56 protein-coding genes, 1 other RNA gene and 4 pseudogenes (1 of these 61 cut by a window edge) are annotated in these 55,504 nt (G+C 58.3%); 42 read left to right on the plus strand and 19 right to left on the minus strand.

All coding sequences use genetic code 11. The annotated features are described in order from the left end of the window. Positions 1-873 precede the first annotated feature (873 nt). From acpP to E0L15_RS03325, 13 genes are all read left to right on the plus strand, one after another. Positions 874-1,104: an acyl carrier protein gene (gene acpP / locus E0L15_RS03265; RefSeq protein WP_087234246.1), complete on the plus strand. Its 231-nt coding sequence runs from the start codon at positions 874-876 to the stop codon at positions 1,102-1,104. Between the two features lie 61 nt (positions 1,105-1,165). Then, a complete protein-coding gene (gene accB, locus E0L15_RS03270) occupies positions 1,166-1,597 on the plus strand; it encodes an acetyl-CoA carboxylase biotin carboxyl carrier protein (RefSeq protein WP_168124533.1) in 432 nt (143 codons plus the stop codon). 5 nt (positions 1,598-1,602) lie between these two features. Then, the gene (gene accC / locus E0L15_RS03275) at positions 1,603-2,988 is read left to right on the plus strand and encodes an acetyl-CoA carboxylase biotin carboxylase subunit (protein WP_087234242.1); all 1,386 of its coding nucleotides are present in this window, start codon (positions 1,603-1,605) and stop codon (positions 2,986-2,988) included. Next, the gene (accD, locus tag E0L15_RS03280; RefSeq protein ID WP_168124534.1) at positions 2,985-3,854 is read left to right on the plus strand and encodes an acetyl-CoA carboxylase, carboxyltransferase subunit beta; all 870 of its coding nucleotides are present in this window, start codon (positions 2,985-2,987) and stop codon (positions 3,852-3,854) included. Before accC ends, accD begins: the two co-directional genes overlap by 4 nt. Beyond that, on the plus strand, positions 3,847-4,665 hold the full coding sequence (locus E0L15_RS03285) for an acetyl-CoA carboxylase carboxyltransferase subunit alpha (RefSeq protein ID WP_168124535.1): 819 nt from the start codon (positions 3,847-3,849) through the stop codon (positions 4,663-4,665). The genes accD and E0L15_RS03285 overlap by 8 nt, the downstream gene beginning before the upstream one ends. Next, positions 4,662-5,618 (plus strand): beta-ketoacyl-ACP synthase III, encoded by a 957-nt coding sequence (locus E0L15_RS03290; protein WP_168124536.1) that lies wholly within the window; start codon positions 4,662-4,664, stop codon positions 5,616-5,618. The genes E0L15_RS03285 and E0L15_RS03290 overlap by 4 nt, the downstream gene beginning before the upstream one ends. A 20-nt stretch (positions 5,619-5,638) precedes the next feature. After that, on the plus strand, positions 5,639-6,565 hold the full coding sequence (locus E0L15_RS03295; RefSeq protein ID WP_087392025.1) for a nitronate monooxygenase: 927 nt from the start codon (positions 5,639-5,641) through the stop codon (positions 6,563-6,565). After that, a complete protein-coding gene (gene fabD / locus E0L15_RS03300) occupies positions 6,562-7,485 on the plus strand; it encodes an ACP S-malonyltransferase (protein WP_168124537.1) in 924 nt (307 codons plus the stop codon). Before E0L15_RS03295 ends, fabD begins: the two co-directional genes overlap by 4 nt. Before the next feature lie 11 nt (positions 7,486-7,496). Beyond that, complete coding sequence (gene fabG / locus E0L15_RS03305) at positions 7,497-8,240, plus strand: 3-oxoacyl-[acyl-carrier-protein] reductase (RefSeq protein WP_087371617.1); 744 nt, start codon at positions 7,497-7,499, stop codon at positions 8,238-8,240. Positions 8,241-8,258: 18 nt separating this feature from the next. Continuing rightward, on the plus strand, positions 8,259-9,503 hold the full coding sequence (gene fabF / locus E0L15_RS03310; RefSeq protein ID WP_168124538.1) for a beta-ketoacyl-ACP synthase II: 1,245 nt from the start codon (positions 8,259-8,261) through the stop codon (positions 9,501-9,503). A gap of 5 nt (positions 9,504-9,508) precedes the next feature. Beyond that, positions 9,509-9,937: a 3-hydroxyacyl-ACP dehydratase FabZ gene (gene fabZ, locus E0L15_RS03315; protein WP_087234227.1), complete on the plus strand. Its 429-nt coding sequence runs from the start codon at positions 9,509-9,511 to the stop codon at positions 9,935-9,937. Positions 9,938-10,004: 67 nt separating this feature from the next. After that, positions 10,005-10,457, plus strand: a complete 453-nt coding sequence (locus E0L15_RS03320) for a MarR family transcriptional regulator (protein ID WP_168124539.1) — start codon at positions 10,005-10,007, stop codon at positions 10,455-10,457. A 393-nt stretch (positions 10,458-10,850) separates the two neighbouring features. Beyond that, entirely contained in the window at positions 10,851-13,889 is a 3,039-nt protein-coding gene (locus tag E0L15_RS03325) for a family 20 glycosylhydrolase (RefSeq protein ID WP_168124540.1), read from the plus strand. An 83-nt stretch (positions 13,890-13,972) separates the two neighbouring features. On the opposite strand, the gene E0L15_RS03330 is transcribed toward E0L15_RS03325, so the two are convergent. Next, positions 13,973-14,104: a hypothetical protein gene (locus tag E0L15_RS03330; RefSeq protein ID WP_347565969.1), complete on the minus strand. Its 132-nt coding sequence runs from the start codon at positions 14,102-14,104 to the stop codon at positions 13,973-13,975. A 159-nt stretch (positions 14,105-14,263) separates the two neighbouring features. Here E0L15_RS03330 and E0L15_RS03335 point away from each other — a divergent pair, with 159 nt between their 5' ends. The 3 genes from E0L15_RS03335 (at position 14,264) to E0L15_RS03345 (ending at position 16,467) form a co-directional block, all read left to right on the plus strand. Next, positions 14,264-14,695: a winged helix-turn-helix transcriptional regulator gene (locus tag E0L15_RS03335; protein WP_168124541.1), complete on the plus strand. Its 432-nt coding sequence runs from the start codon at positions 14,264-14,266 to the stop codon at positions 14,693-14,695. 126 nt (positions 14,696-14,821) lie between these two features. Next, positions 14,822-16,045, plus strand: a complete 1,224-nt coding sequence (locus tag E0L15_RS03340; protein WP_168124542.1) for an MFS transporter — start codon at positions 14,822-14,824, stop codon at positions 16,043-16,045. Next, complete coding sequence (locus E0L15_RS03345; protein ID WP_168124543.1) at positions 16,042-16,467, plus strand: N-acetyltransferase; 426 nt, start codon at positions 16,042-16,044, stop codon at positions 16,465-16,467. The genes E0L15_RS03340 and E0L15_RS03345 overlap by 4 nt, the downstream gene beginning before the upstream one ends. 274 nt (positions 16,468-16,741) lie before the next feature. Here E0L15_RS03345 and E0L15_RS03350 read toward each other — a convergent pair whose 3' ends face one another. The 3 genes from E0L15_RS03350 to E0L15_RS03360 all read right to left on the minus strand — a co-directional run bounded on the left by E0L15_RS03350 (position 16,742) and on the right by E0L15_RS03360 (position 18,988). Then, on the minus strand, positions 16,742-17,527 hold the full coding sequence (locus tag E0L15_RS03350; protein ID WP_168124544.1) for an inositol monophosphatase family protein: 786 nt from the start codon (positions 17,525-17,527) through the stop codon (positions 16,742-16,744). Between the two features lie 110 nt (positions 17,528-17,637). Continuing rightward, positions 17,638-18,018: a helix-turn-helix transcriptional regulator gene (locus E0L15_RS12635; protein WP_168124545.1), complete on the minus strand. Its 381-nt coding sequence runs from the start codon at positions 18,016-18,018 to the stop codon at positions 17,638-17,640. Between the two features lie 148 nt (positions 18,019-18,166). Continuing rightward, on the minus strand, positions 18,167-18,988 hold the full coding sequence (locus E0L15_RS03360; RefSeq protein WP_168124546.1) for a DUF5131 family protein: 822 nt from the start codon (positions 18,986-18,988) through the stop codon (positions 18,167-18,169). Between the two features lie 150 nt (positions 18,989-19,138). On the opposite strand from E0L15_RS03360, the gene E0L15_RS03365 reads away from it, so the two are divergent. The 3 genes from E0L15_RS03365 (at position 19,139) to E0L15_RS03375 (ending at position 22,948) form a co-directional block, all read left to right on the plus strand. Then, positions 19,139-19,342, plus strand: a complete 204-nt coding sequence (locus tag E0L15_RS03365; RefSeq protein WP_168124547.1) for an Arc family DNA-binding protein — start codon at positions 19,139-19,141, stop codon at positions 19,340-19,342. 124 nt (positions 19,343-19,466) lie between these two features. Continuing rightward, positions 19,467-19,781 (plus strand): YlcI/YnfO family protein, encoded by a 315-nt coding sequence (locus tag E0L15_RS03370; protein ID WP_168124532.1) that lies wholly within the window; start codon positions 19,467-19,469, stop codon positions 19,779-19,781. 53 nt (positions 19,782-19,834) lie between these two features. Next, on the plus strand, positions 19,835-22,948 hold the full coding sequence (locus E0L15_RS03375; protein ID WP_206020546.1) for an HD domain-containing protein: 3,114 nt from the start codon (positions 19,835-19,837) through the stop codon (positions 22,946-22,948). A 165-nt stretch (positions 22,949-23,113) separates the two neighbouring features. Here the strand turns inward: E0L15_RS03375 and E0L15_RS03380 are convergent, their stop codons facing one another. The 3 genes from E0L15_RS03380 to E0L15_RS03390 are packed head-to-tail and all read right to left on the minus strand — an operon-like array spanning position 23,114 to position 25,234. Continuing rightward, on the minus strand, positions 23,114-24,025 hold the full coding sequence (locus E0L15_RS03380) for a radical SAM mobile pair protein B (RefSeq protein ID WP_168124549.1): 912 nt from the start codon (positions 24,023-24,025) through the stop codon (positions 23,114-23,116). Beyond that, entirely contained in the window at positions 24,013-24,702 is a 690-nt protein-coding gene (locus E0L15_RS03385) for a radical SAM mobile pair protein A (protein ID WP_168124550.1), read from the minus strand. Before E0L15_RS03385 ends, E0L15_RS03380 begins: the two co-directional genes overlap by 13 nt. Before the next feature lie 28 nt (positions 24,703-24,730). Beyond that, positions 24,731-25,234 (minus strand): flavin reductase family protein, encoded by a 504-nt coding sequence (locus tag E0L15_RS03390; RefSeq protein ID WP_168124551.1) that lies wholly within the window; start codon positions 25,232-25,234, stop codon positions 24,731-24,733. A 150-nt stretch (positions 25,235-25,384) separates the two neighbouring features. Here E0L15_RS03390 and E0L15_RS03395 point away from each other — a divergent pair, with 150 nt between their 5' ends. After that, positions 25,385-25,738, plus strand: coding sequence for a helix-turn-helix domain-containing protein (locus E0L15_RS03395; RefSeq protein ID WP_168124552.1), 354 nt, complete (start codon positions 25,385-25,387; stop codon positions 25,736-25,738). Between the two features lie 50 nt (positions 25,739-25,788). Here E0L15_RS03395 and E0L15_RS03400 read toward each other — a convergent pair whose 3' ends face one another. The 8 genes and pseudogenes from E0L15_RS03400 to E0L15_RS03435 form a co-directional block, all read right to left on the minus strand. Then, positions 25,789-26,295 (minus strand): hypothetical protein, encoded by a 507-nt coding sequence (locus tag E0L15_RS03400; protein ID WP_206020547.1) that lies wholly within the window; start codon positions 26,293-26,295, stop codon positions 25,789-25,791. Positions 26,296-26,334: 39 nt separating this feature from the next. Beyond that, positions 26,335-26,730, minus strand: a complete 396-nt coding sequence (locus E0L15_RS03405; protein ID WP_168124554.1) for a hypothetical protein — start codon at positions 26,728-26,730, stop codon at positions 26,335-26,337. A gap of 5 nt (positions 26,731-26,735) precedes the next feature. Then, positions 26,736-27,062: a type II toxin-antitoxin system RelE/ParE family toxin gene (locus tag E0L15_RS03410; RefSeq protein ID WP_022190721.1), complete on the minus strand. Its 327-nt coding sequence runs from the start codon at positions 27,060-27,062 to the stop codon at positions 26,736-26,738. Then, positions 27,059-27,361: a type II toxin-antitoxin system RelB/DinJ family antitoxin gene (locus E0L15_RS03415; protein WP_022190720.1), complete on the minus strand. Its 303-nt coding sequence runs from the start codon at positions 27,359-27,361 to the stop codon at positions 27,059-27,061. Before E0L15_RS03415 ends, E0L15_RS03410 begins: the two co-directional genes overlap by 4 nt. A 268-nt stretch (positions 27,362-27,629) precedes the next feature. Continuing rightward, complete coding sequence (locus E0L15_RS03420) at positions 27,630-28,013, minus strand: hypothetical protein (RefSeq protein ID WP_168124555.1); 384 nt, start codon at positions 28,011-28,013, stop codon at positions 27,630-27,632. Positions 28,014-28,026: 13 nt separating this feature from the next. Next, positions 28,027-28,395 (minus strand): annotated as a pseudogene (locus E0L15_RS03425) (major tail protein); the annotation flags it as partial. Positions 28,396-28,408: 13 nt separating this feature from the next. Further along, positions 28,409-29,260 (minus strand): annotated as a pseudogene (locus E0L15_RS03430) (phage portal protein); the annotation flags it as partial. An 84-nt stretch (positions 29,261-29,344) separates the two neighbouring features. Then, entirely contained in the window at positions 29,345-29,677 is a 333-nt protein-coding gene (locus E0L15_RS03435; RefSeq protein ID WP_022190709.1) for a helix-turn-helix domain-containing protein, read from the minus strand. Positions 29,678-29,802: 125 nt separating this feature from the next. On the opposite strand from E0L15_RS03435, the gene E0L15_RS03440 reads away from it, so the two are divergent. Next, positions 29,803-30,369, plus strand: coding sequence for a flavin reductase family protein (locus E0L15_RS03440; protein WP_022190708.1), 567 nt, complete (start codon positions 29,803-29,805; stop codon positions 30,367-30,369). 7 nt (positions 30,370-30,376) lie between these two features. Here E0L15_RS03440 and E0L15_RS03445 read toward each other — a convergent pair. From E0L15_RS03445 to smpB, 4 genes and pseudogenes are all read right to left on the minus strand, one after another. Further along, a pseudogene (locus E0L15_RS03445) lies at positions 30,377-30,637 on the minus strand (terminase TerL endonuclease subunit); the annotation flags it as partial. Between the two features lie 103 nt (positions 30,638-30,740). Next, positions 30,741-31,086, minus strand: a transfer-messenger RNA (tmRNA) gene (ssrA, locus tag E0L15_RS03450). A 41-nt stretch (positions 31,087-31,127) separates the two neighbouring features. Continuing rightward, entirely contained in the window at positions 31,128-31,649 is a 522-nt protein-coding gene (locus E0L15_RS03455; RefSeq protein WP_087231462.1) for a peptidylprolyl isomerase, read from the minus strand. Positions 31,650-31,866: 217 nt separating this feature from the next. Further along, complete coding sequence (gene smpB / locus E0L15_RS03460; protein ID WP_087231465.1) at positions 31,867-32,328, minus strand: SsrA-binding protein SmpB; 462 nt, start codon at positions 32,326-32,328, stop codon at positions 31,867-31,869. Between the two features lie 216 nt (positions 32,329-32,544). Between smpB and E0L15_RS03465 the strand changes: the two genes are divergently transcribed. The 21 genes and pseudogenes from E0L15_RS03465 to E0L15_RS03565 form a co-directional block, all read left to right on the plus strand. Then, positions 32,545-33,528 carry a LacI family DNA-binding transcriptional regulator gene (locus E0L15_RS03465; RefSeq protein ID WP_168124556.1) on the plus strand — a complete coding sequence of 328 codons (984 nt, stop codon included), beginning with the start codon at positions 32,545-32,547 and terminating at the stop codon, positions 33,526-33,528. A gap of 150 nt (positions 33,529-33,678) precedes the next feature. Further along, positions 33,679-35,058: pseudogene (locus E0L15_RS03470) on the plus strand (PTS transporter subunit EIIC); the annotation flags it as partial. A gap of 186 nt (positions 35,059-35,244) precedes the next feature. Further along, on the plus strand, positions 35,245-36,645 hold the full coding sequence (locus E0L15_RS03475) for a glycoside hydrolase family 32 protein (RefSeq protein ID WP_168124557.1): 1,401 nt from the start codon (positions 35,245-35,247) through the stop codon (positions 36,643-36,645). 164 nt (positions 36,646-36,809) lie between these two features. Next, positions 36,810-37,625, plus strand: a complete 816-nt coding sequence (murI, locus tag E0L15_RS03480) for a glutamate racemase (RefSeq protein WP_087231474.1) — start codon at positions 36,810-36,812, stop codon at positions 37,623-37,625. Positions 37,626-37,641: 16 nt separating this feature from the next. Further along, positions 37,642-38,082 carry a DUF1934 domain-containing protein gene (locus E0L15_RS03485; RefSeq protein WP_087231477.1) on the plus strand — a complete coding sequence of 147 codons (441 nt, stop codon included), beginning with the start codon at positions 37,642-37,644 and terminating at the stop codon, positions 38,080-38,082. 34 nt (positions 38,083-38,116) lie between these two features. Beyond that, entirely contained in the window at positions 38,117-39,865 is a 1,749-nt protein-coding gene (gene argS, locus E0L15_RS03490; protein WP_168124558.1) for an arginine--tRNA ligase, read from the plus strand. Positions 39,866-40,130: 265 nt separating this feature from the next. Then, on the plus strand, positions 40,131-41,420 hold the full coding sequence (locus tag E0L15_RS03495; protein WP_168124559.1) for a glycosyltransferase family 2 protein: 1,290 nt from the start codon (positions 40,131-40,133) through the stop codon (positions 41,418-41,420). 845 nt (positions 41,421-42,265) lie between these two features. After that, complete coding sequence (gene rimP / locus E0L15_RS03500; protein ID WP_087231486.1) at positions 42,266-42,712, plus strand: ribosome maturation factor RimP; 447 nt, start codon at positions 42,266-42,268, stop codon at positions 42,710-42,712. A 14-nt stretch (positions 42,713-42,726) separates the two neighbouring features. Further along, the gene (nusA, locus tag E0L15_RS03505; RefSeq protein WP_087231489.1) at positions 42,727-43,917 is read left to right on the plus strand and encodes a transcription termination factor NusA; all 1,191 of its coding nucleotides are present in this window, start codon (positions 42,727-42,729) and stop codon (positions 43,915-43,917) included. A 43-nt stretch (positions 43,918-43,960) separates the two neighbouring features. Continuing rightward, on the plus strand, positions 43,961-44,233 hold the full coding sequence (locus tag E0L15_RS03510; protein WP_087231492.1) for a YlxR family protein: 273 nt from the start codon (positions 43,961-43,963) through the stop codon (positions 44,231-44,233). Beyond that, positions 44,230-44,637, plus strand: coding sequence for a 50S ribosomal protein L7 (locus E0L15_RS03515; protein WP_168124560.1), 408 nt, complete (start codon positions 44,230-44,232; stop codon positions 44,635-44,637). Before E0L15_RS03510 ends, E0L15_RS03515 begins: the two co-directional genes overlap by 4 nt. Continuing rightward, complete coding sequence (gene infB, locus E0L15_RS03520) at positions 44,637-46,964, plus strand: translation initiation factor IF-2 (RefSeq protein ID WP_168124561.1); 2,328 nt, start codon at positions 44,637-44,639, stop codon at positions 46,962-46,964. Before E0L15_RS03515 ends, infB begins: the two co-directional genes overlap by 1 nt. A 78-nt stretch (positions 46,965-47,042) precedes the next feature. Next, a complete protein-coding gene (gene argC / locus E0L15_RS03525; protein WP_168124562.1) occupies positions 47,043-47,963 on the plus strand; it encodes an N-acetyl-gamma-glutamyl-phosphate reductase in 921 nt (306 codons plus the stop codon). Positions 47,964-47,981: 18 nt separating this feature from the next. After that, positions 47,982-48,377, plus strand: a complete 396-nt coding sequence (rbfA, locus tag E0L15_RS03530; protein ID WP_087391987.1) for a 30S ribosome-binding factor RbfA — start codon at positions 47,982-47,984, stop codon at positions 48,375-48,377. After that, on the plus strand, positions 48,374-49,324 hold the full coding sequence (locus E0L15_RS03535) for a DHH family phosphoesterase (protein ID WP_168124563.1): 951 nt from the start codon (positions 48,374-48,376) through the stop codon (positions 49,322-49,324). Before rbfA ends, E0L15_RS03535 begins: the two co-directional genes overlap by 4 nt. Positions 49,325-49,341: 17 nt before the next feature. Beyond that, a complete protein-coding gene (gene truB / locus E0L15_RS03540) occupies positions 49,342-50,214 on the plus strand; it encodes a tRNA pseudouridine(55) synthase TruB (protein WP_168124564.1) in 873 nt (290 codons plus the stop codon). 17 nt (positions 50,215-50,231) lie between these two features. Further along, complete coding sequence (locus tag E0L15_RS03545; RefSeq protein ID WP_168124565.1) at positions 50,232-51,140, plus strand: bifunctional riboflavin kinase/FAD synthetase; 909 nt, start codon at positions 50,232-50,234, stop codon at positions 51,138-51,140. Positions 51,141-51,497: 357 nt separating this feature from the next. Next, positions 51,498-52,274 (plus strand): enoyl-CoA hydratase-related protein, encoded by a 777-nt coding sequence (locus E0L15_RS03550; RefSeq protein WP_168124566.1) that lies wholly within the window; start codon positions 51,498-51,500, stop codon positions 52,272-52,274. 508 nt (positions 52,275-52,782) lie between these two features. Continuing rightward, positions 52,783-53,634, plus strand: coding sequence for a 3-hydroxybutyryl-CoA dehydrogenase (locus E0L15_RS03555; protein WP_168124567.1), 852 nt, complete (start codon positions 52,783-52,785; stop codon positions 53,632-53,634). A 66-nt stretch (positions 53,635-53,700) separates the two neighbouring features. Next, complete coding sequence (locus E0L15_RS03560; protein ID WP_087231523.1) at positions 53,701-54,864, plus strand: acyl-CoA dehydrogenase; 1,164 nt, start codon at positions 53,701-53,703, stop codon at positions 54,862-54,864. Between the two features lie 20 nt (positions 54,865-54,884). After that, positions 54,885-55,504, plus strand: partial view of an electron transfer flavoprotein subunit beta/FixA family protein gene (locus tag E0L15_RS03565; RefSeq protein ID WP_168124568.1) — the 5' portion only. The gene runs 184 nt beyond the window's last position; the window shows 620 of its 804 coding nt (coding positions 1-620); its start codon is at positions 54,885-54,887; its stop codon lies beyond the right edge, outside the window.

The raw sequence follows: 55,504 nt of genomic DNA on the forward strand, positions 1-55,504 counted from the left end.
AGAAGGAGGAAGCCGGGGGCTTCCTCCTTTTTTATGAGTTTGACCGTCTAACCGCCCATGGTTCCGGCTTGCCAGCCTGGTGGGGACGCTCCCCGCTGGGGGTTCCTTTTGCTCGGTCAAAAGGAACCAAAACCCGCTTAGGGCGTTCCCCCCTAAGAACCTCCCTGGGGTACGAGGCTGGACCTGCGTCAAGTCTAAATTCGGCCCGTCACCTTTGCTGTGGCGCCTAGTTCTGCCACCACACCAGGCTATCTTGGCAGCTGGCCCTATAACCGGGCGGTTTCCACGTCCGGGCCTACCTTGGAGAAGCGGCGTTCCCGCCGCCGGGAGCCAGGCTCCCAATCGCTGGGAACAGCGGTTCCCCAGGATAAGGCCCTGGCGGTAGAAAGACAGCCTCACAGAGAAGCAGATATTTTAGGTAGAATTTCCATGCCATCTATGTGACCCCACCGGGCCAAGGGCCGAAACAAGGAGGACGCAGGGACACCCAGCACCGCGGGGTGGATTCCACAAGGCGGGGGAAGGCCCCGCCTTTGGCGATTCTTTCCCCGATTTCTCATCGCTGAGAAATCGGGCCCAGCGGAGCGTCCCCGCCTGGCTGGCAAGCCTGTGCCAAGGAGAAAAAGAAGGGCAATCTCCCGCGAAAGGGAGAGGGGGCGGGGAAGTTCGCAACCAGCAACTTCCCCACCTGGGAATTTTTGTTGTGCACCTCCACTATGATAAAACGTCGAACTTTATGGAACCTGCATGAATCTGTAAAACTTAAAATCACCCCTTGACTTTGAGGGCGATGGTGCTACAATGTACTTAAATTATTTTACTTAAATAATTTTAACTAAATTCAAAAAACACAAATTTAAAGGAGCTGTCAATATGGATTTCGAGCAGATTCGCGACATCATTGTGGAGACTCTCAACTGTGACGCCGACAAGGTGACCATGGACGCCCGTCTGGCTGAGGACCTGGACGCCGATTCCCTGGCTGCTGTGGAGCTGTCCATGGCTCTGGAGGAGGCCTTCGGTGTGACCATCGAGGACGAGGCTCTGCCCCAGATGAAGACCGTGGGCGACCTGGTGAACTATCTGGAGAGCCACCAGGGCTAATCGAAAGAGGAAAAGCAATGGCACCGGGGACCCCGGTGCCTTTTTTCCAAAAGGAGGAGCTATGACCAATCAAGAAATTTACGAGCTGATGGCTCGTTTTGACCAGAGTGGGCTGACCACTCTCAAGGTGACCCGCAAGGACTTTTCCCTGGAGCTGGGCAAGAACGTGACGGTGGCCGCCGCCCCGATGGCTTCTGTGGTGGGTGTTTCCACCATTCCCACACCTGAGGCTATGGCAGACCTTGTGGAAGAGGGCACCTTTGTCACCGCCCCCCTGGTGGGCACCTTCTATGCCGCCTCCGCCCCCGGGGAAGAGCCCTACGTCAAGCCGGGGCAGAAGGTGCAAAAGGGCGATGTGCTGTGCCTGGTGGAGGCCATGAAGACCATGAACGAGATCAAGGCCCCCTGTGACTGCGTGGTGGAGGAGGTACTGGCCCAGGATGGCGACCTGGTGTCCTATGGCCAGAACCTGATTCGCTACCGGGAAGGGTGAGCGGCATGTTTCGACGCATTCTCATTGCCAACCGGGGCGAGATCGCCGTGCGCATCTTCCGGGCCTGCCGGGAGATGAACATCCAGCCCGTGGTGGTGTACTCCCAGGGGGACGCCGACGCCCTCCACGTGCAGCTGGCGGAGGAGGCCTACTGCATCGGCCCCGCCCGCTCGGCCGACAGCTACTTAAATATGAACGCCATTCTCACCGTGGCCAAGCAGACGGGCTGTGACGCCCTCCACCCCGGGTATGGCTTTTTGTCGGAGAACGCCGACTTTGCCGACGCCTGTGCCCAGGCGGGCATCACCTTCATCGGCCCCTCCGGGGACGTCATCCGCAACATGGGCAACAAGGCCGCCGCCCGTAAGCTGATGCAGCAGGCCGGGGTGCCTGTGGTGCCCGGCTCCGACGGAGCGGTGGACACCCCCGAGCAGGCCAAGGCCCTGGCCGACGCCATGGGCTACCCCGTGCTCATCAAGGCCGCCGCCGGCGGCGGCGGACGGGGCATGCGCCGGGTCTACGAGCCCGACCAGCTCATCCCCCTGTTCCAGGAGGCACGCAGCGAGTCCATCGCCTGCTTTGGCAGCGATGAGATGTACCTGGAAAAGCTCATCGTCAACCCCCGCCACATCGAGTTCCAGATCATGGCCGATGGGCAGGGCAATGTCATCCAGCTGGGGGAGCGGGACTGCTCCATCCAGCGGCGCAACCAGAAGATGTTGGAGGAATCCCCCTCCAAGGCCCTCACCCCCGAGCTGCGGGAGAAGATGGGGGCGGCGGCGGTGGCGGCGGCCAAGGCGGCCGGATACGTCAACGCCGGTACGGTAGAATTTGTCCTCTCTCCGGAAGGAGAGTTTTACTTCATAGAGATGAACACCCGTATCCAGGTGGAGCACCCGGTCACCGAGATGGTCACCGGGCTGGACCTGGTGCGGGAGCAGATTCGGGTGGCCTCCGGGCTGCCCCTGTCGGTGACTCAGGACCAGGTACAGCTCCATGGCCACGCCATTGAGTGCCGCATCAACGCCGAGGACCCCACCCACGACTTCCGGCCCACCCCCGGCCACGTGGACTTTCTCCACATGCCCGGCGGCTGCGGGGTGCGGGTGGACAGCGGCCTGTACGGCGGCTACGACCTGCCCCCCTACTACGACTCCATGATGGCCAAGATTATCGTCCACGCCCCCACCCGGCTGGACGCCATCCGGCGCATGCGCCGGGCCCTGGAGGAGCTGGTCATTGAGGGCACCACCAACAACATTGATCTGCTCCACCAGATCTTGTATCACCCCGACTTTGTCCGGGGCAGCTATCACACCGGGTTCATGGATGCCAATCTGGACACCCTGCTGGCCTGGAGCAATCCTGCTGAGGAGGAGAAGAAGGCATGAGTTCTGTGTTTCAACGGCGCAGACAGAAGCTGCTGGCCCTGAAGGCCATGCACAGCGTGTCCGCCTCGGTACACCCCCACAGCAGTGAGGTGTGCAAAAATTGCGGCGGCGAGGTGCCCCACCGGGACCTGGTGGCGGCGGGGTACGTGTGCCCCCTGTGCGGCTACCACCACCCCATTGGCGCCTACTATCGCCTGAGCCAGATTTTGGACCGGGGCAGCTTCCGGGAGCTGGACGAGGAGCTGGCCTCCGCCGACCCCCTGGACTTTCCCGGCTATCGCCAGAAGCTGACCAAGGCCCAGGCCAAGACGGGCATGAACGAGGGCGTGGTCACCGCTCTGGGCCGCATTGGCGGCACGAAAGTGGCGGTGGGCGTGCTGGACAGCCGCTTCTTTATGGGCAGCATGAGCGCCGCCCTGGGTGAAAAGGTCACCCGGCTGGTGGAGCAGGCCGCCAAGTCCCGGCTGCCCCTCATCCTCTTCGCCGCCAGCGGCGGAGCCCGGATGCAGGAGGGCATTTTGTCCCTGATGCAGATGGCCAAGACCTCGGCGGCCCTGGAGCGGTTCTCCCGCCGGGGCGGCCTGTACATCTCGGTGCTCACCCACCCCACCACCGGCGGCGTCACCGCCTCCTTTGCCAGCCTGGGCGACATCATGCTGGCCGAGCCGGGGGCTCTCATCGGCTTTGCCGGGCCCCGGGTCATTGAGCAGACCATCGGCCAGGAGCTGCCCGAGGGCTTCCAGAGCGCAGAATATTTGTTGGAGCACGGCTTTTTGGACGCTGTGGTTCCCCGCAGTCAGATGCGGGAGACCCTCATCCGGCTGCTGAAGCTCCATGGAAAGGCAGGTGCAAACCGGGATGGCTGAGTATACCGCTGCTGAGCGCGTGGCGCTGGCCCGCAACACCGCCCGTCCCGGGGTGGTGGACTATGTCCAGGGCCTGTTTACCGACTTTTTTGAGCAGAAAGGGGACCGCCTGTGCGGGGAGGACCCCAGTATTTTCGGCGGCATCGGCCTGTTCCACGGCCGTCCCGTCACCGTCATTGGCCACCGCAAGGGCAAGGACCTGGCCGAGCGCATGGCCTGCCGCTTCGGCATGCCCAACCCCGAGGGATACCGCAAGGCCGGACGGCTCATGGACCAGGCGGAGAAGTTTGGCCGCCCGGTGATCACCTTCATCGACACCCCCGGCGCCTACCCCGGCCTGGAGGCGGAGGCCAGAGGCCAGGGCGAGGCCATCGCCCGGATGCTGGCCAAGATGTCCGCCCTCACCGTGCCCACCATCGCCATTGTCACCGGAGAGGGTGGCAGCGGCGGCGCCCTGGCTCTGGGCGTGGGTAACCGGGTGCTGATGCTGGAAAACGCCGTGTATTCCGTCCTCTCTCCCGAGGGCTTTGCGGCCATCTTGTGGAAGGACGCCTCGAGGAGCGATGAGGCCTGCGAGGTGATGAAGCTCACCGCCGCCGACCTCTTGGAGCTGGGGGTCATCGACCGGGTGATCCCTGAGCCCGCTGGCGGAGCCCACACCGATGTGGCCGCTATGGTACACACCTTGGACCGGGTGCTCCAGGAGGAGTTGGCGGGCCTGAGCCGCATGAGCGGCCACGCCCTGTTCACCGGTCGATATGAAAAATTTAGAGCCATGGGCGCAAAGGCCCTGAGAAAGGAGCGCACATGAGTGGCATCAAATTGCTGGCCACGGGCAGTGCCCTGCCCCAGCATGTCATAACCAACCAGGATTTTGAGAAAATCGTGGACACCAGCGACGAGTGGATTCGGACCCGCACCGGCATCGGTGCCCGCCACCACTGTCGGGGGGAGGAGTGCCACACCAGCCTGTGTCTGGACGCCGCCCGCAAGGCCCTGGAGCGGGGGGGCATTGACCCCCAGCAGATCGGGGTGTGCCTGGTGGCCACCCTCACCCAGGATCACCTGACCCCCGCCACCGCCTGCGTGCTGCAAAAGGAGCTGGGGTTCCAGGAGGACACCATTTGCTTTGACTTGAATGCCGCCTGTTCCGGCTTTGTCTACGCCCTGCACACGGCCGAGTGCCTGCTGGCTGCCGCAAAGCGCAAGTACGCCCTGGTGCTGGGGGCTGAGGTGCTCAGCCGGGTCATGGACCTGACGGACCGCAGCACCTGCGTGCTCTTCGGAGACGGCGCTGGCGCTGCCCTGGTTCAGTGGCGGGAGGACTACCCCTCCATCCACGCCGTGCTGGGCTGCCGGGGCAACGACCGGGTGCTCACCATCCCCGGGGTCAACAAGGGTGAGCCCTCTGTGATTCACATGGAGGGACAGGATGTGTTCCGCTTCGCCGTGGAGGCCCTGCCCCGGTGCGCCCGGGAAGTGGCGGAGAAGGCGGGCATCACCCTGGACCAGGTGGACCGCTTTGTGCTCCACCAGGCCAACCAGAGAATCATCAATTTTGCCGTGAAGAAGCTGGGGGTAGACCCGGCCAAGTGCACCGGCAATATCGAACATACCGCCAACACCTCGGCGGCCAGCGTACCCATTTTGCTGGACGAGCTGGTGCAAAACGGAGACGTGAAGCCCGGAGATAAGGTCCTGTGCGTGGGCTTCGGCGGCGGACTGACCTGGGCGGGCGCTCTGCTGGAAGTGGCCCAGGGCTGAGAATGGAGGATTGAACAGATATGAAGTTAAATGAACTGCTGGGAATTGAGTTTCCTTTGATTCAGGGCGGCATGGCCAACATCGCCACCGGCGCCTTCGCCGCCGCTGTGTCCAACGCCGGCGCTCTGGGTCTGGTGGGCTCCGGCGGCTGGGACGCTGAGACCCTGCGGAAGGAAATTCGCATCGCCAAGGAGCACACCGACAAGCCCTTCGGCGTCAACCTCATGCTCATGAACCCCCACATCGACGACCTGGCCAAGGTCGTGGTGGAGGAGGGGGTGGCCGTGGTCACCACCGGCGCCGGAAACCCCGGCAAGTACGTCCCCGCCTGGAAAGAGGCGGGCATCCGGGTCTTCCCCGTGGTGGCGGCTCCCATCCTGGCCAAGCGCCTGGAGCGTCTGGGTGTGGACGGCTTCATCGCCGAGGGCACCGAGAGCGGCGGACATGTGGGTGAGATGACCACCATGGCCCTGGTGCCCCAGGTGGTGGACACCGTGTCCGTCCCCGTCATCGCCGCCGGCGGCATTGCCGACGGCCGTCAGCTGGCCGCCGCCTTTGCCCTGGGCGCCTGCGGCGCTCAGATCGGCACTTGCCTGCTGGCCAGCGAGGAGTGCCCCATCCATGAAAACTACAAGAAGGCGGTCATCAAGGCCAGCGCCACCGACACCATTGTCACCGGCCGCACCACTGGCGCTCCCGTGCGGGTGCTGAAGAACAAGATGGCCCGGGAGTATGTGCGCATGGAGAAGGATCACCTGCCCCTGGAGGAGCTGGAGAAGCTGACTCTGGGCTCTCTGCGCCGGGCTGTGTTTGACGGCGACGTGGACACCGGCAGCTTCATGGCCGGTCAGGTGGCCGGTATGGTCCATGAGGTGCGCCCCCTGCGCCAGATTTTTGAGGATCTGATGGCAGGCTATGACAAGACCGTAAAGGAGATGCAGGGATGAGCATTGCGTTTTTGTATGCCGGACAGGGCAGCCAGCACCCGGGCATGGGTGCCGACCTGTACGAGACCTACCCCCAGTTCCGGGCCGTGCTGGACGGGGCGGACCTGGACTTTGATGTCAAAGAGGTCAGCTTCCAGGACAGCCAGGGGGTTTTGAATGAGACCCGGTACACCCAGCCCTGCATGGTGGCCTTCGCCGTAGGCGTCACCCAGATTCTCAACCATGAGGGCATCCGCCCCGACTACGTGGCAGGCCTGAGCCTGGGCGAGTACTCCGCCCTCCAGGCTGCCGGGGTGTTCAACCCTCAGCAGGCCATCTCCCTGGTGGCCTTCCGGGGCAAGGTGATGGCCGAGGCCGCCAAGGGCGTGCCCTGCGGCATGACCGCCGTGCTGGGCCTGGACCGGGAGAAGCTGGAGCAGGCCTGTGAGCAGGCCAGCGCTCTGGGTGTGGTGTGCATCGCCAACTACAACTGCCCCGGTCAGCTGGTCATCGGCGGCCACCAGGAGGCGGTGGACGAGGCCGCCCGCCTGGCCAAGGAGATGGGCGCGCGCCGCTGCATGCCCCTGAAGGTCAGCGGACCCTTCCACACCCCTCTGTTGAAGCCCGCCGGGGACGCTCTGGCGGAGAAGTTCAAAGGGGAGACCTTTGGCGAGATGCAGGTGCCCGTGCTCTTCAACTGTCTGGGCCGTGAGAAGGGCCCCGACGACACCATTCCCGCCCTGCTGGAGCGCCAGGTTCAGTCCTCCGTGTACATGGAGGACACCATCCGCCGTCTGGCTGAGTTGGGTGTGGATACCATCGTAGAAATCGGACCGGGGAAGGTGCTCAGCGGCTTTGTGCGCAAGACCACCCCCGAGATCAAGACTTATGCCGTGGAGACCGTGGCCGACGTTCAGGCCCTGGTCCAGGCACTGAAATGAGGGATTCGACCATGTCATTGAAGGGAAAAGTGGCCATCGTCACCGGCGGCAGCCGGGGCATTGGCCGAGCCATCTGCCTGGAACTGGCCGCCCAGGGGGCCAATGTGGTGTTCTCCTACGCCGGCAACGACGCCGCTGCTCAGGAGACCCTGGCTGCCCTCACCCAGCTGGGTGTGGAGGCACGCAGCTTCAAGGGTGACGTCACCGACGCCGAGGCCGTGAAGAACCTGGTGGACACCGCCGTCAAAGAGCTGGGCGGGGTGCACATCCTGGTCAACAACGCCGGAATCACCCGGGACGGCCTGGCCATGACCATGAAGGAAGAGGACTTTGACGCCGTGGTGAGCACCAACCTGAAAGGCACCTTTTTGTGCATGAAGGCGGTGACCCGGCCCATGATGAAGGCCAAGTATGGCCGCATCGTCAACCTCAGCTCCGTGGTGGCCCTGCGGGGCAACCCCGGCCAGGTCAACTACTGCGCCAGCAAGGCTGGCGTCATCGGTATGACCAAGTCCCTGGCCAAGGAGCTGGCCGGACGGGGCATCACTGTCAACGCTGTGGCCCCCGGCTACATCGCCACCGATATGACCGCCGCCCTGCCCGAACAGGCCCGGGAGGCCATGCTCACCACCATCCCCGCCCGCCGGGCAGGCACCCCCGAAGATGTGGCCAAGGCCGTGGCCTTCCTGGCCAGCGACGGGGCCGGATACATCACCGGCCAGGTGCTCAGCGTGGACGGCGGCATGGGCATGTGACCAGACAAGGAGGAAATTATGGGAAACAAACGCAGAGTTGTCATCACTGGCATGGGCACTGTCAACCCCCTGGGCCACAACGTGGCGGAGAGCTGGCAGGCAGTGCAGGAGGGCGTGTGCGGCATCGACACCATTACCCTCTATGACCCCACCGACCGCAAGGTGAAGCTGGCCGCCGAGGTGAAGAACTGGGACCCCACCACCGTGCTGGATAAGCGGGAGGTCAAGCACATGGCCCGCTATGCCCAGTTTGCCATGGTGGCCGCCCGGGAGGCCTTTGCCGACAGCGGCCTGGAGAAGGAGAAGCTGGACCTGACCCAGTGCGGTGTCATCGTCTCCAGCGGCGTGGGCGGCATCGGCACCACCGAGGCCGAGCAGACCCGTGGCTTGGAGAAGGGCTTCGACCGGGTCAACCCCTACTACATCCCCGAGGCCATTGCCAACATGGGTGCCGGCCTCATTGCCATCGACCTGGGCTTCCGGGGTATGTGCACTTGCCCCGTCACCGCCTGCGCCGGCGGCTCCAACGCCGTGGGCGATGCCTTCCGCCACATCCGGGACGGCTACGCCACTGTGATGGTGTGCGGCGGTGCCGAGGCCGCCGTGACCCCGCTGTCCATCGGCGGCTTTACCACCATGCGGGCTCTCCACACCGGAGAGGATAAGAACGCCGCCTCCGTGCCCTTTGACGCCCGCCGCAGCGGCTTTGTCATGGGCGAGGGCGCTGGTATCCTGGTGCTGGAGGAGCTGGAGCACGCTCTGGCCCGTGGCGCCAAGATCTACGCCGAGATGGTGGGCTACGGCGTCACCTGTGACGCCTACCACATGACCGCACCCGCCCCCAACGGCGAGGGCGGCGCCCGTGCCATGGCTCAGGCCCTGGCCGACGGCGACATGAAGCCGGAGGACGTGGACTACATCAACGCCCACGGCACCTCCACCCCCCTCAACGACTCCGGCGAGACCGCCGCCATCAAGACCGTGTTCGGCGACCACGCCTACAAGCTGGCCGTGAGCTCCACCAAGTCCATGACCGGCCACATGCTGGGCGCTGCCGGCGGCGTGGAGGCCATCTTCACCGCTCTGGCCGTGAAGGAGGACTACATCCCCGCCACCATCAACTACCAAGAGCCCGACCCCGCCTGTGACCTGGACATCGTGCCCAACCAGGGCCGCCACGCTACCGTGCGCTGCGCTCTGTCCAACTCCCTGGGCTTCGGCGGCCACAACGCCTGCGTGCTCATGAAGAAGTGGGAGGGCTAAAGGCTATGCAGTACAATTCCAATGAGATCGCCCAGATCATGCCCCACCGCTATCCCTTCGCCCTGGTGGACAAGATCGTGGACGGAGAAGAGGGCAAGTGGGCCAAGGGAATCAAGTGCGTCACCGTCAACGAGCCCTTCTTCCAGGGCCACTTCCCCCAGTACCACGTGATGCCCGGTGTGCTCATTCTGGAGGCCCTGGCCCAGGTGGCCGGCATCACCGTGCTGTCCATGGAGGAAAACCGGGGCAAGCTGGGCTTCTTCGGCGGCATCAAGAACGCCCGCTTCCGCCGCCAGGTGGTGCCCGGCGACGTGCTGGAGCTGGAGTGCACCATCATCAAACAGAAAGGCCCCGTGGCCGTGGCGGAAGCCAAGGCTGTGGTGGACGGTCAGGTGGCCGTCACCGCCGAGCTCACCCTGGCGCTGGGCAAGTAAATTACCGGGCTTTTGTGTGAAATCTGGAACTATGTACCATAAAACAGACGGACACGGAGGCAACGGAATGTTGGAGGAGCGATTCGGAGCGGTGTATACCAAGTTTAAGCTCCATTTTTACCAGGAGATTTTCGCCCATTTTCAGAATCGGGAGGCCAGCCTGACCACGGTGGAGACCTTCGCCATGGAGACCATCCAGGCCCTGGGCACCCCCACCGTCAACGAGTTTGCCACCTTTATGCGCATCTCACCCCCCAATGCGGCCTATAAGATCAACAGTCTGGTGCGCAAGGGGTACCTGACCAAGGTGCAGTCGGAGCAGGACAAGCGGGAATACCACCTGCAAGTGACCCAGAAATACCGGGATTACTACAATGTCAGCACCGACTACATTCGAAAGGTCATGGAGCGCATCAAAGAGCGCTTTAGCCCCGAGGAGTGCGACAAGCTGGAGGAGATGCTGGCCATCGTCAGCCAGGAGCTGATGCCGGAGGTCAACCTCCCCGGCGAGACGGGCTGAGCCCCTCACTGACAAGCAAATGCTGGAAAAAAGACCCGCCGATGGCGGGTCTTTTTTTGCCCTTTTTTCCGGGACAGAGGACAAAACCCAATAAAAGCTGACATTTTGTGGGGAAATGTTGACAACCTGGTGATGTCGTGGTAAACTATACCAGAATTACCATGGAGATTTATGCGTTTCCACTAGTTTTATATGGGGGAAGGCAGCTGCAACTTCCAGGTAAGGCAGGTGAAGGATGGAGAATGGAAGGGGGAGCGCGGACCGGCGTTCCCGATGATGTGCACGGCTTTGCCCCAGGCCATAGAGCAGCCATAGAGCGACGGCTCGGGCTGTGATGATTGATAAAACGTGCGTAGGTAAAGGAAGTTTATGTACCACAAGGAGGTAAGAGTAGTGAAACTATTCAAACGGGCTATGCCCATCCTGCTGTCTGCTGCAATGGCTGCCAGCATGCTGCTCCCCGCCGCTGCCGCCAATCAGGGCAGTGGGGAGACCACCACAACTGCCACTGAGGGCTCTTACGACAAGTCCATCGTCATGGTGGACGCTGGCCGTAAGTATTTCTCCGTGGACAGCCTGAAGTCCATCATCGACAGCGCTTCTTCCGCTGGCATGCACTATGTGATGCTGGGTCTGGGCAACGATGGTATGCGTTTCCTGCTGGACGACATGTCCCTGACTGTGGGTGACACCACCTACACCAGCGAAGAGGTGTCCACCGCCATCCACGCTGGCAACGAGGCTTACAGCGACTTTGAGGTGGACGAGCTCACCGAGGACGACATGGACGCCATCATGTCCCATGCCGATTCCAAGGGCGTGGAGATCATCCCCCTGATCAACACCCCCGGCCACATGGACGCCATCCTGGACACCGCTGAGGCCCTCACCGGTGTGGACTGCGCCTATGGCACCTCTCAGCGCACCATTGACATCACCAACGAGACCGCCACCAGCTTTACCAAGGCGTTCCTCCAGAAGTACATCACCTACTTCGCCAGCAAGGGCTGCACCCTGTTCAACATGGGTGTGGACGAGTACGCCAACGATGCCGGCGGCATGGGCTTCCCCAAGCTGGTAGCCAATGGCCAGTACGACGACTTTATCAAGTACGTCAATGAGGTGTCCGCCATGGTCAAGGAGGCCGGCATGACTCCCATGGCCTTCAACGACGGCATCTACTACGACAACACCACCGATCAGGGCACCTTCGACCAGGACATCATCATCTGCTATTGGTCCTCCGGTTGGTGGGGCTATGACGTGGCCAAGCCCGCCTTCCTGGCTGAGCAGGGCCACCAGCTGGTGAACACCCACGGCGACTGGTATTGGATCGTGGGCGGCAACAAGTGCACCGCCGACAAGGCCAGCCAGTTTAACATCAACAACTTCATGGGCGGCACCATCGAGGACCCCGTGGGCGCCATGTTCTGCATCTGGAGCGACGTGCCCCAGGCTCAGACCGATGCCAGCGTGGCAGAAGAAGTGGCCGACGTCATCGCTGCCTTTGGCTCCGCTCTGCCTGAGACTCCCGAGCGCCACGTCCACGGCGACGCCTCTCTCAACGAGTATGACAAGTCCTTTGTCATGGTGGACGCTGGCCGGAAGTACTTCTCCGTGGACAGCCTGAAGTCCATCATCGACAGCGCTTCTTCCGCTGGCATGCACTATGTGATGCTGGGTCTGGGCAACGACGGTATGCGCTTCCTGCTGGACGACATGACCCTGACCGTGGGCGGCACTACCTACACCGACAAGCAGGTCTCCGACGCCATCCACGCTGGCAACGAGGCTTACAGCGACTTTGAGGTGGACGAGCTCACCGAGGCCGAGATGAACGAGATCCTGTCCTACGCCGCCACCAAGGGCGTGGAGATCGTGCCTCTGATCAACACCCCCGGCCACATGGACGCCATCCTGGACACCGCTGAGGCCCTCACTGGCGTGGACTGCGCCTATGGCACCTCTCAGCGCACCATTGACATCACCAACGAGACCGCTACCAGCTTCACCAAGGCGTTCCTCCAGAAGTACATCACCTACTTCGCCGACAAGGGCTGCACCCTGTTCAACATGGGTGTGGACGAGTACGCCAACGATACCGGCAGCATGGGCTTCCCCAAGCTGGTAGCCAATGGCCAGTACGATGACTTTATCAAGTACGTCAATGAGGTGTCCGCCATGGTCAAGGAGGCCGGCATGACTCCCATGGCCTTCAACGACGGCATCTACTACGACAACACCACCGATCAGGGCACCTTCGATCAGGACATCATCATCTGCTATTGGTCCTCCGGTTGGTGGGGCTATGACGTGGCCAAGCCCGCCTTCCTGGCTGAGCAGGGCCACCAGCTGGTGAACACCCACGGCGACTGGTATTGGATCGTGGGCGGCAACAAGTGCACCGCCGACAAGGCCAGCCAGTTTGACATCAACAACTTCATGGGCGGCACCATCGAGGACCCCGTGGGCGCCATGTTCTGCATCTGGAGCGACGTGCCCCAGGCTCAGACCGATGCCAGCGTGGCAGAAGAAGTGGCCGACGTCATCGCCGCCTTCGGTTCCACTCTGCCCGAGACGGCCGAGCGCAATGTGCACCCCATCATTGCCGGCAGCAAGGTCCTGCTGCAGAAGACCTATGACTACGCTCTGACCCTGTCCACCGAGGGCGTCACTGACACCGCCAAGGCCGCCTTTGAGACCGCTCTGGCCAACGCCAAGATCGTGCTGGACAAGGAGAACGCCACTCAGGACGAGATCGACGCCGCTTGGGACGCCCTGCTGGAGGGCATCTGGGGCCTGGGCCTCACCCAGGGCGACAAGACCATGCTGGAGCAGCTGATTGCCAAGGCTGAGAGCATGATCCCCGACCAGGACAAGTACGTCCAGGACAACTGGCAGACCCTGGTGGACGCTCTGGCCGCTGCCAAGGAAGTGGACGCTGACGGCGACGCCATGGACGAGGACATCCAGCCCGTGGCAGATGCTCTGTTCAACGCCATCCTGGCCCAGCGCTTCAAGGCTGACAAGTCCATCCTGGAAGACCTGATTGCTCAGGCTGCGAACATGGATACCACCGGGGCCAGCGAGGCCGCCGTGGCCACCTTCCGCACCGCTCTGGCCAACGCTCAGGCTGTCATGGCCAACGAGTCCCTCTCTGAGGACGACCAGGCCACTGTGGACGCCGCTGTGGCTGTTTTGAGCGACGCCATGAACGGCCTCACCGCCGGTGGCGCTCCTGAGACCACCGACAAGCCCGAGGCTACCGATAAGCCTCAGACCACTGACAAGCCTCAGACCACCGAGAAGCCCGAGAACAACGTGCCCCAGACTGGCGACTCCGCCCAGGTGATGGTGTACGTGGTGGCTCTGGCTGCCGCTGTGTGCCTGCTGTCCGGCGCCACTGTCGTGGCCCGCAAGAACCGCGGCTAATCTCCCAGTTTCATAAAAAAGTACGGTCAGCGTCAGCTGACCGTACTTTTTATGCCTTTTATAGAAATGAATGACGGGTGTCCTCAGAACTCCAGTGAGACCGCCTCAGCGATGCGGGCGCCGATGGGGCCGTTGTGGGCGAACATGTCGCTGGGCTGGGTGGGGATGAGGGGGTTGCCCTGGTAGTCCCGCACCTGGCCCCCGGCCTCTTCCACCAGCAGGATTCCGGCGGCGAATGCTCATGTGCCATAAAGTAACACACGATAATTTGAAAGGCAGCAGCCACATTATTCCTCAAAAACTATTGACTTATGTACGAAATCGGATATAATAAAAAATGTACGAAATCAGACATATGAAGAGGAGGATAAATTTTGCACTATTTAGAAACAGGGCAATACACCTATTTAGCAGGAGAAATCAATGCTTTATACCACGAGGCAGCTGTAAAAATGGGTATTTCAGATAGCGTTCAAAATATTCTATATGTCCTTTGTGAGAAAGATGGGCAATGCCTGCAAAGTGAAATTAGTAAGCTTACAGGTATCAGTCGCCAAACAATCAATTCTGCTATTCGTAAATTGGAGAAAGAAGGAATCGTCTATCTTGAACAAGGGAAAGGCAGAAATACAATTCTCTGTCTCACTGGAAAGGGAAAGAAATTTTCGGCAGAAAAAATAATACCTCTGCATGAGATTGAAAATAAAATTTGGAACGAATGGACGGAGGAAGAACAGCGGCAATATTTAACGCTTACAAAAAAATATCGTGATGGATTAAAAAAATATCTGGAAGCCATGTTATAAAAACAGAAATCAAAATCTTTTGAAGGGAGGTGGCTTGATGTCGGCAATAGCATAATAAGGGGATTATCACATTTGATATTGTCCCCTGTTTGAAAAACTATTTTGAAAATTAGAGGACAATTTGATATGAAAAAAACACAAAAATGGAAATCAAAGTTTATGACTGTTGCCTTGGGACAAGCAGTTTCGATGTTAGGCAGTCATGGTGTTCAGTTTGCCCTGATTTGGTGGCTTGCTGAAACAACATCTTCGCCGTTAATGCTGGGAATATCGGGGCTTGTCGCCTATCTCCCAATGACTTTATTCAGCCCATTAGCAGGAATTGCCGCCGATCGTTATAACCGAAAATTTATCTCTATATTTTCGGATATGGCAATGGGTACAGTTGCGCTGATTTATGCAATTTTACTGTTCTTTTTTGAACTGCCTGTGTGGACAGTATTTATAATGCTGTGTGTCCGGGGGATTGGAAGTACATTCCAACAGCCGGCAATACAGTCGATTATTCCGCAGCTTGTACCAAAAGACCAGTTGGTAAAAACAAACGGGTGGATGCAACTTCTAAATTCCGGCTCATTTTTATTAGGCCCGGTGATTGGTGCGTCTTTGTATGCGATCTTTCCAATGTCGGTCGTTTTAATGAGTGATGTAGCAGGAGCAATTTTAGCAAGTATTGCGTTAGCTGTTGTTAAAATCCCAAAACTTGAAAAAACAGCGCAAGAAGAACAGCATTTTATAGCAGAAATTAAAGATGGATTGCAGGTATTCAAAGAAGATAAAAAATTGTTTTATGTCGTGATTGCAGAGGCTCTTTGTATGTTCTTCTATGCGCCACTATCTTCCTTTTATCCGCTCATGACAAGTGACTATTTTAAATTATCGGCAATGTATGGCAGCGTTGTGGAATTGTCTTTTGCAATCGGTATGATGGCATCTTCCCTTTTATTTTCCAGTGTGCTGAAGATAAATCGTAAAATCAGAGTTTCGTTCATCGGCTTGTTTGGAATGGGAATGATGTCGCTGTTCTGCGGTATCATACCGCCTACTTATGTTGGCTGGTTTTTCTTTGTAGGAGGTTGTATCTGTTTAGGCGCTTCTGGAAATGTCCATACAATCCCGTTGACTGCCTATATGCAGGAAACCATATCTCCAGAAAAAATGGGGCGAGCATTTTCGGTACTTACCTTGATTTCTTCTGTTACAATGCCAATCGGCTTGCTTTTTAGCAGCCCAATAGCAGAAAACGTAGGTGTAAATGTTTGGTTCTTCATATCCGGTTTGTGTATCATGATTCTTACTGCTGGTATTTTAATCCGCTATTCTTCAAAATGCGGAAAGGAGAAAAGATGATCCGTGAATTTCAAATTTTAGATACAGAGCAGGTTATGAAGCTATGGTTTTGGGGGAATGTAGACGCTCATCCTTTTGTGTCAGAGGAATACTGGCATTCACATTTCAATGAAGTGCAAGAAGCATTATTACAGGCAAAAGTTTTCGTCTATGATATAAATGGAAAAGTTCTGGGCTTTATTGGTTTGATGAATGAATACATTGCTGGAATTTTTGTGGACAGAAACTACCGTTCTACTGGAATTGGTACGCAGCTTCTAACTTATGCAAAACAAAAATATGATACGCTTTCTTTGAGTGTATATCAACAAAATTTACGAGCAGTTGCTTTCTATCACAGGGTGGGATTTTCAATTCTGTCAGAAGGAGTTGATGAAGATACGGGCGAAAAGGAATATACAATGTGTTGGGGAAAACTATGAAAAATGATTATACGAGAATAGCAAAGCCAGCCGAGCCAGTCAACGGTCAAGATGAACGGGCTACGCCCGCCGTTGACAGCCCCGCCCACCTTTGCTGGTAGGCAATCAAGGGGCGACAGCAAGGACTGCTGCCGCCCTGTACTATTATTTAGAGAGGGGGAATTTTCATGACTGACCAGAAAGCCTATCGAGAGTATATCTGGTGTGGTGTCAACGAAGATGTGAAGCTGACCGTTCTTTTTATGCCTTTAATAGAAATGAATGACGGGTGTCCTCAGAACTCCAGTGAGACCGCCTCAGCGATGCGGGTGCCAATGGGGCCGTTGTGGGCGAACATGTCGCTGGGCTGGGTGGGGATGAGGGGGTTGCCCTGGTAGTCCCGCACCTGGCCCCCGGCCTCTTCCACCAGCAGGATTCCGGCGGCGAAGTCCCAGGGCTTCAGGCCCCGTTCCAGATAGGCGTCCATCCGGCCACAGGCCACATAGGCCAGGTCCAGGGAGGCGGTGCCCATGCGGCGGATGTCAGCGCCCACCTCGAACAGGCGGCGGAACAGGGCGAAGTTTGTCTCTGCCAGCTGCTTTTGGTAGGGGCTGGTGCCGATGGCAATGAGGCTGTCCGCCAGCTCCTGCTGGTCGCTGACGTGGATGGGCTCGCCGTTGCGGAAGGCGCCCTGTCCCCGGACGGCGTGGAACATCTCTCCGTTGAAGGGGTTGTATACGATGCCCAGCATGACCTGGCCACCTTCCACCAGGGCCAGAGAGATGGCGCTCATGCCCAGGTCATGGATGAGGTTGCAGGTGCCGTCCACCGGGTCCAGAATCCACATGGGGGCGTTGGGGTCCAGATGGGCGTTGGACTGCTCCTCACTCATGAACTGGATGTGGGGCCAGCGCTTGGGCAGTTCTTCCCCGAAAAAGCCCTGGACGGCCATGTCCACCTGGGTGACGTAGTCCGCCCGGCCCTTCTTGCGGATGTGGGTAGAGCCCTCCCGGTCGTAGAGCAGCTTGCCCGCCTGGCGGACCAGCTCCATGAGGGCATGGATATCAATGTCTGTGTGCATGGGAATGTCTCCTCTCGCAGTGGGGTGATTCTGTGAGCACAGTATAACCCCGGAGGAGGGTGGATGTAAAGGGGCGGGAGGGAGATGAAGAGAAAAGGATATCGCCAAGGTCATCCGTTCCACCCATACCGCAGCACGAAATAAATCACATAGACCCAGTTCAGCAGCCCGTGGAAGATGGCCCACCCGATGGAGTGCCAGTTCACATAGGAGATCACCATGGCCAGAGCGGCGCCAAAGGACAGCCCCTTGGTGGCGTTTTGCACGGTGGTATTCTTGACGATGGTGGTGGTCTGCTTGGCTCCGTAGATCAGTTCTTCGATGGTGACGTCCAAAATCTCAGCGATTTTGTGGAGGGTCTCAATGTCCGGCTGGGTTTTGCCGTTCTCCCAATTGGACACCGCCTGACGGGTCACATTGAGCTGCTGGGCCAGCTCGTCCTGGGTCATCTGTTTTGCCGTGCGAAATTTTTTGATGTTCTTGCCAACCATACGGGCACCTTCCTTTTCTGGGGAGTTCTCCACTATGATAGGGGAGAAGACCCCCAAATGGCAAGCAACGATTTGTTGCGTGGGGAGGAAACAAAAGATTTCCACGAAAAAAGCGTCCAATGTGGAAGCTTGTTTCCATGGGACGCTGCTAGGGCTGGCATCGGCCGCACCAGCGGCACCCGTTGCAGGTCTCACGCCGGGCACAGGTGGCGCACCGCTTTTGAAGGGGAATCTCCTGAGCTGGGGCGGGATATTGCAGCCCGGAGCGCAGGGCCTGCACATGCTGATAGGCTTTGCAGATGTGATACTCCTTCCCGTCTTTGACAAAGCGGTCCCCGGTGCCAAAGAAGGTAAAAGGCACCTGGTATTGTCGGCACTGGTCATAGAGCTGTTTCACCCATTCATAGTGCAAGGGCCTGGCTCCTTCGTAGTTTTCCCCGTCTGCGATCACGTGTTCCAGCTGTCCGGTGGCCAGGTAGGGGGACAAATCCACCGGCCCTAGAAAGGGGGCTACCATGACGCCCTTGTGTTTGGCGGGAATGTCCAGGAGGATGGGGAGCCGCTCGTCGGCCCGCCGTTGGTTTTCTGCCGTGACATTCAGGGACACGTGGTCCCAGCCGTCCAGCCAGTCCCAGGGTAGGCACTCCCGGATGCGGTGGGCCCGCTTGGTCAGGAGGAAGAAGTGGACGTCGGAGCGCTGGCGGATCATGTCCCACACCTCGTCCCGCCACGGGTCCGCCTCTTCCAGAAAGAAGTCGCTGGTCATACATACCCGGAGGGATTCTCCGCTCTTGATTTTATAGTTGCCCTGTCGGTCCTTTTTCAAGGGCAGGTTAAAGTTGGTTTTGACCTTGTAAATGTCGCCGCCAAAGCGGTCCCGCTGGCTGTCCTGGTAAAACATGTAGCAGTGGTCGCAGCCCTCGCTGAACTTGCGGCAGCCGTGCCAGGGGTTCCAGATATCCCGACTCATGGTGGGCATTCCTCCTTCCTCCAGGGGTATGGGTAGATACAGTATAAGTTTTGGATGGGAGAGCGTCAAGGAGGGGGAGAGCAAATACAGCGCCATGTAAACATGTCTTATGGTATAATGAACACACAATATATCTATAAAGGTGATTTTATGGCAATTAAAAGTGTGTCTATTCGCATTGAGGAAGAAATGCTGGAGAAGCTGGGCTTTGTGGCCGACTATGAGGGGCGTTCGGTCAACAGTCACATTCTGGTTTTGATTCGGGAGAATATCAAAGCTTTTGAGCAGGAGTACGGGAAAATTGACGGGACTATCCGCCCCGACGTGAATGTGAAGCCAGGCAGGAAGAAATAAAAGAAGTCCACAAGATATCACCTCTCGTCCATCATACCAAGTATGCATTGCAAATACAATGCATACTTTCCAGAAATCGTGGGATAGACTAATTGCAATACAAAAGTATTGCGAGGAAACATCTATGGCCAGATTTGAGATACCGTCCACGCCGCCCACCGTCAACAAGACCATTCGCTTTCCCAGCGACGTAGTAGAAGAAGTGGAACGGGCAATTCAGGGTAAAAATTGCACATTTTCAGCTTTTGTGATTGCCGCAGTCCGCACGGCCCTGGAGGATATTCGCGAAGGGGATGCGTCGTGTCAGGATGTAAATGTGAAGCCTACCAGGAAAAATAAAGAAGGACCGCAGTTTGATGGGATGGGCATCAAACTGCGGTCCTTTTACATAGGGGAGAGTCTCTTTATTATAATTTGGATAAAAGCCCTTTCTATATAATTGAGAATGGTGTAAAATATTGCTGCTGATTTTGTAAGAAAATGTCGAGGTATATGCGACAGGAAAAGGCAGTTGATCTTATGGGTGTGAGAGATGAAAAGTTGTGGAAAATCCTCCAGCAGAAGGCTAGGGAAGAAGATAAGAAATTACAGCCGGACCAACAGATTTCTGATGAATATTTGAGCGGTGTCAAATTGGTGTGCGACTTCGGCGTTGACCGGGCAAAGGCCATTCGAGATACCTTCCCTATGTACACCTTGCACGATGAGACGCATATTTGCAATGTTTTACGCATCATGGAGCAACTTTTGGGTGATGATGTGAGTGAACTTACACGTGATGAAACCGCTATGTTAATTTTGGCGGCGTGCTGTCATGATGTGGGGATGAGCTATAGCGAACGGGAAAAAGAGGCCTTGCTCCAGGATAGGGACCGTCTCGATGAATACCTGGAGCGGCATCACAGCGAATATGTCAAAGCCTATGCTAAGAACCCCGATGAGCCGGAACTCACTGATGAAATGTTAAGAAATTATTTGCGCAGCATCCACCATGAGCGTGTCTTAGAGCTGTTGAACACTATAGAATGGCCTAACTGTCTGTGGGGCAAAGTAGACCGGGATGATTTGGTGCGGGTGTGCCAGAGCCATGGAGAAGACTCCTCCCGATTGAATGGTTTGGAAAGCACATCCACGGTGGACCTGCGATTTTGTGCGGTGATGCTGCGCTTGGCGGATATCTTAGACTTTGATACCATTCGTGCGCCCAAGGCAGTGTACCAATATTGTGGTTTTGACTATGCGGAGGGAAGCGAAGCCAAGATTAGTAAGGAAGAATGGAAAAAGCACATGGCCTCTCAGGGAGTTGATTTTGTCCATGTGGCAGATCGCAGTGTGCCCTATGACTTGCCTTACCATGCCACCTGTGAATCTATGCAAATTGAGCAGGCAGTGAACAGCTATTTGGATTGGGTAGATCAGGAGCTGGAGCAATGTGGAAAACTGCTGCGTCAATATGTGGGGAAGTGGCAGAGCTTTATCTTACCCAGTAAGATTGAGCGCACGATTAAGGCCAAGGGGTATGTGTCGGGTCAATATCACCTGACTATGGACCAGGATAAAGTCATGGAGCTGCTGGTGGGAGAGAACCTGTATAGTGATCCCTCGGCGTTTGTCCGGGAATTGCTCCAAAATGCCATTGACGCTGTGCGAACCAGAGAGCAACTGGATAAGCAGTTGCCAAGGAATTGGAAGCCTCAGATTAATATCCGCAGTTGGATGGATGAGAAGGGGGATCACTGGTTCCGCATTGAGGACAACGGCACTGGAATGACCAAAGAGATTGTTGAGAACTATTTCTTAAAAATCGGAAGATCTTACTATGCCTCAGATACCTTTAAAAAAGACAAGATTCGTTGCGGAGCAGACCCAAACTACACACCTATCAGTCGATTTGGCATCGGAATTCTATCATGTTTTATGGGCGGAAAAGAGTCCAATCGGGCGGAGGTCAGTACCAAACGGTTTGGAGAAAATGGTGAGCGCCCATCTGCACTGCGGCTGAGTATGCACGGCATGAACGGATATTATTATATGGCCAGTCAGCGGGAAGGGCATTGCCCCGGACCTATGAAGGGAATAACGGAACAGGAAAAACGTCCCTATTTACAGCAACCGGGTACCGTGATTGCGGTACGTACTAATCTCTACCAGACGGGAAAATATACGGGATTCAAGGAGATTTTAGACCGCTATGTAGTATATCCTCCGGTTCCAATTCACTATGACGGTCCGGAGGGCTCTTGTGATTATGTAACCCAAGAGGAGTTTATGGAGGTAGTCCACAACATTTCTCCGTCGGAGGACCTGTCTCAACAGGGAGTACTGGAGTTTCTCATGACAGAGGAACAATTGCAAGAGCTATTTGAAAAGATTCCGCAGCTTCATTTTGACAAGTTGCCCAAAGTTGTGCTGAAGTGGGTCCCGCTGGATCAATATACCAAATCCCCCTACCTCTCTGGAGGGCTATTAGTTGGGAAGATAGTCGGATATTACGGTGCTGGTTATGCAAAATGTGAAGGAGAGATGGTAGAAGTTAATGTAAAATTGAGGGCATGTGGTATTAATGCAGAGGGGAATCTGGTGATTGATGCTTTCCTAAATGTGCGAGATGTGGATAGAAAAAACAGAAATAATTCCAAGGAATTAAAGGCATTGAATAGAAAATTTTTCTCTATTGAGTTCAATTTTCCAAACTTGTTGTGGTATCAGAGGTATTTCTGTGACACATGGGATAGGGTGGGGCATGGATATCTAGTAGCACATAATGGAGTGTTGTGTGGCAACGGAAAAATTTTATTTGAAACATGGCGTAGGGGAGAAGTATTGGGTGGTATTACGTTGCTTGCAGACTATTATAGACCTGGAGTAAATGTTTTGCGATCAACGCTTCGAGAGGTATCTTTGGAAGTGGCTTGTGACGTTATGCTGATAGCGGAGCACCTCAGGCAGGAAGGATTTGACGTGGGAGATGGTGTGCAAGAGTTGTTGGAAAATAAGCCATGGATGATTCCCACTGCGGATTATTATGCTCTAGCGGATAAACGACCAGATATGCAAGAACGGCTCTTGGCTCGCACATCAGAGGGCACCCTGAGTTGGGAGGAACTTAAGAGAAAGACTGAGCAGAGGGGATTGGTAAGACTGGAGTGGAAAGGAAGGAAAAAGGTAGGCCTAAGAGGACAAATGTTGCTAGCTTGCTTAAAGCGCCACTATGAGTTACGCATGTACAGGGGCGATAAACAGGATACAATTTATATCCGGGGACAAGGAGGGGGGGATCGAAGTCTACATGATGAGATATACCCACCATCACTGTTTATATATCCAGAGAACGAAGATACTTATTTAACAGCATATGATGAGCAACGTTGCCCGTTCTGCAATGCATTGCACAGGTTGTCCAAATTTTTGTTGCAAAATGCGGAACTGTTGCAACGACATGTTCCTGGTATCCTTAGGGAAATAATTTGGACTTTGCAAGCAGAGAGTGGAGAAAAACTCATATCAGATGTAAATAGTTTGCTTGAGCGTTTGCGTAACTTACCTAATAAACTCATCCAAGTCCCTGCAGATCTTTTCCTGAGCATGGAGGATTTGCTAAAGTGATGACAAATAATCTTAACTGTAAACATTAGTGAAAAGTGAATAGGAATAGGTAATAAGTAAAAATCCCGAACGCATTTGCGTTCGGGATTTTTGGCAAATGACCCTAATTGTGATACAAATGAACCCCCTTTGGGCGTCAGGGGGGTCACTTTGCGCCAAGGGGGTTCACCGATTCCTGAGGCCGGTGTTCTCCGAGCCGCGCACTTCCTCGTGATAAAAGTAATCCACGATGACCGGATGCCCCGGCTCTGCCCGGCCGTAGGGGAGTTCGTTGTCCACAAAGGGACAATCATATTCTCTCGCAAGGCGCTCTGCCCGCTCCTCCAACTCCCGGAAATAGCCCCTGTCTCCTCTGGTATAGATGGCGTTGTACAGCGGCATGAGGTCAGGGTATTTCTCCTGAATATAGGCCAGGATGTCTTTTTTGAAGCCGCCCCGCAAATTCAGATTTTCCAGCCACACCAGGTCGCACTGGTCTTTTACCCGGTGGAAGATGGCCTCGAAATCCGTGATACCGGGAAAAACCGGAGCGATAAAGCACACGGTGCGGATGCCTGCATCATAGACCTGCTTCATGGCGTCCAACCGCCGCTGGATGCTGACGGCATTGTCCATGTCATCTTTGAAACCCTCATCCAGCGTGTTAATCGACCAGGAAACAGTGACTTTTCCCATCTCTTTCAGCAAGTCGATGTCCCGCACCACCAAGTCGGATTTGGTACAGATCAGAATCTCCGCGCCGCTGCCTTTCAGCTGCTCCAACAGCCTGCGGGTATTGCCGAACTGCTCCTCCTGAGGCAGGTATCCGTCTGTCACCGAGCCGATGACTATACGCTGCCCGGCATACTTCCGGGGATTTTTAATGGCAGGCCAGTGCTTCACATCCAGAAAGGTGCCCCATGGTTCGGTATGCCCGGTAAACCGCTTCATGAACGAGGCGTAGCAGTATTTGCAGCCGTGGGTGCAGCCCACGTAGGGGTTCACCGAATAGCCGCCCACTGGAAGGGCGGACTTTGTCATGACGTTTTTTGTCTCCACGTCCCGGATGAGGACGCCGTTTTCTACTATTTCCGCCATGCTTTCTGTTCCTCCAATACCCGGCAGAAGGCCGGGGGCAGCTCCTGCACCATCTGTTCTTCCCCCATGATGGGGAGCAGGTCTTCCTTCATGAACACAGGAATACCAAGGGCGTGAGCCTGATGAGTCAAATTCCACACCCACTCCGGTTTGGAGACGGCCTTGCCCTTCCTGCGTCCAGTCTCAGTACCAATGACGATCCATTCGATGCCAGTGAGGTCTACTGTACCGATGTTGTCAAACATGGGTTCAAAGGTCACATGGTAATGCCCGCCGCGGATGTGCTCCCGTAAAGTCTGGATGCGGCCTTTCTCCCTGCTGGAAGTCACAGTCACGCCGAACCAGGCATTGTCTAATGGGGTGGAAAAGACGATGTCCTCCGGCCGCTTGGTCAAGAACAGATACTGGTGCTGTGGATTTTCAGCCATTTTGGAAAATACCTGATCTCGCCACTCTGTCTGCCAGTGGGCAAAATCGCTCATGCCGGTGAGCAGGAAATTTTGAGGACGCTTCTTCTCCATCAGCCGCAGCTTACCTGGGAAGAACTCCGGCTTTTCAAAGTCATCGATCATGTGGAACCGGCGGACATTGTTTCTGGCGTAGCAGTAGCTGCAGCCAATGGGACAGCCGATCACCAGATTCATATTCTGAATACAGTCCTTGATGCAGATGGCCACCGCTGACGCCTCCTTCCTGCTTTAAGACTCAACCTTCTGCCGCAGATGCGACCTTTCCAAAGCCGTTCCAGGCATACAGACCCTTTTTGTCCTCATCCCCCAGGAACTTGTCTACCTGGCAGATATGCAGGATGTGGTCTCCCACCTCCACGGACTGCTGCAAGGTGGCTACCATTGCCAGCCGGGTGTCAGCCGGAATCTGAATGTCGCTGCCGTCTACCGACTTCATTTCGATGTGATTTTCGGACACCTTGTTTAACTTGGCGCCGGTGGAGGTGCCGCAGGCCATCACTGCGCCAGCCAGACTTTCACCGGGGACCGTGACGATGACTTTACCAGTCTCCCGCACACGCTTGCCGGTGTGGGACTGCTTTCCGGCGGCGAATCCCACCATCGGCGGGTTGAAAGAGAGATAGGAGACAAAGCAGATGGGGGCCAGGTTGGTGGTGCCATCTTCATTCAAAGAACAGATCAAAGTCAGCGGATTGGGGGAAGAATAGACAGTGGCCTCCATAATGTTCAGTTCTCTCATCGTGTTTCATCCTTTCAGAGTGATTTGGAGATTGACATATCCAGCTTCTTCTAGTACAATTATTATACTTGATTGTCATAATAAATCAAGTACGCAAATTGTTTGTACCTGGTATCAAAAACAATACCTGTCTAAAGTGGGGAATCAACAATGACTTACGAGGAATTCAAAGAAAAGGTAAGCGACGTCATTCTTACGGAGAGTGGCAATTGCCCTGTTATGCCGGTGGTGCAGATGCTGCAGGGTAAGTGGAAGCTCCAGATCCTCTATGAGCTGTGCATCAAGTCTCCCATGCGGTTTGGCGAACTCAAAAAGCTGCTCAAGCCCATCACCAATACGGCGCTAACCAATGCGCTCAAAGAATTGGAAAAGGATGAACTGGTGCAGCGCATTCAATATAATGAGATGCCGCTGCGGGTGGAGTATTTCCTCACAGAGCAAGGTCAGGACTTATTGCCAGTGTTTTATGCTATTTCACAGTGGGGGATGAAATACATTCCATAATAGTAAAGGGGACGGAAACCTTCCGCCCCCTTTTTTAATAAAATTGATTCTTATTCAAGCATCTCATGCCCCGTCTGGAATTTGAATGTAAGCCGCCCATCCCGGTGGACGGTGACAATGTCGATGACCGTGAGCCAGAGCCGGTCATCGAACTCCGTGATGGGTTCTCCGTACTCCGCCAACTCGAACATAAAGCCGCCGATGTCCTCGGCCTTGGCTTTCCGCTGGGCCTTTGCCGCCTGGAGCTTCTCCAGCTTGGCCTTGGCGGTTTCGTACCGTTCTGCCAGGCCGTTGTAACGTTCCAGATAGGCGGCTTGGTTCTGGGCGGTGGTAGAGTTCTCTTCGATGCACCGCTTGGTTAGCTCGGCCACCACCTCCATTTCGGACAGAAGGGTCGCTATCTCGCTGTCCAGAGAACGGGTGTCGGTAAGTGCAGCCTGCATAGTGCGGCACTCATCCAGCAACCGCTCTTTGTCCGAAACCAGCGTATTGAAGACATCCAGGAACCGTGCCTTGATCTCTTCCTCGGTCAGGTGCGGTGTCTGGCACTTTCTCAAGAATTATTATTATTGACTGACGCACAATTACAGGAATGGTTATACTCCTAAAACATAGAAACCGAGGCTCTGCTCATCCGCCTGTAACCATCTGCACAGGATTTGATACCCCGGCGGCTTTTCTTCCGCGAGTCGTTCTATGATTTCATTGGTTTGCTCTCTGGAATAGAAGTTAATTCCAAAAAGGTCCATGGGGCCGCGATCTCCGTTGTTATAGACGCCACCCGTGATGATATCTCCGTAGCTCTGGTAAAAAAGATCCATATCATCGCCGGAGATGTATAAAGAGTCATCTTTCCAGTGCTTTATCGCATCAATCGAAACGATTTCCCGGAGGGAAGTTCCTTCCGGTAATCTGCAGTATTGTATTTCAATGAAATCCGAACCACCAAACTCCCGACGTTCCGCTTGGGATTGGAATGAATGAAACAGCAACGAACTCACCTCGAAATATTACGGAGCTGGGCGTCAATATCCCGCCCGCCGTACATGACGCGGAGCACCGTGACGGTTTTTACCTGGTGGTCCGGGACGTAGAACACCAGGTAATTGTCCACCGGCATGACCCGGAGATTACGGCTGCGCCATGGCTCCCGGTCGTAGACCCGGAACCGCTCCGGCATCTCGTCCAGCTTGAGGATGTTCTCCTCCAAGCGATCCAGCTGACCGTTGGCGTTCTGCTCCGACTGCAGGTCTACTGCGATGTAGCGGTAGATTTCCCGCAGGTCGTGCTTTGCTTCCGGGGTCAGCGTCACCTCATAGCTCATACGCCCAGTTCTCCCCGCAGCTCGTCAAACGCCTGCTTTGCCGGAATGGTTTGCCCGGTCTTCATCTGGGCATAGCCCTTCTCCAGTTCCGTATCCAGCTGCTCGGCAGTCATGCGGCTGACGTCCAGCGGATGCTCCGGGAGCTTTACCTCGAAGGGCAAGCCCCGCTGGAGGATGACCTGCTTGTAGAACATGGTGATGGCATTGGACGCCGGGATGCCCAGGGCGCTGAGGATGGCTTCCGCCTGTTCCTTGACCTCCGGCTCAATGCGCGCATACAGATTTGCCGACTTTGCCATATCCAAGACTCCTTTCGGGATTTGTGTATTCTTCCTTGCCTCTATTATACTCTATTGTACGGACAAAAGCAATACATTATTCAAATCCCGTAGGGAATCACATCGTCAATGGTCAGCTCCCGCTTGGGTCTTGCCATGCCGAGGAACTGCTTGTGGCACTCCCACAGATCCAGCAGCAGGCCGAAGGGCAGGGGCATGGTTTGCTCCGGGGTAAAACCCAGCTGAGCGGTGCCGTAATAGAAAAGCCGGGTAAACAGCTCGACGTCTGTTACCCGACTTCCGCGTTTTTTGAGTCCGTCTCGCTTTCGATATTCCGCTTGGTGCCCTTGTACATGGCTTCCATGATGGCTTCCTTGTACCCCGCCAGCTCGAAGGGAGAGGTCAGCAGCTCCACGGCGTCCTGGGTCAGTGGCTCCTTTTTGTCCTCCGGATGCTGGAGGTTGTGAATCAGGACGCTCTGATTGGCCAGCAGGGTGATGAGCCAGATGATCTCATCGAGCGCCATTTCAAAGTTCTCGGACTTCATCAGCCTGTCGCCCAGGTTCTCCAAACCGCCATAGCGTCCGGCAATCTCCTTGGTGGCGCGGGTGGTGAGCACCAGATCATACTCTTTGCCGCCGATGGTGATGGCGGCGCTTCGCTCCTTGCTCATGGGTCAGCCCTCCTTACGCAGTTTCCAACGTGCTATAGTCCGGCTCATACACCTCTTCGTACCAGCCGGAGATGGTGGCGGGCAGCACGCCGGTATCGTCCTCGGAGACCTCCGCCTTCCAGGGGTGCCTGCCCTGACCGTCCACCTTGTTGCGGCGGGTCACGGTGCCCTCGATGGAAGGGGTGGAAAATTCAATGCTCTCACCCTTGGTGGTGAGGTTGGTTGCGGGAATGCCAAACTTTACCCGGTAGAGCCAGAAGTAGCGGTACTTGCCATTGGCCTTCTTGGCGCGAAAGCCCACGGCCACAGGGGTGCCGCCATCCTCGCTGGTGGAGACCAGCACCTTGTTCCCATCAATGGTGGCGCCGGTCAAGTCCTGGGCAACGGTAACGCCGAATTCGAGCGATCTCATTGACTTGGAATTTTCGCGTCTCCAAAAACTGCGCCTGCTCCGGCGAGATGCCAATGGGCGTGTACTTCATGCCCTCCTCCAGCACGGCGATCTTGTTGCTGTTGCCGCTGCCGCCGAAGGTGGACTGCCAGCTCTCCCGCACCCGCTGGGGGTCTTTGATGGTGCCGGGATGTTCCAGCACACCGCCGGGAGCCGCGCCGTTGGCGAAGAACTTGGCCCCGTACTCCTCACAGGCAATCGCCATGCCGATGGCGTTCTTGGCCATGGCAATGGGGCTGTAGCCCACCAGCCCGTCAAAACCCAGACCGGGGATGTGCAGCACATCCGAAGGCGGCAGGTTGACGGTGACGCCCTTCATGGTGGGAGCGTCCTCGGTGCTGGTGGTGTATTGGTAGTAGAGCCGGCCCTTGGTGTCCCTGTCCACCACCATGCGGTTTGGCATCAGCGGATAGAGGGCGATGACCTCGCCCTTGCCGTTTCGGATGATCTGGGCGTAGGCGTTGCCCCACAGGAGCAGATGGGTCATGAGCGTCTCCCGGAATACGAAGGAACTCATCTCCGGGTTCGGCTCATCGTGGAGAAGATTATAGAGCGGATGGTCCAGCGCCTTTTCCTTGCCGCCATCCTCCTTGTAGCGGTAGAGGTGCAGCGGCAGACCCGCCACCGCTTCCGCCAGGATGCGGACGCAGGAGTACACAGCGGTCATCTGCATGGCGGAACGCTCGTTGACGTTCTTGCCGGCGGTGGAGCCGCTGAAGAAGAAGCTGTACCCACTGCCGGATGTCCGGTTCTGGGGCTTGTCGCGGGATTTGAACAAGCCGGAAAAGATGCCCATACACATCACCATCCTTAAAAATGGGCATAAGAAAAGCACCTACCTTTCGATAGATGCTTAGAATACTTTTAAATTGAGAAAAGATTACACCCTGTTTTCCTCTCCCCATGTGCAGAGCTGGTCTAAAATTTTCATAAGTGACTTGCCCCGCTCACTGAGAGAGTACTCTACTTTTGGCGGAATTTGCGGATATTCTTTTCGCTCTACGAGATGAGCTGATTCTAACTCTTTCAGGTTTGTGCTTAAAGTCTTATCGGATACATTTCCCAGATAGCGTTTCAGTTCATTGAACCGCACGATTTCAAACTCCATCAAACAATAGAGAATCACCATTTTGTGCTTGCCGGAAATCAGCGACATGGTGTAGCTGAAGCCAGTATCCTCAAAATTCGCATTCTCGATGTAGTTACGAATCATTGTCACACTTCCTTTTAGGATAGTACCCTTCTCAAATGCCAGTACTTGAATTTTGTTTGCTACTGGCTATAATTATAAGGGAAAGCACCGTAGGTGTCAATCTTTAAAAAAGCGAGGCAAGCAGCATGAGAAAAGAATTGAAAATTACTGAAGGCATTTTCCCCATGCCTGTTCTGATGGTAGCCACCTATAACGAGGATGGAACTGTAAATGTGATGAATGCCGCCTGGGGAACAATGCAGGAGCGCGATACTGTCGCGCTAAACCTGACTGAGAGTCACAAAACCGTAAAGAATATCAAAACGCGTGGCGGATTTACCGTCAGCATTGCCGATGCCGCCCACGTTGTGGAGGCTGACTACTTTGGCGTTGTTTCCGGTAACCGTGTTTCGGATAAATTGGGTCAGGCGGGTCTCACCGCAACAAAAGCGGAGACGGTAGATGCCCCTGTAATCAATGAGTTCCCTCTTTGTCTGGAATGCAAATTTATCGAGTATCAGAGCAACGAGTATGGATGCGGCGTGATTGGCAAGGTAGTAAAAGTCACAGCCGATGAAAGCGTCCTTCGGGATGGTAAGCTGGATATTTCACTGGTGAACGCTATCGCATTTGACCCCTATACACACGGCTATTATAAAGTAACTGACCGTGTAGGAGAAGCATTTAAAGATGGCTTGAAGTTAAAAAAATAAAACCATATCAAATGAACAGCAGCCCTCTGCTGTCATAGACCGACTCGCTGGTGTCGTTGCCGCATCGGATGGCCCGATCAAGGGCCATAACGGTGGCAACGGCGCCATCGATTTTTTCTGTGGATTTTTCCTTGTCCGGCTTGATGTTCCCCGCCGGGTCGGTGCGGATGTAGATGTTGTCCATCATCCAGCGGAGGACGGGATGACCGCCATGGGCGATGCGTTCCTCCAGCACCAGCTTCATCAGCTCCTTGGTGGGCGGGGACATAAGTTACACGGGATGAACAAAAGATACACAGGAAGAAAAGCTGGAAACCGTTGCAGGAGTAAGGGAAAACCCCAACACGTTGCGCCGCAACATGTTGGGGTTTTGGTGGAGGCGAGGGGAGTCGAACCCCTGTCCGAAAACCATTCCACAGGACTTTCTCCGGGTGCAGACGGTTATTTACATTCCCTTCCCACGCCGTGAATCGTCACACTGCGCAGGTTGGTAGAGTCATGATGCGTGGCACGGTCAACTCTTTCCGTACGCACGGGCACCACTAAGATGACGCCCCGGTCGGCTCGTGGTCCTTCCGGCAGGGACGGCCGCATTAAGCAGCGGCGAGAACGACGTTATCGTTGTTCTTTAATTTATAAGTTGCCCATTTTAAGGCGGCTGGGCGCCGCCACCCGCTTATCCTGCTTCCTAGTCCCCGTCGAAACCAGTACGCCCCCATAGAGCCTCCCGGCTGTGCCGGGAGGCGTGGGTGTTTCAATTAAAGGGTCTCGGGCTCGGGATACTCCACGCCGAAGGTCTCCACGGTGACCGCCTTCATGCGCTGGTCCTCCAGGGGCTTGTCGTTGTAGTCCCGCTTGGCGGACACGATGCCGTCGGCCACTTCCATGCCCTCGATGACCTTACCGAAGGCGGCGTAAGCGCCGTCCAGGTGGGGAGCCTTCTCCACCATGATGAAGAACTGGCTTCCGGCGGAGTCAGGCCGCATGGAGCGGGCCATGGACAGCACGCCACGGTCGTGGGCCAGATCGTTCTTGAAACGGTTCTGGGCGAACTCACCCTTGATGGAGTAACCGGGGCCGCCGATGCCGATGCCCTGGGGGTCGCCGCCCTGAATCATAAAGCCGGGGATGACACGGTGGAAAATGAGGCCGTTGTAGAAGCCCTTCTTCACCAGAGAGATGAAGTTGTTGACGGTGTTGGGAGCCACCTCGGGGTACAGCTCGGCCTTCATGATGCCGCCGTTCTCCATTTCAAAGGTGACGATAGGATTTTGAGCCATGGGAATTTCCCCTTTCCGTATATTAATTTAATATGTCATTGGGTTGATACCCTAGGACCTGGCCTTATAGGCAGAGAATATCGAATGGACGAGAGATTTTTCTGTCAGACAAGGCGCTTTTACAAAGTCATACTTTGTGTATGACAAGGGAAAGCAACGCAGTCTGGCGGGAAAAGGTCCGTTCAGGCGATGTTTGATCGCTTATAATGACAGGTCCTCAATAACGTCCGCGGGAAACACGGTCCATCTCCCGCTTGGCGTCCCGCTTGGCGGCCGCCTCTCGCTTGTCATACAGTTTCTTGCCTCGGGCCACTGCCAGCTCCACCTTCACCCGGGGACCGGAGAGGTAGACCGACAGGGGAATGAGGGAGTACCCATCCTGCTGGACCTTGGCGTGGAGCTTTAGAATCTCCCGCTTGTGCAGCAGCAGTTTCCGGGTGCGCCGGGGGTCCTTATTAAAGATGTTGCCCTGTTCATAGGGGGAGACATGCATCCCGTGGAGGAACATCTCTCCGTCTTTGACAATGCAGAAGGAGTCCTTCAGGTTCACATTTCCCTTGCGGATGGACTTGACCTCCGTGCCGCACAGCTCAATGCCGGCTTCGTATTTGTCTTCAATGAAGTAGTCGTGAAAGGCCTTTCGGTTCGAGGCCAGCTGTTTCACCGATTGCTTTCCCACCCGGGACACCTCCTCTCTGGGCAGGGTAACAGTATACCACGGATTTGCCCACCCTGCAAGGGGGAGAAGGGGGGAGAAAGCGTAAAAAAAGCCCGTTCTGTGCCGGGAATCCTTCCCCTTCCATTGACAAAATTATGGGAGTATGGTTAAGATAGAGGTAACAAGAGAGGAAGATGGCGGGAAGGGGCCGTCGCAGACCTGGAAAGGGGAATGGGTATGAACATTACCGAATTTGCAGCGTTGGCAGGAGTTTCCAAAACAGCGGTCAGCCGATACTTTAACAACGGATACCTCAGCGCCGAGAAGCGAGCCGCCATTGAGGAGGCGGTGCGCCGTACCGGATATTCCCCCAGCGAGGCGGCCCGGGGTCTGCGCACCCGCCGCACCCGGCAGATCGGGGTGGTGCTGCCCCGGCTCAGCGGCGAGAGTACCGCCCGGGTGGTGGACGGTATCAGCCTGGTGCTGGGCGACAAGGGCTACCGGATGCTGTTGGCCAACACCGCCAACCGCCCAGAGCGTGAGGTGGAGTATCTGGACGCCCTGCGTCAGAGCGGGGTGGACGGAGTGATCTTCCTGGCCAGCATTTTCACCCCCGAGCACCGGGCTGTGCTGAAAAGCATGCACATGCCGGTGGTGATTGTGGCCCAGCAGTACGACGGGTACAGCTGTGTCTACCACGACGACCTGGGCGCCGCCCGGGATTTGACCAGTTTGCTCATCCAGCGGGGCAGCCACCCGGCGTACATCGGGGTCACGGCCCAGGACCGGGCCGCCGGCCTGTCTCGTCGGGAGGGCTATGTCCAGGCCATGCGACAGGCCGGGCTGCCCGTGCGCACCGAGGACATGTGTGTGTCCGGCTTCCGGATGCAGGAGGGCTATGTCCAGGCCAAGGCGTTGATTCAGGCCCGCCGCCCCGACGGCATTTTCTGCGCCACTGACGCCATCGCCATTGGCGCCATGCAGGCCTGCCGGGAGCTGGGGCTCCGGGTGGGCAAAGACGTGCTCATTGCCGGAGTGGGCGACACCACATTGGGTCAAGTCACCGCCACCCCGCTCACCAGCGCCCACCTGCACTACGAGACCAGCGGCCAGGAGGCCGCCCAGCTGCTGCTGCGGCTGCTGCGCAGCCAGGGAGCCGGGGTGCGCAACGTGTGTCTGGGCTACGAGATCATGGAGCGAGCTTCCACCGGCATTTTGTGAAACTTTGTGGAACTGACAAGATATTGAAGTTGCGTTCTCCCGGTAGAACAATAGATTTCCCCCTAAATTCGTGATATGATAGATTCAACAAGGATGAAACCGATTTCATTCTGGTTTCATCGAAAATCATGAACAAGGGAGAGGAGATTTATGGACTACAGGCAGACAGCAGTGGAAATTCTCAATGCCGTTGGCGGCTCGGAAAATGTCGTCAGCGCAGCCCACTGTGCCACCCGGCTTCGTCTGGTGATTGCCGACGACAAGAAGGTGGACAAGAAGACCTTGGAAAACGCCAACGGTGTGAAGGGCGTGTTCCAGGCACAGGGCCAGCTCCAGATCATTCTGGGCACTGGTACGGTAAATAAGGTGTACGCAGAGTTCATTGCGCTGTCCGGTACCGCTGCGGTGAGCAAGGACGAGGCAAAAGCTCAGGGAGCCAAGAAGGGCAATTGGTTCCAGCGTGCCATTAAGACCTTGGGCGACATCTTTGTGCCCATCATCCCCGCCATTGTGGCTTCCGGCTTCCTGATGGGCATCATGGAGTCGCTGAAGTTCATGACCAACAACGGATTCTTGGCTCTGGACACCAGCAGCTCTCTGTTTGTGTTTGCCGATCTGTTTTCCAACGTGGCCTACACCTTCCTGCCCATTCTCATCGCCTTCTCCGCAGCCAAGGTCTTTGGCGGCAATCCCTTCCTGGGTGCGGTCATCGGCATGATTATGCTCCACCCCAACCTGCAAAACGCCTGGACTGTGGCTACGGAAGGCGTGCACACCTATCAGGAAGTGTTCTTCGGCCTGTATAAGGTACCCCTGGTGGGCTATCAGGGCCACGTGATTCCCGTGATTATCGCTGTGTGGCTGATGTGTACCATTGAAAAGAAGCTACACAAAGTCGTACCCCCCATGTTTGACCTCTTTGTCACCCCGCTGGTGAGCGTGTTTGTCACCGGCTACCTGACTCTGGCCGCCATCGGCCCCGTGTTCACCACCGTGGAGAACTTCGTCATCAACGGCGTGCAGTGGCTCATCGCCATCCCCCTGGGTATTGGCTCCTTTGTCATGGGCGGCCTGTATGCCACCACCGTGGTTTCCGGTATCCACCACATGTACACCATCATTGATCTGGGGCAGTTGGGCCAGTATGGCCTGACCTTCTGGCTGCCCCTGGCCTCGGCGGCCAACGTGGCCCAGGGCGGTGCTGCTCTGGCCGTGGCCCTGAAGACCCGCAACAAGAAACTCAAGTCCATGGCCCTGCCCGCCTCTCTGTCGGCGTTCATGGGCATTACGGAACCTGCCATCTTCGGCGTGAATCTCCGCTTCTTGCGGCCCTTCATTGCCGGGTCCATCGGCGGCGCTTGCGGCGCTCTGTATGCCTCCATCGTGGGGCTGGGCGCCACCGGCACCGGCGTCACCGGTATCTTCGGCGTGCTGCTCCACCTGCACCGTCCGGTTCAGTACCTTATCACCATCGGCATTGCCACTGGCGTGGCCTTCGTCCTATCCTGGATGTTCGGTATCAAGGAAGAGGAACCTGACGCCCAGCCGGAACAGGCTGTGGAGCAGGCTCCTGCCTCCGCCCAGCTGGCGGCGGGCCAGGGAGAAGACGCAGTCTAAGCCCTCCCTCTTCCAGGCGCCTCTGGGAAGATTCCCTGGGGCGCCTGGATTTTTGGAAACCGACAACGATAAGCGCTGAATGAGGAGGACCACAATACCATGAGTAATGCATTGCAGCGGGATTTGGAGCGGCTGGTGGCCCGGGTGGAACGGGAAGACGGCCCCCAGGCGGCCGCAGACCCCTTCCGCCAGACCTTTCACCTGATGCCCCCGGTGGGGTGGCTCAACGACCCCAACGGCCTGTGCCGATGCGGGGACTGGTACCACGTGTTTTATCAATACGGGCCCTTTGACGTCAACGGAGGGGTGAAGCACTGGGGCCACTATCGCAGCCGGGACCTGCTCCACTGGGAGGCCCTGCCCGTGATGCTCTACCCGGACCAGCCCTGGGACATCCACGGGGTGTACTCCGGCTCCGCTCTGGTGGAGGACGGAACGCTGTATCTCTACTACACCGGAAACGTGAAACACGCCGGAAATTACGACTACATCAAGGCCGGGCGGGGCCACAACACCGCCCTGGCTGTGTCCAAAGACGGGGTGACGGTGGAGTCCAACACCCTGTTGATGGAGAATAAAGACTACCCCGACGGCCTGACCTGTCACGTCCGGGACCCCAAGGTGTGGGCTCAGGACGGGAAATACTACATGGTCCAGGGGGCTCGCACCCTGGACGACCACGGCCAGCTGTTGGTGTTTGAGTCCACGGACAAGTTCAACTGGACCTTCCTCCAGGCCCTGAAGACCCCCCACCACTTCGGCTACATGTGGGAGTGCCCCGACCTGTTCTGTGTGGACGGGCAGTGGTTCCTGGTGTGCTCGCCCCAGGGGGTGCCCCACGAGGAGACCCGGTTCCAGAACGTGTACTCCTGCGGCTACTTCCCCCTCCATGGAGACTTCCGGGGGGAGTATTCCCTGGGCGAGTTCGTGGAGATGGACCTGGGCTTCGACTTCTATGCCCCCCAGACCTTCCAGGACGGGGATCGCCGCCTGATGTTCGGCTGGATGGGTATGCCCGACGCCGACTACACCAACCCCACCACCCAGCGTGGCTGGCAGCACTGCCTCACCGTGCCCTGTGAGCTGCGGCGGCAGGGGGACCGGCTGGTGCGCCTGCCCGCCGTGGAGATCACGGCTCTGCGGGGAGCTGCCATCCCTGCCCATCAGGCCCAGGTCTTTGACCTGGAGGCCATGACAGAGCCCCGCGGCCGGATGGTGTTCCGGGACGCCGCTGTGCTGGAGTGGCAGCCGGGTCTGGTGACCCTCTCCTTCCTGGAGGGGGGAGCGGGACGCACCGTGCGCCGGGTGGCGGTGGACCAGCTGAACGCCCTGCGCATCTTGGGGGACAGTTCCAGCCTGGAGATCTTCCTCAACGATGGCCAGCAGGTGCTCTCCACCCGCTACTATCCCCAGCCGGAGGCCCAGGGCATTGCCATCACAGGCGCTCAGGCCCGGGTGTGGGAGATGGGCGCCATGTCGGTGACCCAAGCTGAACTTTAAACCGATGACCGGACAAGCGGATGCACTCCTTCCTGGGTGCATCCGCTTTTTTAGCAAAAGGAGAGGGGAAAGAGGGGGGATTCTGTGGCAAATCACCACTTGTTTTTCGGTTAAGAATGACATATAATACTATGGTTTCATATGAAGGAAAGGAGGGGCGTCGGATGGATACACGTCCCATTGGAGTGTTTGACTCCGGCCTGGGCGGCCTCACCGCCCTGCGGGAGCTGGCCCGACGGATGCCCCAGGAAGATCTGGTGTACTTCGGGGACACCGGACGGGTGCCCTATGGCAGCCGCTCCAAAGAGACCATCATCAAGTACGCCCAGCAGGACGTGGCCTTTTTGAGCACCTTTGACCCCAAGGCCATTGTCATTGCCTGCGGCACCGTGTCCACCACCGCTCTGGACACTCTGCGCCAGCAGTATGCCGTGCCCCTGTACGGGGTGGTGGAGCCCGCCGCCCGGGCCGCCGCCCATCGCACGAAAAACGGCAAGGTGGGGCTCATCGGCACCCAGGCCACCATCCGCTCCGGGGCCTACGAGCGGGCGCTGGATGCCCTGCGCCCTGGCACCCAGGTGACCGCCCGGGCCTGCCCCCTCTTTGTGCCCCTGGTGGAAAACGGCCGTTTCCACCCCGGCGACATCGTGGTGGAGACGGTGGTGAAGGAGTACCTGGAAGAGGTAAAGGCCCAGGAGGTGGACACCCTCATGCTGGGCTGCACCCACTATCCCTTGCTGCGAGAGGTCATTGGGGCCTGTATGGGCCCTGAGGTGGAGCTGGTGGACGTGGGCGCGGAGTGCGCCCGCTGGGTCATGGGACAGCTCTCCGGCCGGGACCAGCTGGCCCCTCAGGACCGGAAGGGCAGCCACCGCTACTTCGTCAGCGACAGCACCGGGGACTTTGCCGCCCTGGCCTCCATGTTCCTGGGTGAGGACGTCACCGGGGACGTGGAGCAGATTGACATCACCGTGTACTAATGGGAGGACGGGAGCCATGACAGACAATGTGATTATTTCCATCAAAGGCACCCAGGTCAGCGCCGAGGGCGGACCCGACGAGATGGAGCTGGTGACGGCGGGCGTGCTTAACCAGGAGGGAGAGGGACGCTACACCATCTCCTACGAGGAGAGCGAGCTCACCGGACTGGAGGGCACCACCACCGTGGTACGGGTGGACGGCCCCCGGGTGACCCTGCTGCGAGAGGGGAGCATCAACTCCCAGATGGTATTTGAAGAGGGACAGCGCCACCTGTCCATGTACGAGACCCCCTACGGCTCCCTGTCCGTGGGTATCCTCACCCGGCGGATGCGCTCCACCTTGGGCGAGGCCGGGGGAGACCTGGAGATCGACTACGCCATTGAGATCGACCATCTGCTGGCGGGTCAGAACATCTTCCGCATGAACGTGAAAAAGGACCCGTCTATTGCTCAGTGACAGGCGGAGTTAGACTACAAAGGAGAGAATAACGATGGCAAATTTGATTCAGACCGCCCGGGACCAGGTGGCGGAATTGACCCAGAAGGCCTATGAGAAGGCCGCCGCCCAGGGCCTGCTGCCCCAGGGTGAGACCATCCGAGGCACCGTAGAGGTGCCCAAGGACAGCCGAAACGGGGACTTTGCCTCCTCCTTTGCCATGGCGGGGGCCAAGGCATTGAAGATGGCCCCCCGTGCCATTGCCCAGATCATTCTGGACAACCTGGAGCTGGAGGGCACTCTGTTCCAGCGGGCTGAGATTGCCGGTCCTGGCTTTTTGAACTTCTTTTACTCCCCCAACTGGTACCAGCAGGTGCTGGGTGCGGTGGAGGAGGACCCCGCCGGATACGGCTCCAGCGATGTGGGCCACGGCCAGAAGGTGATGGTGGAGTTCGTCTCCGCCAACCCCACCGGCCCCATGCACATGGGCAACGCCCGTGGCGGCGTGCTGGGTGACACCCTGGCCAATGTGCTCTCCCGGGTGGGCTACAACACCTGGAAGGAGTTCTACGTCAACGACGCCGGCAACCAGGTACACAAGTTTGCCCAGTCCATCCACGCCCGGTACATGCAGATCATCCTGGGTGAGGACGGCTACGAGTTCCCCGAGAAGGGCTACCAGGGCGAGGACATCAAGGAGCTGGCCCAGGCCTTCTACGCCGTCCACGGCGACAGCTACAAGGACGCTCCCGAGGAGAAGTGGCTGGAGGACATGAGCGCCTTCGGCCTGGAGCGCAACATCCCCAAGATGAAGGCCGACCTGCTCAAGTATGGCATCGAGTACGACCAGTGGTTCCTGGAGTCCGAGCTGCACAACTCTGGCTATGTGGCCCAGACCGTGGACCTGCTGGCTCAGAAGGGCTGGACCTATGAGAAGGACGGCGCTCTGTGGCTGGACACCACCGGACTTTTGAAGGAAAAGTACCTGCGGGAGGGCAGAAGTCAGGAGCAGGTGGATAAGCTGGATTTGAAGGACGACGTGCTGCGCCGCGCCAACGGCTTCTACACCTACTTTGCCGCCGACATCGCCTACCACCGCAACAAGTTCGAAGAGCGTCACTTTGACAAGGTCATCAACGTCTGGGGCGCTGACCACCACGGCCACGTGGCCCGTCTCCAGGCCGCTCTGGACGGCCTGGGCCTGGACGGCTCCAACCGCCTGGTCATCGTGCTCATGCAGCTGGTGAATCTGCTCCAGGACGGCAAGCCCGTGCGGATGTCCAAGCGCACCGGCAAGGCCATCGCCCTCCACGACCTGCTGGACGAGATCAGCGTGGACGCCGCCCGCTACTACTTCAACAACCGGGCCTCCACCAGCCCCCTGGACTTCGACCTGGACCTGGCCGTGCGTCAGGACTCCGACAACCCCGTCTACTACGTCCAGTACGCCCACGCCCGTATCTGCTCCCTCATCGCCAACCTGGCCGCTGAGGGCGTGCAGGTGCCCGCCTGTGCCGACGTGGACGCCGCTCTGCTCTCCACCGAGGAGGAGCGGGGCCTTATCAAGACTCTGGCCCAGTACCCCAACGAGATCGCCCAGGCGGCCCAGCACTACGACCCCAGCCGCATCAACCGCTATCTCACCGGTCTGGCCGGGGACTTCCACCGCTTCTACAACGCCTGCCGCATCAAGGGGGAGGAGCCCCAGGTGCAGGCAGCCCGGCTCAAGCTGGCCCACACCGTGCGTCTGGTGCTGGCCAACGGCCTGGGACTGCTGGGCGTGACCGCTCCGGAAAAAATGTAAGTCCCGTTCCGCTTCCGCCCTCCGGCTTGCAACAGGAGGGCGGATTTTTGCGGAGGATTTGAAAAAGTGCACAAAAGAGCCTTTGGATTTTTATAGATTATGAATATAATATGGAGAAGTTCTAAAGAATCTATTAAGAAATGGAACAACCCCTTGCAAGTTGCGTCCAAAGGGAATAGAGTAGTACAACCGATCGGTGTGGAGACCGATGGGTTGGAGATAGAAGAATGAAAAAGAACGAAGAAAAGGATATGAGGTGTGAACTATGTTGATGATGCTACAGAAATTCTGCGGCGTACTCACCTTGATCTTGGCGGTCTTGTATGCGTATCAGGCGTTTTACGTCGTGGTGGGACTGCTGCGCCGGAAGTATCCGGTGTCCGGGCAGGCCAAGACGCTTCACCGATATGCAGTGCTCATCTCCGCCCGTAACGAAGAAGAGGTCATAGGTGAGCTCATTGAAAGCTTGCAACAGCAGGACTATCCCAAGGAACTGCTGGACATTTATGTGATTGCCGATAACTGTACCGACGCCACGGCCCAGGTGGCCCGCCAGGCTGGCGCTCATGTCTATGAGCGCTTTGACCGGGTGCGGGTGGGCAAGGGCTACGCCATGGACTGGTTCTTCCACCGCCTGGAAGAGGAGGGGAAGGGCGACGTCTACGACGGCTACTTTGTCTTTGATGCGGACAACATTGTGGACCCTGCCTTTGTGCGGGAGATGAACAATGTGTTCGACTCCGGCGACTATGCCGCCATCACCTGCTACCGCAACTCCAAGAACTACGCCTCCAACTGGATTTCCGCCGGCTACTCCCTGTGGTTCCTCCGTGAGGCCCGCTTCTTGAACTTCTCCCGCATGCAGATGGGCACGGGCTGCGCCATCTCCGGTACCGGCTTCCTGGTCTCTGCCCAGGTGGTGCGGGACAACGGCGGCTGGCCCTACCACCTGCTCACCGAGGACATTCAGTTCTCCATTGACTGCGCCGTCCAGGGCCGCCGCATTGGCTACTGCGACAAGGCTGTGGTGTATGACGAGCAGCCCACCACCTTCCAGCAGTCCTGGACCCAGCGGATGCGCTGGTCCAAGGGCTTCTATCAGGTGGCTGCCCGCTACATAGGAGGCCTGTTCCGGGGCTGCTTTACCCAGAAGAAGGGGCGCTTCGCTTGCTACGACATGATGATGACCGTGGCCCCCGGTATGCTGCTGACCATGGGCGTGCTGGGTGTGAACATCTTCATCTTCCTGTCCGCCCTCACCGAGCCCCGCATTGTGGCCACCGAGCTGGTGCAGGATTCCCTGCTCTTTGTCATGGATAACCTGTTCAACTTCTACCTGGTCATGCTCCTCTACGGCGCTGTGACCCTGGCGGTGGAGTGGAAGGCCATCCATGCCCGGGCTGTGGATAAGGTGATTTATCTCTTTACCTTCCCTCTGTTCATGCTCACCTATATCCCCATCTCTCTGGCCGCTCTGGTGCGCCGAGTGGAGTGGAAGCCCATTCGCCACAACTCTTCGGCCAGCTTGAAGGCCAAGAATGGCTCTTTGACTTAACGTTAGAAATGACTCCCTGGGGTGTAAGCTCCAGGGAGTTGTTTTTTGAACGTAGATGTCAGGGAGGGCCGGTCTTCTTTTGTTTCAAGGCATAGGCTTGCCAGCCTGGTTGGGACGCTTCCCGCTTGGGGTTCCTTTTGCTCGGTCAAAAGGAACCAAAACCCGCTTAGGGCGTTCCCCCCTAAGTACCCCCCCTGGGGTACGAGGCTGGCCCTGCGTCAAGACTAGGTTCGGCCCGTCACCCTTGATGTGGCCCCTGTCACTGCCACCACACCAGGCCACCTTGGGTAGCTGGCCCTATAACCAGGCGGTTTCCATGGCCGGGCCTACCCTGGAGAAGCGGCGTTCCCGCCGCCGGAAGCCAGGCTTTCGTTAGCTGGGAACAGCGGCTCACCAGGGTTAGGCCCTGGCAATAGAAGTACACCCACACAGAGGAGTCGTTGCTTTCGGTAGAATTTCCACGCTATCCATGTGACCCCACTAGCCCAAGGGCCGAAACGAGAAGGACGCAGGGACATCCAGTACCGCGGGGTGGATTCCACAAGGAGGGGGAAGGCCCCTCCTTTGGCGATTCTTTGGTGACTTTCTCATCGGGGAGAAAGTCACCCCAGCGGAGCGTCCCTGCCAGGGACGCAGGTCTGAGCCTGAGAAATGGGAGGAGCACCAGCTTCTTCACCAAAAGGCGTGGGCCAAAGTCCACAGAGATTTTTCCATCTGTGCGCCTTGGGGGCTTGCAATCTATGGAGGGTTATGGTATACTGCTATCGTAAGTAGGGTAGTTTAGGTAAGAGTGAGGCATCCGCCTCACTCTTTCTTTTCGGACAGAGGAAAGGAGCTGAGTGAACATGGCAAAAGTGACCGACGTGGTGGCCCAGCTGGCACAGCCCATCGTGGAGCAGGCCGGATGCACCCTGTGGGACGTGGAGTACGTCAAGGAGGCCGGAGAGTGGTTTTTGCGAGTCTACATCGACAAAGAGGGCGGTGTGGACATCAACGACTGCGAGGCGGTGTCCCGACCCCTGTCCGATCTGCTGGACGAGGCCGACCCCATCCAGGGCAGCTACACCTTTGAGGTGTCCTCTGCCGGGCTGGACCGCCCCCTGAAAAAGCCCGAGCACTTTGCCGCCTGCGCCGGACAGCAGGTGGATGTGCGCTTCTACCGCCCCGTGGACGGGCGCAAGGAGTACACCGGCGCCCTGGTGGGCTGCGACGGGGACGGCAACGTCACCGTGGATGACAAGACGTTTGAGAAAAAGGACGTGGCGCAGGTGCGTCTCCACGTCACATTTTAAAGGAGTTCATTGATATGGCCAAGAAAAAGACTGCTGCAAAGAGCATGGAGCTGGACGCCAAGGAATTCTTTGCCGCCATCTCTGACATTGAGAAGGAAAAGGGCATTCCCAAAAGTTACATGATCGACAAGATCACCCAGGCTCTGGTGGCCGCCTACAAGCGGGACCACGCCGGGATCACCGACAACGTGATCGTGGACGCCAACGAAGAGAAGTGCTCGGTGCGCATGTTCGTGAAAAAAGAAGTGGTGGAGGAAGTGACCAACCCCAACACCGAGGTTGCCATCGCCGATGCCCGCCGGGCTCTGCCCCGGGTGGCTCTGGGCGACGTGCTGCGCATTGAGATCAAGCCCAAGAACTTCGGCCGTATCGCCGCTCAGACCGCCCGCCAGGTCATCGTCCAGGGTATGCGGGAGGCGGAGCGCTCCATGATCTTCGACGCCTTCTCCGCCAAGGAGCACGAGATCATCTCCGGTGTGGTCACCCGTGTGGATGCCCGCAACGGCTCTGTGTCCGTGCGTCTGACCTCCGGGTCCGAGTTCACCGACTCCTTCCTCTCCGCCGACGAGCAGGTGCCAGGCGAGGTGGTCAAGGAGGGCGACCGCATCCGTGTGTATGTGGTGGAGGTGCGCCAGGCCAACCGTGGTCCTCAGGTGGTCATCTCCCGCACCCACCCCGGCCTGGTCAAGCGCCTGTTTGAGCTGGAAGTGCCGGAAATCTACGACGGCACCGTGCAGGTCATGTCCATCTCCCGTGAGGCAGGCAGCCGCACCAAGCTGGCTGTGTGGAGCGAGGACGAGAATGTGGACGCCATCGGCGCCTGCGTGGGCCCCAAGGGCCAGCGGGTCAACGCCGTGGTGGAAGAGCTGCGGGGCGAGAAGGTGGACATCATCAAGTACTCCGAGGACCCCGCCGAGTATGTGGCCGCCGCTCTGGCTCCCGCCGAGGTGCTCAGCGTGGTGGAGCTGGAGCCCGGCAAGCGCTGCCGTGTGGTGGTGCCTGACGACCAGCTGTCCCTGGCCATCGGCAAGGAGGGCCAGAACGCCCGCCTGGCCGCCCGCCTCACCGGCCTGAAGATCGACATCCGGCCCGCCAGCGACCCCGAGCCCGCCGAGGAGCTCATGGAGGAGACCGCGGAGGAGCCCGTGGAGGTCGTAGAGGATCAGCCGGAGCAGGCTGAGGAGCTGATGGGCGAGGAGGAGTAAGCCTCCCGTCCCACCGAACATGAATCATTGGGGGTGAAGGAGAATGCCGAAAAAAATACCCATGCGCCAGTGCCTGGGCTGCCGGGAGATGAAGCCCAAGGGTGAGCTCATTCGCGTGGTGCGCTCCCCGGAGGGGGAGATCTCCCTGGATTTTAAGGGAAAGAAGCCGGGACGAGGGGCCTATGTGTGCCCCAACCAGCAGTGTCTGGCCCGGGCCAAGAAGGCCAGGAGCCTGGAGCGGGCCTTTTCCGCCCCCATTGCCCCAGAGGTATATGAGGCCCTGGAGGAGCAGATGAAGGCGGGTGAGACGCCGTGAGCCCAAAGGCATTGAGACTGCTGGGATTGGCCCTGCGGGGCAACAACCTGGCGGTGGGCGAGCTCCCCGTGGGGGAGGCCTGCCAGACCCACCGGGCCCGCCTGGTGCTCCACGCCGCTGACGCCGCAGAGAATACGGTACGTCGGGCTTCCCGAGAGGCCCAACGGGCGGGGGTGGAGCTGGTGGCTCTGCCCTGCACCAAGGAGGAGCTGGGGGCGGCCCTGGGCCGTAACAGCTGCGCCGTGGCGGCGCTCACCGATAAGGGGCTTGCCGCAGCGGTGGCGGCGGACCTGGCCCAGACCAACGGCGACCTGGAGCCCTTGGCCCAGGCCCTGGCAGAGTCCAGCCGTGGAAAACAAACCAAAACTGTGGGGCGTCGTCGCACCCCACGCAACGCGAACTGATGGAGGTGGCCGATTTGAGCCTTACGAAATATAGCGCCCGTGACGTGGCCAAGGATTTTGGGGTACAGCCCAAGGAGATTGTGGGTGTGCTGGCCCAGCACGGGATGAGCAATGTCTCTCCCACCAAGACCCTCACCGACAAGGAACTGACGGTGATTTTTGAGCACCTGACCCAGAACAACCAGGTGGCGTCCATTGAGAGCATCTACGCCGACGTCTACCACGAGAAGAAGCCCGCGGCTCCCGCCGCCAAGGCCCAGGGCAACCAGGCCCAGCAGGCCGCCCCTGCCAAGCAGGGTGAGAAGGAGCCTGCCAAGGCCATCGAGCACAAGCCCCACAGCCGCACCCCCGAGAAGAAAATCGTGGACACCCGTAAGGGCGGCGGGGTGAACCTGGAGAAGTACGACCAGCGTCTGGAGGACCTGGCTCCCGATAAGGCCAACCGCATGCAGACCGGCAAGCAGAAGTTCCAGAACCGCGGCGGCAAGAACCGTGGCCAGAACTTCGGCAACAAGCGCAAGCAGGAAGAGGCGGAGAAGATGCGCCGCCTCCAGCTGGAGATCGCCAAGAAGACCCCCCTCACCGTGAAGATTCCCGACGAGATCGGAGTGGGCGAGCTGGCCAGCCGCATGAAGAAGACTGGCGCCGAGGTGGTCAAGTGCCTGATGAAGAACGGCATTATGGCCTCTCTGTCCGAGATCATCGACTACGACACCGCCGCCCTCATCGCCATGGAGCTGGGCTGCAAGGTGGAGAAGGAAGTCATTGTCACCATCGAGGAGAAGCTCATTGACGTCTCCGAGGACAAGGAAGAGGACCTGGTGCCTCGCGCCCCCGTGGTGGTGGTCATGGGCCACGTCGACCACGGCAAGACCTCTCTGCTGGACTATATCCGTCACGCCAACGTGGTCTCCGGCGAGGCCGGCGGCATTACCCAGCACATCGGCGCTTACCAGGTGGAGGTGAACGGTAAGCCCATCACCTTCCTGGACACCCCCGGCCACGAGGCCTTTACCGCCATGCGTGCCCGTGGCGCCATGGTCACCGACGTGGCCATCCTGGTGGTGGCCGCCGACGACGGCATCATGCCCCAGACCGTGGAGTCCATCAACCACGCCAAGGCCGCTGAGATTCCCATCATTGTAGCCGTCAACAAGATGGATAAGCCCACCGCCAACCCCGAGCGCATCAAGCAGCAGCTCACTGAGTACGGCCTGGTGGCCGAGGACTGGGGCGGCGACACCATCATCTGCCCCATCTCCGCCAAGACCGGTATGGGCATCGACAACCTGCTGGAGATGGTCACCCTCACCGCCGAGATGCGGGAGCTGAAGGCCAACCCCAACCGTACCGCCCACGGTACCGTCATCGAGGCCCGTCTGGACAAGGGCCGTGGCCCCGTGGCCACTCTGCTGGTGCAGAATGGTACCCTGAAGCAGGGCGACGTGATCATCGCCGGCATGGCCGTGGGCCGTGTCCGTGCCATGACCGACTACAAGGGCAACAAGGTCACCCAGGCCGGCCCCTCCGTGCCTGTGGAGATCATCGGTATGGGCGAAGTGCCCGGCGCCGGTGACGACTTCCACGCCGTGGCCGACGAGCGCATGGCCCGTGAGCTGGTGGCCCAGCGCAAGGAAGAGATGAAGAACGCCACCACCGGCCACGCCAAGCAGAAGGTGTCTCTGGAGGAGCTGTTCAGCCAGATTCAGGCCGGCGAGATGAAGGATTTGAACATCATCGTCAAGGCCGACGTCCAGGGCTCTGCCGAGGCCGTGAAGGCCAGCTTGGAGAAGCTGTCCAATGCCGAGGTGCGAGTGCGTGTCATCCACTGCGCCGTGGGTGCCATCAACGAGTCCGATGTGATGCTGGCTGCCACCTCCAACGCCATCATCGTGGGCTTCAACGTGCGTCCTGACAAGAACGCCGCCGACTCCGCCCACCGCAACAACGTGGATATGCGCATGTACCGCGTCATCTACCAGGCCATCGAGGAGATCGAGGCCGCCATGAAGGGTATGCTGGCTCCCAAGTTCAAGGAAGTGGCTCTGGGCGAGGCCGAGGTGCGCCAGGTGTACAAGATCACCGGCGTGGGCATCGTGGCCGGCTGCTACGTCACCGAGGGCAAGGTGGCCCGCAACGCCCAGATTCGTCTGGTGCGCGACGGCATCGTCATCCACGAGGGCGTTATGAACTCCCTGCAGCGGTTCAAGGACTCCGTCAAGGAAGTGGCCCGTGGCTACGAGTGCGGCATCGGCATTGAAAAGTACAGCGACATCAAGGAGGGCGACATCATCGAGGCCTTCCAGATGGAGCAGGTGCAGCAGTAATTACGCTCTATTTTTGTGTGGGGGCGGGCGGCAACTCGCCTGCCCCCACATTCCATATTTCAAACTGGAAGTGGTAATATGAAGCCCAAAGTATACATTGACGGCAAACAGGGCACCACCGGCCTGCAAATCTATGACCGGCTGGCCCAGCGCAGCGACATTGAGCTGCTGCTCATTGACGAGGACAAGCGCAAGGATGTGGAGGAGCGAAAAAAGCTCTTGAACGCCGCTGACCTGGTGTTTTTGTGCCTGCCCGACCAGGCGGCAAAAGAGGCGGTGGCCCTGGTGGACAACCCCAACACCCGCATCATCGACGCCTCCACCGCCCACCGCACCAACCCCGACTGGGATTACGGCTTTGCGGAGCTGTCCGAGAACCATCGAAACAACATCGTCATCTCCAAGCGGGTGGCAAACCCCGGCTGTCACGCCAGCGGCTTCATCGCCTCGGTATACCCCCTGGTGCAGCGGGGCGTGATTCCCGCCCACTTCCCCCTGACCTGTTACTCCCTCACCGGATACTCCGGCGGCGGCAAGAGCATGATCGCCGAGTATGAGCAGGAGGGACGGGAGGCATGCTATGATAGCTGCCGCATCTACGGCCTGACCTTGCAGCACAAGCACCTGCCCGAGATGCAAAAGATCTGCGGTCTGGACCGGGCTCCGGTGTTTGCCCCTGTGGTGGGAGACTACCCCCAGGGCATGGCCACCACGGTGCTGCTGCCCTGGGTGGACGCCAAGCTGGCCCATGAGGCCCTGTGCGAGCACTACGCCGGGCAGGCCCTGGTGAGCGTGGCCCCCCTGGGCGGGGACGCGCCCATGATCTACTCCAATGCCCTCTCCGGAAAGGACACCATGCGTCTGGTGGTGTACGGCCACGAGGGGCAGACCGCCGTCACTGCCGTCTTTGACAACCTGGGCAAGGGTGCGTCCGGGGCTGCGGTGCAGAATATGAACCTGATGCTGGGCTTTGACGAGACCTGTGGTCTGAGCCTGTAACCAAAGGAGGAAAACACTATGGCAAGCAATCGCCTGGGACGTATCAACGAGGAGATTCAGCGGGAGCTGTCCGCTCTCATCCCCACGGTGAAGGACCCCCGGGTCACTGGCCTCATCTCTGTGACCCGTGTGGAGACCACCCCCGACCTGCACTTTGCCAAGGTCTACGTGTCCGTGCTGGACAAGACCGAGGTGTCTGGGGTGATGAAGGGGCTCAAGTCCGCCGGAGGCTACCTGCGCCGGGAACTGAGCCGGACCCTGAACCTGCGCCACACCCCCGAACTCATCTTCGAGCGGGACGACTCCATTGACCACGGCGCCCACATCCTGGAGATGCTCCGGGACCCCAACGTGGTCAAGCCCGCCAACCCCGCCAACGCCCACATCGTGCTGGACGAGGAGGAGGGAACATGACCCACCAGGAAGCGGCTCAGTTTCTCACCGAGCACGACAACTATCTCATTTTGTCCCACAAGCGCCCCGACGGGGACACCATCGGCTGCGGTGTTGGCCTGTGCCACCTGCTGCGCAAGATGGGCAAGACCGCCTGGCTGCTCCCCAGCTTGGACGCCACCGCCCTGTTCCAGGAGTATCTGGAAGGGGTACAGGCTCCAGAAGGGTACACCCCGGACACCGTGGTGAGCGTGGACGTGGCCACCCTGGGGCTGCTGCCCCCCAATGCCCAGCCCTATGTGGGGCGCATTGACCTGGCCATCGACCACCATCCCTCCCAGGAGTTCTTTGCAAAAGAGACCTGCCTGGAGGCGGACAAGGCCGCCTGCGGCGAGATCCTCTGGGAGATCGCCCAGGACCTGGGTGTGATGGACGAGACCATCGCCACCCCCCTCTATGTGGCCGTGTCCACCGACACCGGGTGCTTTGTCTACGCCAACACCACCCCCCACACCCACCGGGTGGCGGCGGGGCTGATGGAGCAGGGCATTGACTTCAAGCGCCTGAACAAAAAGCACTTCCGCACCAAGTCCGTGGCCCGGATGCGCCTGGAGAGCCTGCTGCTCCAGGGCCTCTACCTGTGCCACGACAATACCGTGGCGGTGGCCACCCTGTCCCTGGACGTGATGGCCAAGGCCGGGGCCACCAACGACGACACCGAGGACATCGCCGCCTTTGTGGGTCAGTTGGAGGGGCTGCGCCACTCCGCCACCATCCGGGAGCTGAAGCGGGGAGAGTGCAAGATCTCCATGCGCACCAATGCCGACTACCTGGACGCCTGCGCCGTGTGCGCCCATCTGGGGGGCGGCGGACACAAGGCCGCCGCCGGCTGTACCGTCATGGGCAGCGTGGAGGAGGCCAAGGCCGCCATTTTGCAGGCCATTGACCAGGAATTAAACCGTAAGTAACCGGGGAGGAACACAGGATGCCCAACGGAATCATCATCATTGACAAGCCCCAGGACTGGACATCCATGGATGTGTGCGCCAAGCTGCGGGGCGTGCTGGGAGAGCGGCGGATTGGACACGCCGGGACCCTGGACCCCATGGCCACCGGAGTCCTCCCCGTGTTTGTGGGCCGAGCCACCCGGGGGGTGGAATTTGCCGAGCGGGGAGACAAGGAGTACGTGGCAGGGCTGAAGCTGGGCCGGGTCACCGACACCCAGGACACCAGCGGAAACACCTTGGAAGAGCACCCGGTGGCGGTGACGGCCGAGCAGGTGAAGGCGGTGCTGCCCCAGTTCACCGGGGACATTCTCCAGGTACCCCCCATGTATTCCGCCATTAAGATCAATGGCAAGAAGCTCTATGAGCTGGCCCGGAAGGGGAGAGAGGTGGAGCGGCCCGCCCGGCCCGTGACCATTCACTCTCTCACCCTGGAGGGGCAGACCGCCCCCGACGAGTTTACCATCCGGGTGAAGTGCTCCAAGGGCACCTATGTGCGCACCCTGTGCCACGACATTGGAGCGGCTCTGGGCTGCGGCGGGTGCATGAGCTCTTTGCGCCGCACCATGGCCTGCGGCTTTGCCCTCCAGGAGGCCCACCCCCTGGCCGAGGTGCTGGCCTGTGAGGACCCGGCGGGGCTGCTGCGGCCCACCGACTCCCTCTTTGCGGACTACCCCGCCCTCACCCTGGGCAAACGGGGGGCGGACCGGGTGCGCCACGGCGCTCAGGTGTGCCAGCCGGAGGCGGAGGACGGAACCTACCGCATTTACGGGCCGGAGGAGGAATTCCTGGCCCTGGGACGGGTGGAGCAGGGAAAGCTCCTCATTGTCAAAAGCTTTTTTCAACCCACTTGAACGGAGAGAGAACCATCATGGCAGAGAAACAACGAGTCATAGCCCTGGGCTTTTTTGACGGGGTACATCGGGGCCACGGGGCGCTGCTGCGCACGGCCCGGGAGCTGGCCGACCAGCGGGGAGCGATTGCCGCCGCCGTCACCTTCGACCACCACCCCCGGGACCTCATCCGGGGCGAGCCCACCCCCCTCATCAACACCCACCAGGAGCGGGCCGTCATTATGAAGCGGTACTACGGCACCGACGAGGTGCTGGTGCTCCCCTTTGACCGGGCCATGATGGAGATGCCCTGGCGGGAATTTGCCACCCACATCCTGTCCGAGCAGATGGGGGCCGTCCACGTGGTGGCGGGCCACGACTACCACTTCGGCTACAAGGGAGAGGGCAACGTGGATCGGCTGCGGGAGATCTGCGGGGAGATGGGCATTGGCTGTACCATCATCCCCCCGGTGCAGATTGACGGCATCACCGTCTCCTCCACCTACATCCGTGGACTTATCTCCCAGGGGGATATGGACCGGGCCTGTGAATTTTTGGGCCACCCCCACCTCATCAGCGGCACCGTGGTCCACGGCAAGCAGCTGGGCCGCACCCTGGGCATTCCCACCGCCAACCTGGTACTGCCCCTCAATGTGCTGGTGCCCGCCTTCGGGGTGTACGCCACCCGGGTGCATGTGGCAGGGGGGACCCACCTGGCGGTGACCAATGTGGGGGTGCGCCCCACGGTGGACGACTCCAACCAGGTCACCGTGGAGCCCTGGATTCTGGACTTCGAGGGCGACCTGTACGGCCAGACCATGGAGGTGGAGCTGCACACCCACCTGCGGGGGGAGCGGAAGTTTGACTCCCTGGAGCAGCTCCAGCAGGAGATTTTCCGCAATGCAGACCAGACCCGGGCGTTCTTTGTGGGAGCAGGAAAAGAGTAAATCTAGGTGGAGAAGCGTACTTTTCCATTTTATCGGCAGCCTAGGACCCTAGGCTGTCGATTTTTTGCCCTGGAAATGGGCACTATGCACAAAAACATAGGAAAAAATACCGTTTGGAATGTACAGGTAATTATAAGAAAATTCCTTGCAAATGGGCCTGGAAAGCAGTATACTGGATGGCAGGAAGCGACATTCCGGATTTTTTTGCGGCAAATTTGTTAAAAAAATAACGACAAGTCTGCCGCTCGCCTTTTGTAAAGTCGTGTTAAAAATATAACGTTCCACCGCAGTTTGATGGAAATTCGATGAAGAAAAGGTAGTCTGGATGTAAAATTTGATTGCAAGGAGGCAATCCACATGTCATTTGTGAAGTTTGAAAAGCAGGGCAATGTGGCCGTTCTGACCATCGACCGTCCCGAGGCCCTCAACGCCCTGAACTCTCAGGTCCTGTGCGACCTGGACGCCGCCATCTCCCAGGTGGAGGCCGACGACGAGGTCCGTGTTGTGGTGCTCACTGGCGCTGGCCGTTCCTTCGTGGCTGGTGCTGATATCGGCGAGATGGTGAACTTCTCCGCCATTGACGGCAAGAAGTTCGGTGTCCACGGCGGCTCCATCTTCCTGCGTCTGGAGAACCTGTCCAAGCCCGTCATCGCTGCCATCAACGGTTTCGCTCTGGGCGGCGGCTGCGAGCTGGCCATGGCCTGTGACATCCGCATTGCCTCTGAGAAGGCCAAGTTCGGCCAGCCCGAGGTGGGCCTGGGCATCACCCCCGGCTTCGGCGGCACCCAGCGTCTGCCCCGCATCGTGGGCATCTCCAAGGCTATGGAGCTGATCCTCACCGCCAAGGTCATCGGCGCTGCCGAGGCCAAGGAGATCGGCCTGGTCTCCCAGGTGTACGCTCCCGAGGAGCTGATGGACAAGGCCCTGGAGCTGGCCAACGCCATCTGCGCCAACGCCCCCATCGCCGTGTCCGAGTCCAAGCGCTGCATCCGTATGGGCATGCAGACCGACATCGCCACCGGCTCCGCTTTCGAGGCTGAGGCCTTCGGCGTGACCTGCGGCACCGAGGATAAGAACGAGGGCATGGGCGCCTTCCTGGCCAAGCGCGCCGAGAAGAACTTCCAGAACAAGTAAGGGCTCTCAAGAAAGTACCAAGTTCTTCGCCCATGCACTCGTGGGGCCCCGCAAGGCGGGGCGGCGCTAGCGCCGACAAGTGTTTTGGCCTGGGCCAAAACCTTGAAATCGACGGAATTGATTTCCGGCGATTTGAGTGAAATCATGGGGTCCCCGCACGGTGTATCACACCGGGTGGGGCGGGCATGGGCGCCTTCCTGGCCAAGCGTGCCGAGAAGAACTTCCAGAACAAGTAAGCACCTCTTGGAAGGTAAGCCCTCGGCAGAGTTTCGCCGTCCGCAGACGGCGAAAGAAAATGAAATCCGTATTTTCTGAGGACATGTGCATCAGAAAATACACTTCTCAGCCCGCAAACGTGCGAGCAAGGCGAGTGCGATGCAGCGGGCTGCAATCTCCTCGAGAAAACGCTTGCGTTTTCGAGACATAGCTGAGAAGCACTTCCAGAACAAGTAAGCTATTTCCCTTATCATATATTAAAACTGGTCATTCCAGTGAGGAGGAACTTATCATGAAGAAAGTTGTAGTCATCGGTGGCGGCACCATGGGTCTGGACATCGCCCAGGTCTTCGCTCGCAAGGGCTTTGACGTGGTGGTCCGTGACATTAAGGACGAGATCATCCAGGCTTCCGAGGCCCGTCTGAACAAGGGTCTGGACAAGCTGGTGGCCAAGGGCAAGATGGACGAGGCTGGCAAGCAGGCCATCCTGGACAAGATGTCCTTCACCACCGACCTGAACGTTGCTGCTGATGCTGACCTGGTGGTTGAGGCCGCCATTGAGAACCTGGAGATCAAGAAGTCCATCTTCGCTGAGCTGGACGCCATCTGCAAGCCCGAGACCATCCTGGCTTCCAACACCTCTTCCATCTCCATCACCGCCATCGCTGCCGCTACCAAGCGTCCCGACCGCTTCATCGGCATGCACTTCTTCAACCCCGCCACCGTCATGAAGCTGGTGGAGGTCATCCGCGGCGCCAACACCTCCGACGAGACCTACAAGGCCATCTATGACCTGTCCGTGGAGATCGGCAAGGAGCCCGTGGAGGTCAACGAGGCCCCCGGTTTCGTGGTCAACAAGATCCTGATCCCCATGATCAACGAGGCCTGCGACCTGCTGTACACCGGCGTTGCCACTGCTGAGGGCATTGACACCGCCATGAAGCTGGGCGCCAACCACCCCATGGGCCCCCTGGCTCTGGGCGATCTGGTGGGTCTGGATGTGTGCCTGGCCATCATGGACACTCTGTACAATGAGACCCACGATCCCAAGTACCGCGCCTCCCTGCTGATGCGCAAGATGGTGCGCGCTGGCCACCTGGGCCGCAAGACCGGCAAGGGCTTCTTTGACTACACCAAGAAATAATTTGCTCCCATCCGGGGGGCGGCAATGCCACCCCCCGGTCTCATACTGATAAGGAGGAAACATTCCATGGATTTCAAACTGTCCAAAGAACAAGAAATGATGCGCAAGCTGTTCCGTGAGTTTGCGGAGAACGAGGTCAAGCCTCTGGCTGCCATGGTGGACGAGGAGGAGATGTTCCCCGAGAACACCGTCAAGAAGATGGCTGAGCTGGGCATGATGGGCATCTACTTCCCCAAGAAGTACGGCGGCGCTGGCGCCGACGTGGTGAGCTACGCCATGGCCGTGGAGGAGCTGTCCAAGGTCTGCGGCACCACCGGCGTTATCGTGTCCGCTCACACCAGCCTGTGCTGCGCTCCCATCTACGAGAACGGCACCGAGGAGCAGAAGATGAAGTATCTGCCCAAGCTGTGCTCTGGTGAGTGGCTGGGCGCCTTCGGTCTGACCGAGCCCGGCGCTGGTACCGACGCTCAGGGTCAGCAGACCACCGCCGTGCTGGATGAGTCCGGTGAGAACTGGATCATCAACGGCTCCAAGATCTTCATCACCAACGCTGGCTTCGCCAACGTGTTCGTCATCTTCGCCGTCACCGGCACTGTGCTGGACAAGCGCGGCCGCAAGAGCAAGGAGATCTCCGCTTTCATCGTGGAGCGCACCGATCCCGGCTTCAAGGTTGGTAAGCACGAGAAGAAGATGGGTATCCGCGGCTCCTCCACCTGCGAGCTGATTTTCGAGGATTGCGTCATTCCCAAGGACCGTCTGCTGGGCAAGCAGGGCAAGGGCTTTGCCATCGCCATGAAGACCCTGGACGGCGGCCGTATCGGCATCGCTGCTCAGGCTCTGGGCCTGGGCGAGGGCGCCGTGGAAGAGGCCATCAACTACACCAAGGAGCGCGTGCAGTTCGGTCGCCGCATTTCCCAGTTCCAGAACACCCAGTTCCAGCTGGCTGAGATGCACACCAAGATGCAGGCCGCTCAGTTCCTGGTCTACTCCGCCGCTGCCAAGAAGCAGGCTGGCGAGAAGTACACCATGGACGCCGCCATGGCCAAGCTCTTCGCTGCTGAGGCTGCCAGCGACGTGACCCGTCGTGCCGTTCAGCTGTTCGGTGGCTACGGCTACACCCGTGATTACCCCGTGGAGCGCATGATGCGTGACGCCAAGATCACCGAGATCTACGAGGGTACTTCCGAGGTTCAGCGTATGGTTATCGCTGCCAACCTGGGCATTAAGTAATTGAGGAGGAAGAGCGCATTATGAAAATCATTGTCTGTGTCAAGCAGGTGCCCGACACCTCCGGCAAGGTTGCTGTGAAGGCTGACGGCACCATGGACCGTGCCGCTATGGCCACCATCTCCAACCCCGATGATATGAACGCTCTGGAGGCCGCCCTCCAGATCAAGGATAAGAACCCCGATACCAAGGTGGTTGTCATCTCCATGGGTCCCCCTCCCACGGAGTCCATGCTGCGTGAGTGCCTGGCTATGGGCGCTGACGAGGCTGTGCTGGTGTCCGCCCGTGAGTTCGGCGGCGCTGATACCTTCGCCACCTCCACCACTCTGACCGCTGCCATCCGCAAGATCGGCGTGGAGAAGGACGACATCGTGTTCTGTGGCCGTCAGGCCATCGACGGTGACACCGCTCAGGTCGGTCCCCAGATCGCTGAGAAGCTGGGCATTCCCCAGGTCACCTATGTCACCGGCATCGACTACACCGACGGCCAGCTCACCGTTCGCCGCGAGCTGGAGGATGGCTACATGACCATCAAGGTGCAGACCCCCTGCCTGCTGACCTGCATCAAGGAGCTGAACACTCCCCGTTACATGCGTGTGGCTGGCATCATGGATTGCTATTCCAAGCCCTACACCGTGCTGGA

The sequence above is a fragment of the Pseudoflavonifractor sp. SW1122 genome (assembly GCF_012027765.1).
Lineage (GTDB): Bacteria > Bacillota > Clostridia > Oscillospirales > Oscillospiraceae > Enterenecus > Enterenecus faecium.

What these genes read in the sequence shown, in the direction of transcription:
- E0L15_RS03550 (WP_168124566.1), top strand. Translation starts at nt 51,498, where the DNA reads ATGTCATTTGTGAAGTTTGAAAAGCAGGGCAATGTGGCCGTTCTGACC.
- rimP (WP_087231486.1), top strand. Translation starts at nt 42,266, where the DNA reads ATGGCAAAAGTGACCGACGTGGTGGCCCAGCTGGCACAGCCCATCGTG.
- E0L15_RS03485 (WP_087231477.1), top strand. Translation starts at nt 37,642, where the DNA reads ATGACAGACAATGTGATTATTTCCATCAAAGGCACCCAGGTCAGCGCC.
- E0L15_RS03360 (WP_168124546.1), bottom strand. Translation starts at nt 18,988, where the DNA reads ATGAGTCGGGATATCTGGAACCCCTGGCACGGCTGCCGCAAGTTCAGC.
- nusA (WP_087231489.1), top strand. Translation starts at nt 42,727, where the DNA reads ATGGCCAAGAAAAAGACTGCTGCAAAGAGCATGGAGCTGGACGCCAAG.
- fabZ (WP_087234227.1), top strand. Translation starts at nt 9,509, where the DNA reads ATGCAGTACAATTCCAATGAGATCGCCCAGATCATGCCCCACCGCTAT.
- E0L15_RS03455 (WP_087231462.1), bottom strand. Translation starts at nt 31,649, where the DNA reads ATGGCTCAAAATCCTATCGTCACCTTTGAAATGGAGAACGGCGGCATC.
- E0L15_RS03545 (WP_168124565.1), top strand. Translation starts at nt 50,232, where the DNA reads ATGGCAGAGAAACAACGAGTCATAGCCCTGGGCTTTTTTGACGGGGTA.
- E0L15_RS03395 (WP_168124552.1), top strand. Translation starts at nt 25,385, where the DNA reads ATGACTTACGAGGAATTCAAAGAAAAGGTAAGCGACGTCATTCTTACG.
- E0L15_RS03295 (WP_087392025.1), top strand. Translation starts at nt 5,639, where the DNA reads ATGAAGTTAAATGAACTGCTGGGAATTGAGTTTCCTTTGATTCAGGGC.
- E0L15_RS03495 (WP_168124559.1), top strand. Translation starts at nt 40,131, where the DNA reads ATGTTGATGATGCTACAGAAATTCTGCGGCGTACTCACCTTGATCTTG.
- E0L15_RS03375 (WP_206020546.1), top strand. Translation starts at nt 19,835, where the DNA reads ATGCGACAGGAAAAGGCAGTTGATCTTATGGGTGTGAGAGATGAAAAG.
- E0L15_RS03560 (WP_087231523.1), top strand. Translation starts at nt 53,701, where the DNA reads ATGGATTTCAAACTGTCCAAAGAACAAGAAATGATGCGCAAGCTGTTC.
- truB (WP_168124564.1), top strand. Translation starts at nt 49,342, where the DNA reads ATGCCCAACGGAATCATCATCATTGACAAGCCCCAGGACTGGACATCC.
- accD (WP_168124534.1), top strand. Translation starts at nt 2,985, where the DNA reads ATGAGTTCTGTGTTTCAACGGCGCAGACAGAAGCTGCTGGCCCTGAAG.
- infB (WP_168124561.1), top strand. Translation starts at nt 44,637, where the DNA reads ATGGAGGTGGCCGATTTGAGCCTTACGAAATATAGCGCCCGTGACGTG.
- fabF (WP_168124538.1), top strand. Translation starts at nt 8,259, where the DNA reads ATGGGAAACAAACGCAGAGTTGTCATCACTGGCATGGGCACTGTCAAC.
- accB (WP_168124533.1), top strand. Translation starts at nt 1,166, where the DNA reads ATGACCAATCAAGAAATTTACGAGCTGATGGCTCGTTTTGACCAGAGT.
- argS (WP_168124558.1), top strand. Translation starts at nt 38,117, where the DNA reads ATGGCAAATTTGATTCAGACCGCCCGGGACCAGGTGGCGGAATTGACC.
- E0L15_RS03345 (WP_168124543.1), top strand. Translation starts at nt 16,042, where the DNA reads ATGATCCGTGAATTTCAAATTTTAGATACAGAGCAGGTTATGAAGCTA.
- E0L15_RS03390 (WP_168124551.1), bottom strand. Translation starts at nt 25,234, where the DNA reads ATGAGAGAACTGAACATTATGGAGGCCACTGTCTATTCTTCCCCCAAT.
- acpP (WP_087234246.1), top strand. Translation starts at nt 874, where the DNA reads ATGGATTTCGAGCAGATTCGCGACATCATTGTGGAGACTCTCAACTGT.
- E0L15_RS03365 (WP_168124547.1), top strand. Translation starts at nt 19,139, where the DNA reads ATGGCAATTAAAAGTGTGTCTATTCGCATTGAGGAAGAAATGCTGGAG.
- E0L15_RS03420 (WP_168124555.1), bottom strand. Translation starts at nt 28,013, where the DNA reads ATGAGCAAGGAGCGAAGCGCCGCCATCACCATCGGCGGCAAAGAGTAT.
- E0L15_RS03370 (WP_168124532.1), top strand. Translation starts at nt 19,467, where the DNA reads ATGGCCAGATTTGAGATACCGTCCACGCCGCCCACCGTCAACAAGACC.
- E0L15_RS03465 (WP_168124556.1), top strand. Translation starts at nt 32,545, where the DNA reads ATGAACATTACCGAATTTGCAGCGTTGGCAGGAGTTTCCAAAACAGCG.
- E0L15_RS03475 (WP_168124557.1), top strand. Translation starts at nt 35,245, where the DNA reads ATGAGTAATGCATTGCAGCGGGATTTGGAGCGGCTGGTGGCCCGGGTG.
- E0L15_RS03440 (WP_022190708.1), top strand. Translation starts at nt 29,803, where the DNA reads ATGAGAAAAGAATTGAAAATTACTGAAGGCATTTTCCCCATGCCTGTT.
- E0L15_RS03380 (WP_168124549.1), bottom strand. Translation starts at nt 24,025, where the DNA reads ATGGCGGAAATAGTAGAAAACGGCGTCCTCATCCGGGACGTGGAGACA.
- E0L15_RS03320 (WP_168124539.1), top strand. Translation starts at nt 10,005, where the DNA reads ATGTTGGAGGAGCGATTCGGAGCGGTGTATACCAAGTTTAAGCTCCAT.
- argC (WP_168124562.1), top strand. Translation starts at nt 47,043, where the DNA reads ATGAAGCCCAAAGTATACATTGACGGCAAACAGGGCACCACCGGCCTG.
- E0L15_RS12635 (WP_168124545.1), bottom strand. Translation starts at nt 18,018, where the DNA reads ATGGTTGGCAAGAACATCAAAAAATTTCGCACGGCAAAACAGATGACC.
- fabG (WP_087371617.1), top strand. Translation starts at nt 7,497, where the DNA reads ATGTCATTGAAGGGAAAAGTGGCCATCGTCACCGGCGGCAGCCGGGGC.
- E0L15_RS03510 (WP_087231492.1), top strand. Translation starts at nt 43,961, where the DNA reads ATGCCGAAAAAAATACCCATGCGCCAGTGCCTGGGCTGCCGGGAGATG.
- E0L15_RS03415 (WP_022190720.1), bottom strand. Translation starts at nt 27,361, where the DNA reads ATGGCAAAGTCGGCAAATCTGTATGCGCGCATTGAGCCGGAGGTCAAG.
- E0L15_RS03410 (WP_022190721.1), bottom strand. Translation starts at nt 27,062, where the DNA reads ATGAGCTATGAGGTGACGCTGACCCCGGAAGCAAAGCACGACCTGCGG.
- E0L15_RS03535 (WP_168124563.1), top strand. Translation starts at nt 48,374, where the DNA reads ATGACCCACCAGGAAGCGGCTCAGTTTCTCACCGAGCACGACAACTAT.
- fabD (WP_168124537.1), top strand. Translation starts at nt 6,562, where the DNA reads ATGAGCATTGCGTTTTTGTATGCCGGACAGGGCAGCCAGCACCCGGGC.
- E0L15_RS03285 (WP_168124535.1), top strand. Translation starts at nt 3,847, where the DNA reads ATGGCTGAGTATACCGCTGCTGAGCGCGTGGCGCTGGCCCGCAACACC.
- murI (WP_087231474.1), top strand. Translation starts at nt 36,810, where the DNA reads ATGGATACACGTCCCATTGGAGTGTTTGACTCCGGCCTGGGCGGCCTC.
- E0L15_RS03290 (WP_168124536.1), top strand. Translation starts at nt 4,662, where the DNA reads ATGAGTGGCATCAAATTGCTGGCCACGGGCAGTGCCCTGCCCCAGCAT.
- rbfA (WP_087391987.1), top strand. Translation starts at nt 47,982, where the DNA reads ATGGCAAGCAATCGCCTGGGACGTATCAACGAGGAGATTCAGCGGGAG.
- E0L15_RS03340 (WP_168124542.1), top strand. Translation starts at nt 14,822, where the DNA reads ATGAAAAAAACACAAAAATGGAAATCAAAGTTTATGACTGTTGCCTTG.
- E0L15_RS03555 (WP_168124567.1), top strand. Translation starts at nt 52,783, where the DNA reads ATGAAGAAAGTTGTAGTCATCGGTGGCGGCACCATGGGTCTGGACATC.
- E0L15_RS03350 (WP_168124544.1), bottom strand. Translation starts at nt 17,527, where the DNA reads ATGCACACAGACATTGATATCCATGCCCTCATGGAGCTGGTCCGCCAG.
- accC (WP_087234242.1), top strand. Translation starts at nt 1,603, where the DNA reads ATGTTTCGACGCATTCTCATTGCCAACCGGGGCGAGATCGCCGTGCGC.
- E0L15_RS03435 (WP_022190709.1), bottom strand. Translation starts at nt 29,677, where the DNA reads ATGATTCGTAACTACATCGAGAATGCGAATTTTGAGGATACTGGCTTC.